The organism is Streptobacillus ratti (assembly GCF_001891165.1).
Classification (GTDB): domain Bacteria; phylum Fusobacteriota; class Fusobacteriia; order Fusobacteriales; family Leptotrichiaceae; genus Streptobacillus; species Streptobacillus ratti.
In genome coordinates this window covers 1-42,244 of record NZ_LKKW01000009.1, presented here as the reverse complement: position 1 = coordinate 42,244, position 42,244 = coordinate 1, and the positions used below count along the sequence as shown (strand labels likewise).

General features: G+C 27.0%; 44 protein-coding genes. 39 read left to right on the top strand and 5 right to left on the bottom strand.

Going from position 1 to position 42,244, the window contains the following annotated elements; genetic code table 11:
* Positions 1 to 233 precede the first annotated feature (233 nt).
* From BT993_RS02750 to secY, 25 genes are all read left to right on the top strand, one after another.
* Positions 234 to 767 carry a hypothetical protein gene (locus BT993_RS02750; RefSeq protein ID WP_072593113.1) on the top strand — a complete coding sequence of 178 codons (534 nt, stop codon included), beginning with the start codon at positions 234 to 236 and terminating at the stop codon, positions 765 to 767.
* Positions 768 to 783: 16 nt separating this feature from the next.
* A complete protein-coding gene (locus BT993_RS02745) occupies positions 784 to 1,401 on the top strand; it encodes a hypothetical protein (RefSeq protein WP_244147535.1) in 618 nt (205 codons plus the stop codon).
* Positions 1,402 to 1,423: 22 nt separating this feature from the next.
* On the top strand, positions 1,424 to 1,957 hold the full coding sequence (locus BT993_RS02740; protein ID WP_072593112.1) for a hypothetical protein: 534 nt from the start codon (positions 1,424 to 1,426) through the stop codon (positions 1,955 to 1,957).
* Between the two features lie 157 nt (positions 1,958 to 2,114).
* On the top strand, positions 2,115 to 2,603 hold the full coding sequence (locus BT993_RS02735; protein WP_072593116.1) for a Panacea domain-containing protein: 489 nt from the start codon (positions 2,115 to 2,117) through the stop codon (positions 2,601 to 2,603).
* Positions 2,600 to 2,974 (top strand): type II toxin-antitoxin system PemK/MazF family toxin, encoded by a 375-nt coding sequence (locus tag BT993_RS02730; protein ID WP_072593111.1) that lies wholly within the window; start codon positions 2,600 to 2,602, stop codon positions 2,972 to 2,974. The genes BT993_RS02735 and BT993_RS02730 overlap by 4 nt, the downstream gene beginning before the upstream one ends.
* 125 nt (positions 2,975 to 3,099) lie before the next feature.
* Complete coding sequence (locus BT993_RS02725; RefSeq protein WP_072593110.1) at positions 3,100 to 4,035, top strand: 2-dehydropantoate 2-reductase; 936 nt, start codon at positions 3,100 to 3,102, stop codon at positions 4,033 to 4,035.
* Positions 4,036 to 4,041: 6 nt separating this feature from the next.
* Positions 4,042 to 5,091 carry a PTS sugar transporter subunit IIC gene (locus BT993_RS02720; RefSeq protein WP_072593109.1) on the top strand — a complete coding sequence of 350 codons (1,050 nt, stop codon included), beginning with the start codon at positions 4,042 to 4,044 and terminating at the stop codon, positions 5,089 to 5,091.
* A gap of 224 nt (positions 5,092 to 5,315) precedes the next feature.
* The gene (gene rplB / locus BT993_RS02715; protein ID WP_064579789.1) at positions 5,316 to 6,143 is read left to right on the top strand and encodes a 50S ribosomal protein L2; all 828 of its coding nucleotides are present in this window, start codon (positions 5,316 to 5,318) and stop codon (positions 6,141 to 6,143) included.
* Between the two features lie 27 nt (positions 6,144 to 6,170).
* The gene (rpsS, locus tag BT993_RS02710; RefSeq protein WP_064579790.1) at positions 6,171 to 6,434 is read left to right on the top strand and encodes a 30S ribosomal protein S19; all 264 of its coding nucleotides are present in this window, start codon (positions 6,171 to 6,173) and stop codon (positions 6,432 to 6,434) included.
* Between the two features lie 55 nt (positions 6,435 to 6,489).
* Positions 6,490 to 6,822, top strand: coding sequence for a 50S ribosomal protein L22 (gene rplV / locus BT993_RS02705; protein ID WP_064579791.1), 333 nt, complete (start codon positions 6,490 to 6,492; stop codon positions 6,820 to 6,822).
* A 22-nt stretch (positions 6,823 to 6,844) separates the two neighbouring features.
* Entirely contained in the window at positions 6,845 to 7,504 is a 660-nt protein-coding gene (gene rpsC, locus BT993_RS02700) for a 30S ribosomal protein S3 (protein WP_064579792.1), read from the top strand.
* Positions 7,504 to 7,926, top strand: coding sequence for a 50S ribosomal protein L16 (rplP, locus tag BT993_RS02695; protein WP_012859277.1), 423 nt, complete (start codon positions 7,504 to 7,506; stop codon positions 7,924 to 7,926). Before rpsC ends, rplP begins: the two co-directional genes overlap by 1 nt.
* Positions 7,926 to 8,117 carry a 50S ribosomal protein L29 gene (gene rpmC, locus BT993_RS02690; protein ID WP_012859276.1) on the top strand — a complete coding sequence of 64 codons (192 nt, stop codon included), beginning with the start codon at positions 7,926 to 7,928 and terminating at the stop codon, positions 8,115 to 8,117. The genes rplP and rpmC overlap by 1 nt, the downstream gene beginning before the upstream one ends.
* A 12-nt stretch (positions 8,118 to 8,129) precedes the next feature.
* Positions 8,130 to 8,384 (top strand): 30S ribosomal protein S17, encoded by a 255-nt coding sequence (rpsQ, locus tag BT993_RS02685; RefSeq protein ID WP_012859275.1) that lies wholly within the window; start codon positions 8,130 to 8,132, stop codon positions 8,382 to 8,384.
* A 41-nt stretch (positions 8,385 to 8,425) separates the two neighbouring features.
* The gene (rplN, locus tag BT993_RS02680) at positions 8,426 to 8,794 is read left to right on the top strand and encodes a 50S ribosomal protein L14 (RefSeq protein WP_012859274.1); all 369 of its coding nucleotides are present in this window, start codon (positions 8,426 to 8,428) and stop codon (positions 8,792 to 8,794) included.
* A 16-nt stretch (positions 8,795 to 8,810) separates the two neighbouring features.
* Entirely contained in the window at positions 8,811 to 9,194 is a 384-nt protein-coding gene (gene rplX, locus BT993_RS02675; RefSeq protein WP_072593108.1) for a 50S ribosomal protein L24, read from the top strand.
* Positions 9,195 to 9,212: 18 nt separating this feature from the next.
* Positions 9,213 to 9,767, top strand: a complete 555-nt coding sequence (gene rplE, locus BT993_RS02670; protein ID WP_072593107.1) for a 50S ribosomal protein L5 — start codon at positions 9,213 to 9,215, stop codon at positions 9,765 to 9,767.
* A gap of 21 nt (positions 9,768 to 9,788) precedes the next feature.
* Complete coding sequence (rpsN, locus tag BT993_RS02665; protein ID WP_072593106.1) at positions 9,789 to 10,076, top strand: 30S ribosomal protein S14; 288 nt, start codon at positions 9,789 to 9,791, stop codon at positions 10,074 to 10,076.
* Between the two features lie 20 nt (positions 10,077 to 10,096).
* Complete coding sequence (gene rpsH, locus BT993_RS02660; protein WP_012859270.1) at positions 10,097 to 10,492, top strand: 30S ribosomal protein S8; 396 nt, start codon at positions 10,097 to 10,099, stop codon at positions 10,490 to 10,492.
* A gap of 47 nt (positions 10,493 to 10,539) precedes the next feature.
* Entirely contained in the window at positions 10,540 to 11,073 is a 534-nt protein-coding gene (rplF, locus tag BT993_RS02655) for a 50S ribosomal protein L6 (protein WP_072593105.1), read from the top strand.
* A gap of 12 nt (positions 11,074 to 11,085) precedes the next feature.
* Positions 11,086 to 11,448, top strand: a complete 363-nt coding sequence (gene rplR / locus BT993_RS02650) for a 50S ribosomal protein L18 (protein WP_072593104.1) — start codon at positions 11,086 to 11,088, stop codon at positions 11,446 to 11,448.
* 19 nt (positions 11,449 to 11,467) lie between these two features.
* Entirely contained in the window at positions 11,468 to 11,965 is a 498-nt protein-coding gene (gene rpsE / locus BT993_RS02645) for a 30S ribosomal protein S5 (protein WP_066899152.1), read from the top strand.
* An 18-nt stretch (positions 11,966 to 11,983) separates the two neighbouring features.
* Positions 11,984 to 12,163: a 50S ribosomal protein L30 gene (gene rpmD, locus BT993_RS02640; protein ID WP_072593103.1), complete on the top strand. Its 180-nt coding sequence runs from the start codon at positions 11,984 to 11,986 to the stop codon at positions 12,161 to 12,163.
* 4 nt (positions 12,164 to 12,167) lie between these two features.
* On the top strand, positions 12,168 to 12,704 hold the full coding sequence (gene rplO / locus BT993_RS02635; protein ID WP_072593102.1) for a 50S ribosomal protein L15: 537 nt from the start codon (positions 12,168 to 12,170) through the stop codon (positions 12,702 to 12,704).
* A gap of 54 nt (positions 12,705 to 12,758) precedes the next feature.
* Complete coding sequence (secY, locus tag BT993_RS02630; protein ID WP_083557365.1) at positions 12,759 to 14,069, top strand: preprotein translocase subunit SecY; 1,311 nt, start codon at positions 12,759 to 12,761, stop codon at positions 14,067 to 14,069.
* Positions 14,070 to 14,095: 26 nt separating this feature from the next.
* Here the strand turns inward: secY and BT993_RS02625 are convergent, their stop codons facing one another.
* Positions 14,096 to 14,836, bottom strand: a complete 741-nt coding sequence (locus BT993_RS02625; RefSeq protein WP_072593101.1) for a YlmH/Sll1252 family protein — start codon at positions 14,834 to 14,836, stop codon at positions 14,096 to 14,098.
* A 129-nt stretch (positions 14,837 to 14,965) separates the two neighbouring features.
* On the opposite strand from BT993_RS02625, the gene BT993_RS07320 reads away from it, so the two are divergent.
* Both BT993_RS07320 and BT993_RS02610 read left to right on the top strand, forming a co-directional pair.
* A complete protein-coding gene (locus tag BT993_RS07320; protein WP_158007925.1) occupies positions 14,966 to 15,607 on the top strand; it encodes a hypothetical protein in 642 nt (213 codons plus the stop codon).
* Positions 15,607 to 15,861 (top strand): RNA-binding S4 domain-containing protein, encoded by a 255-nt coding sequence (locus BT993_RS02610; RefSeq protein WP_072593099.1) that lies wholly within the window; start codon positions 15,607 to 15,609, stop codon positions 15,859 to 15,861. Before BT993_RS07320 ends, BT993_RS02610 begins: the two co-directional genes overlap by 1 nt.
* Before the next feature lie 116 nt (positions 15,862 to 15,977).
* Here the strand turns inward: BT993_RS02610 and BT993_RS02605 are convergent, their stop codons facing one another.
* Positions 15,978 to 16,526 carry a hypothetical protein gene (locus BT993_RS02605; protein ID WP_072593098.1) on the bottom strand — a complete coding sequence of 183 codons (549 nt, stop codon included), beginning with the start codon at positions 16,524 to 16,526 and terminating at the stop codon, positions 15,978 to 15,980.
* Positions 16,527 to 16,690: 164 nt separating this feature from the next.
* Between BT993_RS02605 and gyrB the strand changes: the two genes are divergently transcribed.
* From gyrB to BT993_RS02565, 8 genes are all read left to right on the top strand, one after another.
* A complete protein-coding gene (gene gyrB, locus BT993_RS02600; protein ID WP_072593097.1) occupies positions 16,691 to 18,673 on the top strand; it encodes a DNA topoisomerase (ATP-hydrolyzing) subunit B in 1,983 nt (660 codons plus the stop codon).
* A 118-nt stretch (positions 18,674 to 18,791) separates the two neighbouring features.
* Positions 18,792 to 21,296 (top strand): DNA gyrase subunit A, encoded by a 2,505-nt coding sequence (gene gyrA, locus BT993_RS02595; protein ID WP_072593114.1) that lies wholly within the window; start codon positions 18,792 to 18,794, stop codon positions 21,294 to 21,296.
* 13 nt (positions 21,297 to 21,309) lie between these two features.
* Positions 21,310 to 22,074 (top strand): hypothetical protein, encoded by a 765-nt coding sequence (locus BT993_RS02590; protein WP_081257925.1) that lies wholly within the window; start codon positions 21,310 to 21,312, stop codon positions 22,072 to 22,074.
* Between the two features lie 4 nt (positions 22,075 to 22,078).
* Positions 22,079 to 22,531, top strand: a complete 453-nt coding sequence (locus tag BT993_RS02585; protein ID WP_072593096.1) for a YfcE family phosphodiesterase — start codon at positions 22,079 to 22,081, stop codon at positions 22,529 to 22,531.
* Entirely contained in the window at positions 22,528 to 23,856 is a 1,329-nt protein-coding gene (locus tag BT993_RS02580; protein ID WP_064580734.1) for a hypothetical protein, read from the top strand. Before BT993_RS02585 ends, BT993_RS02580 begins: the two co-directional genes overlap by 4 nt.
* 11 nt (positions 23,857 to 23,867) lie before the next feature.
* Positions 23,868 to 24,884 carry a phenylalanine--tRNA ligase subunit alpha gene (gene pheS / locus BT993_RS02575; protein ID WP_064580735.1) on the top strand — a complete coding sequence of 339 codons (1,017 nt, stop codon included), beginning with the start codon at positions 23,868 to 23,870 and terminating at the stop codon, positions 24,882 to 24,884.
* Between the two features lie 11 nt (positions 24,885 to 24,895).
* Positions 24,896 to 27,316 carry a phenylalanine--tRNA ligase subunit beta gene (gene pheT / locus BT993_RS02570; protein WP_072593095.1) on the top strand — a complete coding sequence of 807 codons (2,421 nt, stop codon included), beginning with the start codon at positions 24,896 to 24,898 and terminating at the stop codon, positions 27,314 to 27,316.
* On the top strand, positions 27,316 to 27,984 hold the full coding sequence (locus BT993_RS02565) for a thiamine diphosphokinase (protein ID WP_072593094.1): 669 nt from the start codon (positions 27,316 to 27,318) through the stop codon (positions 27,982 to 27,984). Before pheT ends, BT993_RS02565 begins: the two co-directional genes overlap by 1 nt.
* A 49-nt stretch (positions 27,985 to 28,033) precedes the next feature.
* Here BT993_RS02565 and BT993_RS02560 read toward each other — a convergent pair whose 3' ends face one another.
* Genes BT993_RS02560 through BT993_RS02550 form a run of 3 tightly spaced genes read right to left on the bottom strand, consistent with a single transcriptional unit; the run spans position 28,034 to position 29,888 of the window.
* Positions 28,034 to 28,594: a hypothetical protein gene (locus BT993_RS02560; RefSeq protein WP_072593093.1), complete on the bottom strand. Its 561-nt coding sequence runs from the start codon at positions 28,592 to 28,594 to the stop codon at positions 28,034 to 28,036.
* 14 nt (positions 28,595 to 28,608) lie between these two features.
* The gene (locus BT993_RS02555) at positions 28,609 to 28,998 is read right to left on the bottom strand and encodes a hypothetical protein (RefSeq protein WP_072593092.1); all 390 of its coding nucleotides are present in this window, start codon (positions 28,996 to 28,998) and stop codon (positions 28,609 to 28,611) included.
* Complete coding sequence (locus BT993_RS02550; RefSeq protein ID WP_072593091.1) at positions 28,995 to 29,888, bottom strand: metal ABC transporter solute-binding protein, Zn/Mn family; 894 nt, start codon at positions 29,886 to 29,888, stop codon at positions 28,995 to 28,997. Before BT993_RS02550 ends, BT993_RS02555 begins: the two co-directional genes overlap by 4 nt.
* Positions 29,889 to 30,082: 194 nt before the next feature.
* Between BT993_RS02550 and nagA the strand changes: the two genes are divergently transcribed.
* From nagA to BT993_RS02530, 4 genes are all read left to right on the top strand, one after another.
* Entirely contained in the window at positions 30,083 to 31,234 is a 1,152-nt protein-coding gene (gene nagA / locus BT993_RS02545; RefSeq protein ID WP_072593090.1) for an N-acetylglucosamine-6-phosphate deacetylase, read from the top strand.
* Between the two features lie 160 nt (positions 31,235 to 31,394).
* Positions 31,395 to 33,782 carry a heavy metal translocating P-type ATPase gene (locus BT993_RS02540; RefSeq protein WP_072593089.1) on the top strand — a complete coding sequence of 796 codons (2,388 nt, stop codon included), beginning with the start codon at positions 31,395 to 31,397 and terminating at the stop codon, positions 33,780 to 33,782.
* Between the two features lie 233 nt (positions 33,783 to 34,015).
* Entirely contained in the window at positions 34,016 to 40,876 is a 6,861-nt protein-coding gene (locus BT993_RS02535; protein ID WP_072593088.1) for a two-partner secretion domain-containing protein, read from the top strand.
* A 26-nt stretch (positions 40,877 to 40,902) separates the two neighbouring features.
* Entirely contained in the window at positions 40,903 to 42,189 is a 1,287-nt protein-coding gene (locus BT993_RS02530; RefSeq protein WP_072593087.1) for a hypothetical protein, read from the top strand.
* Positions 42,190 to 42,244 lie beyond the last annotated feature (55 nt).

The window sequence follows — 42,244 nt, the reverse complement described above, 5'->3', positions numbered from 1 at the left end:
AGGTAATATGGGTAATGGATTAGAGTTAGGACTGTTGTATAAGTTTATATAAGAATATAGATGATTTAAAGTTTAACAAAAAAGATTTTAAATCATCTTTTTCCTTTTTAAGTAAAGATAATTAAGGTGAAAATAATATATTAAATATTTGTAATAAAATTTCACATTAAATCATTGACAAAAATATATGGTGGGGTATAATAGATTGAAAATAAAAAATAGGAGAATAATAAATGAAAAAGTTATTACTAGTATTATCAATTATAGGAGTAAGTGCCTTTGCATCTAATATTAGTGGACCAAGATATAGAGTAGAGTTAGCAGTAGGAGCTATGGATTTTAAAAATTACAATAATTTAAGAACATATAAATCTGTTTCAAACTCTATTTCACTATTACAAGAATGGAAAGTAAATATTAATAAAAAATTTGATATTACATTTGGACCTAAGGGGACATTAAATGTTGAAACTAATTTTTATATGCCTAATATACCTGTAGTAAAACCTAGTGCAATATTAGGTGGAGAGGTAGATTTTAATTACAAGGTAAAAAATAATGTTAAGTTATATGCCTCTGTAGAAGCAGGGGTAGGTTTAGGATTTAGAGTGTTTGTCATAAGTGATGATAATCATGTACATGGACCTGAAATTACATCAATAAGTAAGGTTGCATTAGGAATAAAATTAGATGAAAAAGTTAATTTAGCACTTTATACAGGAAATGTTAAAGGGATATTAGGTTTAGAAGTAGGATATACATTTTAAGAGAAAGGAATAACATATGAAAAAAATACTATTATTAATAATATTTATTGCTGGATTAATTTCATTTCCAAGTAAGGTAAATAAGCCAAAACAAAATAAAAATAGGATTTCTACTACAAACTCTAATAATAAAAGTGTTAAAATAACTGGACCAAGATATAGAGTAGATGGATCTTTAGGAGTTTTTAGCAAAACAAATAGTAGAAGTTTAAAAACAACAACATTATCTATAGCAATATTGCCAGAATGGAAAGCAGATATTAATAAAAAATTTGATATTACATTTGGACCTAAAGTTACTACAAGTCTTTCTTTTTTAGATAGTGTATTAAATGGAACAGAACTAACAAGCATAACACCTAGCTTAATTTTAGGAATGGAAGTTGATTTTAACTATAAAGTTAAAGAAAAGGTTAAGATATATAGTGGATTAGAAGTAGGGACTGGAATTGGTTATTTAATATATTTGAAAGATTATAATAATTCTTACAAATTAAGATTTGATGTAGCAGTTATAGGTAAACTATCTGGAGGGATTAAGATAAGAGATAGATATAACGTAGGACTTTATGTAGGAAATTATGCTACAAATCCTAAGGGACTATTTGGAATAGAATTAGGATATACATTTTAGTAAGAATTAAGGAGTAAAAAGGATGAAAAAGATTTTATTAATAACTTTAATGTCTATAAGTTTGATGAGTTTTTCCAAAAATGCAGATGAAAGATATAGGCTTGAGGGAGCTTTTTATTATGCCATAGGAAATAAAGAAAGTCTTAGAGGATATAGTCATTATGGTTTTGTTTCTGTAGGTGCAATGGTAGAATATGAAAAAAAGGTGTCTAAAAAAGTAGATTTTACATTTGGACCAAAAGTTTCTTTAGCAGGAGGGTTTTCACGTAGTCAAAATGAGTCTAATCTATATGGAAGAGCTGCTATTAATTTAGGACTTAAAGGAGAAGTTAATTATTCTATTGATAATAATATTAAAGTTTATGGTGGAGTAGAATTAGGAATGGGAATATTTGTTAGTCAAAGTAGAATTATATATAAAAAAGTGGAAGCGAATGTTGCTCCAGTATATAAAAGTTCTTTAGGGATTAAATTATTAAATAAATATAACATTGCTTTATTTGGTGGTTATGAAGATAAAGTTATAACAGGATTAGAATTGGGTTATACTTTTTAAGGTAATTAAAATGGGGATTTATAATAAAAAATATATTTTTTGACAGAGACATTTGTTTCTGTTTTTTTTTGTACTTATTAAAATAAAATAAAAAAATATTTAAAAACTATTCACTTTTTTTAATTTATAGGATATAATGTTAATGGGTGGTGATGTAGTGGAAAAAATTATTGAGGTTGCGAGATTTATTGCAAAAAGATATAGGGAAATATATGGAGAAAATATAGATGAACTAAAATTACAAAAGCTTATATATTTCACACAAAAAGAATCTATACTTTATACAGGAAATTTATTATTTAGTGAAAAAATGAAAGCTTGGAGATTAGGACCAGTATCTATTAAGGTAAGGAATGAGTATAAGAATAGGAGAATTTATAGAAAAAAATGTAATTTAAAAACTTTTAATAAGTATATAATTAATAATGTTATAGTTAAATATGGTTTTTATTCTTCAAGTAAACTTATTAATCTAACACATAAAGAAAGAGCGTGGAAGATTGCAAGAAAAGGATTATTAGAAAATGAAAGGGGTGTAAATAATATAGATGTAAGTTTAATTTTTGAGAAAAAAGAAAGAATTTATGATACTTATTGGGACATGTATTGTGATGAATTTAAAGATTATGAGGGAGATGAAAAATGATAGGTAAAATGTTTATTGCACTTTTTCCTTATTTTGATATAGGGACTAAAAGAAAAGGACTTAAAGAAAGACCAGTTTTAGTTATAGGAGAAACTGATAATGATTGCATAATATTGCCTGTTTCAACAATAACTAAAAAACAATATTTTAATCCAGAATATGATATAGAAATAGATCCTGAAAAATATCCAAAATTAAATCTTAATAAATTATCGTATATTAGAGTTCATAAACAGGCGATAATATATAAGAAAGCGTTGCATAAAGAAATAGGTAACTTGAAAGTAGAGTATATTATAAAATACATAGAGATAATGAAAAAATTGGAGGGTTTTAATAAAAATCTAATATTGAGTAATTATGTATTTTAAGTTTTTTGAAAAATGTTGAATATAATTTTCATTTTTTTGTTGCAACATACTTTTTTTTAATGATATAATCATAGTTGAGATAAAAATTGAAAGGAGAGGTGTGATTTTTATCACATAATTAAAGTATGAAAGTAATTATCGCAGGAACTGGGGCTATGGGGGCAACCTATGGGTCTATGTTAAAAAAATCAGGGAATGAAGTAATTTTCTTAGATTTGTGGCAAGAAAATATTGATGCTATTAATAAAAATGGAATCAATTTTAAAAATATTGGAGTAGAGGAAAATATTAAAGCAGAAGCATATTTAGCCTCTGATTATAATCAAAGTGCAGATTTAATAATAGTATTTACTAAATCTATGCAATTAAAAGAAATGTTAAGTGATATTAAACATTTAATTTCTGAAAAAACAAGTGTATTATGTTTATTAAATGGTTTAGGACATATAGATACATTAAAAGAATTTGTTAAACCTGAACAAATTTTAATGGGAGTTACAGTTTTAACTGCTGGTATGAAAGGTGCTGGAATGTTTGAAGTAACTAATTATGGTAAAACAGAAATTCAAAATATTTCAGAAGCTGGTAAAGAAAATGCAGTTAAAGTTGTAGAATGTATTAATAATTCAGGATTACCAACAGTATATTCTGAGGATATCTTATTCTCTATATGGAGAAAGGCATGTATTAATGGAACTATGAATGCGTGTTGTGCTTTACTTGATTGTAATATGTTACAATTAGGTAAAATCGAAAAATCAAGAGAGTTATTAGGAAAAATAGTTGAAGAATTTGCATCTGTTGCTAAAAAAGAGGGAACTATATTAAATGTTGAAGAAATAACTAATTTAGTTTGTTGGTTTACGACAGAAGAATTTCAAGGAGTAAAACATTACCCATCTATGCACCAAGATTTAATTCAAAAAAGAAGACTTACAGAAATAGACTATTTAAATGGTTACGTGTCTAAAAAAGGAAAAGAATATGGTTTAGATACAAGTTTTTGTGATTTAATAACTATTTTAATACATGGAAGAGAAAGTGTTTTAATTGGAGGATAAGAGATAATGAAAGATATGACTATGAAACAGTTTATAATGAAAGTATTAAATGGTACGGCTATAGGTATAGTAGTTGGATTAATACCTAATGCAGTATTAGGAGGATTATTTGGTTATTTATCACAATTTAATCCGATTTTTGGAGTTTTAAGACAAATTTGTGTTGATATTCAATGGTTAGTAGCACCTATGATAGGATTTTTAGTAGGTTTACAATTTGGATTCAATCCAATGAAATCAGCTGTAATGATGTCATCTACATGGATAGCATCAGGAGCTTTAATGAGAGTAGATGGAGTTTTAAAAATAGGGTTAGGAGATTTAATTAATGTTATGTTAATTGCAGGGGTAGCTGCTTATGTTACTATGCTTTTAGGAGAAAAATTAGGCTCATTAACTATAGTTTTACAACCAATAATAGTTGGAGTAGGTGTAGGGTTTTTAGGATTATTAATTTTACCTTATGTACAACATATTTCAACTACTATAGGTTATGGAATTAATTCATTTACTACTTTACAACCAATATTAATGTGTATTTTAATTGCTATGTCATTTTCTATACTTATAGTATCTCCTATTTCTACAGTAGCTATAGGTATAGCAATAGGATTATCAGGACTTGCAAGTGGTTCTGCAAATATTGGAGTATCAGCAACAGCTGCAGTATTAGTTGTAGGATCTTGGGCAGTAAATAAGGCTGGAGTTACTATAGCAGTTGGTATGGGTGGAATGAAAATGATGATGCCTAATATTGTTAAAAACCCTATAATGCTTTTACCAATTTTAACAACTTCTTCTATAGCAGGTTTAGTTGTAAGAGTTTTAGGTGTTACTGGAGATAAAGTAAGTTCAGGATTTGGTTTTGTAGGGCTTGTTGGACCTATTAAAGCTATGAGTGATTATGCTTTAAATGGAATAACTGGATTAGAAGCATTAATATATGTGTTAATTGCTTACCTTGTAGTTCCTTTTGGAGTAGCTTTAATCTCACATATTGTATATACAAAAGTACTTAAAATATATGAACCTGAAATATATAAATTTGAAAATTAATAATTAAAAATCTGGGACTTAAAAAGTTTCAGATTTTTTTATGAAAAAAATTTTTGAAAAAAGTAAAAAAAGACTAGATTTTTAATATCAAATATGATATACTAACTAAGTTAGCAAGATAAATTGCTTAAATTATAGGTCGAATTACGCCTTATTTTTATGCACTTACAAGGTGCACACGAGGTAAAGGTGTACATAAAAAATTTAGAAATTGGAGGGAAGATATGCCTATTAAAAAATTAAAACCGATTACTAGTGGGACTCGGCATATGTCTATATTAGTAAATACAGAATTAGACAAAGTTAGACCTGAAAAAACATTAGTTGAACCATTAAATTCATCTTATGGGATTGACAACTATGGACACAGAACAGGAAGAAACAGACACAAAGGACACAAGAGATTATACAGAATAATCGATTGGAAAAGAAACAAATTAGGAATACCTGCAAAAGTTGCAAGTATAGAATATGATCCTAATAGAACAGCAAATATTGCTTTATTACATTATGTTGATGGAGAAAAAAGATATATTTTAGCTCCAAATGGATTAAAAAAAGGAGATACTGTAGTTTCAGGAGAAAATGCAGATATCAAACCAGGGAATGCTTTAAAGTTAAAAGATTTACCAGTAGGGACATTAATACACAATGTTGAATTAATCCCAGGAAAAGGTGGACAACTTGCAAGATCAGCAGGAACTTCAGCAAGACTTGTAGCTAAAGAAGGGACATATTGTCACGTTGAATTACCATCAGGAGAATTAAGATTAATTCACAAAGAATGTTTTGCAACTGTTGGTGTTATTGGAAACTCTGAACATTCATTAGTTTCTTTAGGAAAAGCTGGAAGAAATAGACACTTAGGTAGAAAACCACACGTAAGAGGATCAGTAATGAACCCAGTAGATCACCCACATGGAGGGGGAGAAGGAAGATCACCTATAGGAAGAAAAGCGCCAGTTACTCCTTGGGGTAAACCTGCTTTAGGTAAGAAAACTAGAGGTAAGAAAAATTCAGATAAATTCATCGTAAGAAAGAGAAAAAAATAGATTAGTGTTATAAAGTAAGGAGGAAAAATGGCTCGTTCATTAAAAAAAGGACCTTTTGCTGATCAATATTTATTCAAAAAAGTTGAAGCACAAGGAACAAATAAAGCTGTTATTAAAACATGGTCAAGAAGATCAACTATATTTCCACAATTCATAGGATATACATTTGCAGTTTATAATGGTAAAAAACATATACCTGTGTATGTAACTGAGGAAATGGTTGGACACAAACTTGGAGAATTTGCTCCAACAAGAACTTACCATGGACATGGTAAAGATAAGAAAAAATAAAACTTACATAAATAAAGATTAGTATCTTATAACTTTATACGAAAGGAGAAAACGCATGCCAGCAATAGCTAAATTACGTTATCAAAGATTAAGCCCTCAAAAAGCTAGATTAGTAGCAGATGTAATAAGAGGGAAAGATGCGTTAAACGCATTAAACATTTTAAGATTTACAAATAAAAAAGCAGCTCCATTAATAGAAAAAACATTAAGATCTGCAATTGCAAATGCAGAACACAACTTAGGATTAAATCCTGAAAACTTAATAGTTTCAAAAGTATTAATAGATAAAGGACCTGTATTAAAGAGAATGAACCCAAGAGCAATGGGTAGAGCAGATATTATAAGAAAACCACTTGCACATATAACTGTTGAAGTGGACGTAAAATAAGAGTATATAAGGAGGTAAGTCTGTGGGACAAAAAGTAGATCCTAGAGGTATGAGAATCGGTATTGTTAAAACATGGGATTCAAAATGGTTTGCCAAAAAAGGAAAAGAATATTTAAATAATTTTCATGAAGATTTAAAAATAAGAGAATATATTAAGAAAAACTACTACCAAGCTGGAATTTCTTCAATAGCTATTGAAAGAGTTTCTGAAAATGAAATAACTATAATAGTTTCAACTGGAAAAGCTGCGGTATTAATTGGTAGAAAAGGTGCAGAAATCACAGCATTAAGAGCAAAATTAGAAAATATGACAGGGAAAAAAGTTTTTGTTAAAGCTTTAGAAATTAAAAACCCTAACAGAGATGCACAATTAGTAGCAGAAAGTATTGCAACAGCTATTGAAAAACGTGTGGCGTATAAAAGAGCAGTACAACAAGCAGTTCAAAGAGCTGAAAAAGCTGGAGTATTAGGAATTAAAGTAATGACTTCAGGAAGATTAAACGGAGCAGAAATTGCTAGAAGTGAATGGACTTTATCAGGTAGAGTACCATTACATACATTAAGAGCAGATGTTGATTATGCAACAGCAACAGCTCATACAACATATGGAGCATTAGGGATTAAAGTATGGATCTTTAATGGAGAAGTTTTACCTACTAAGAAGGAAGGGGGAACAAAATAGTGTTAATACCTAAGAGAACTAAATATAGAAAACAATTTAGAGGAAGCATGGGTGGTATTGCAACTAAAGGGAATTATGTAGCGTTTGGAGATTTCGGATTAGCTGCAAAGGAATTTGGTTGGATTACTTCAAGACAAATAGAAGCATGCCGTATTACAATAAATAGAACATTTAAAAGAGAAGGAAAAATTTGGATAAGAATTTTCCCTGATAAACCTTATACAAAAAGACCTGAAGGAACAAGAATGGGTAAAGGTAAAGGTAACGCTGAAGGTTGGGTAGCAGTTGTTAAAACTGGTAAAGTAATGTTTGAAGTTGGAGGAGTATCTGAAGAGAAAGCCAAAGAAGCATTAAGAAAAGCTGGACACAAACTACCTATCAAAGTTAAATTCGTAAGAAAAGAAGTAGGTGGTGATAAGTAATGACAGTTAAAGAAGTTAGAGATTTAGATTTAAATCAGTTAGAATCACAAGTAAAAGAATTGAAACACGAATTGTTTAATTTAAAGCTACAAAAAACTCTTGGACAATTACAAAACACAGCACAAATTAGAAAAGTAAAAAGAGATATAGCTAGAATGAAAACAATCTTAACAGAAAAAACTGGAAAATAGGAGGATTCTCACGTGGAAAGAAACGAAAGAAAAGTCAGAGAAGGAATCGTAGTTTCTGATAAAATGGATAAAACAGTAGTAGTTGTTGAAAATACAATGAAACTGCATAAATTATATAAAAAGAGAGTAAAAACTTCTAAAAGATATAAAGCTCATGATGAGTTAAATGAATGTCGTGTAGGAGATAAAGTTAGAATAATGGAAACTAGACCTTTAAGTAAAGATAAAAACTGGAGAGTTGTTACTATCTTAGAAAAGGCAAAATAATTTAATATATATTATTATTAAATGGGAGGAGGAACTATTAAATGGTTCAACAACAAAGTATACTTAACGTTGCTGATAATACAGGTGCTAAAAAGATTATGGTTATTAGAGTGTTAGGTGGATCAAGAAGAAGATTCGGTAGAATAGGAGACGTTGTTGTAGCATCTGTTAAAGAAGCTATACCTAATGGAAGTGTTAAAAAGGGAGACGTTGTAAAAGCAGTTATAGTTAGAACTAGAAAAGAAGTTAAAAGATTAGATGGTTCATATATAAAATTTGATGATAATGCAGGAGTTATCCTTAACGCATCAATGGAAATGAAAGGGACAAGAATTTTTGGACCTGTTGCAAGAGAATTAAGAGCTAAAAACTTTATGAAAATAGTATCACTTGCACCAGAAGTACTTTAGGAAGGAGGAATTTTTTGTGATTAAATCTAAAATAAAATCAGTTCCTAAAAAACTACATGTTAAAACTGGAGATACAGTTGTAGTAATTAGTGGAAGAAGTAATAATGACAAAAGAAGCAATAAATCTTCTCAAATGGGAGATAAAGGTAAAATAGGAAAAGTATTAAAAGTATTCCCTAAACTTGGAAAAATAGTAGTTGAAGGTGTAAACGTTAAGAAAAAACATTTAAAACCTAATGCTATGAACACACAAGGTGAGATTGTAGAAAGAGAAGTACCAATTTTCTCATCTAAAGTAATGTTATGGGATGAAAGCGTTAAAAGTGCTACAAGAGTAAAATATGAAATTAAAGACGGTAAAAAAGTTAGAATTTCAGTTAAATCAGGACAAGAAATATAAGGGAAGGAGGATACCTAAATGTCTACAAAATATATGCCTAGATTACAAAAAGCATACAATGAAACTATGGTATCAGCATTAATGAAAGAATTAGGACTTTCTAACATTATGGAAGTACCTAAATTAGATAAAATAATAGTTAATATGGGTCTTGGAGAAGCAGTAAATAACCCTAAATTAATAGATACAGCAGTTAAAGAATTAGCACAAATTACAGGACAAAAACCAGTTGCAAGAAAAGCTAGAAAATCTGAAGCTGGATTTAAATTAAGAGAAGGTCAATTAATAGGTGCAAAAGTTACTTTAAGAAAAGAAAAAATGTATGAATTCTTAGATAGATTAGTAAGTGTTACTTTACCAAGAGTAAGAGATTTTGAAGGAGTTTCTTCTCGTGGATTTGATGGAAGAGGAAATTATACTTTAGGATTAAAAGAGCAAATTATCTTCCCAGAAATCGAAATTGATAAAGTTGATAAAGTATTAGGAATGGGAATTACATTCGTAACTACTGCTAGAACTGATGAAGAAGGAAGAGCATTATTAAGAGCATTTGGAATGCCATTTGCAAAATAATAAGGAGGTGCAAAAGAATTTATGGCTAAAAAAGCAATGGTTCAAAAAAATCTAAAAATTGAAAAAACTATAGATAAATATGCAGTAAAAAGAGCTGAGTTAAAAGAAAGAGCTAAACAAGGAGATAGAGAAGCAATTATTGAATTATCTAAATTGCCTCGTAACGCATCGCCTACAAGACATAGAAATAGATGTCAAGTAAATGGTAGACCAAGAGGATTCATGAGAGAATTCGGAATATCAAGAGTAATGTTTAGACAATTAGCTGGTGAAGGTATGATACCTGGAATCAAAAAATCAAGCTGGTAATATTTGAGAGGAGGACAAACATGCACTTAACAGATCCTATTGCAGATATGTTAACAAGAATTAGAAATGCAAATATTGCAAAACACGATAAAGTTGCAATACCATTTTCTAAAATAAAAGAAAGTATCGCAAATATATTAAGAAATGAAGGATATATATCAGAATACGAAATCAAAGAAGAAGGAAGTATAAAAGATATAGTTGTAACTTTAAAAACTGTTGATGGTGAACAAGTTATAAAAGGATTAAAAAGAATTTCTAAACCAGGAAGAAGAGTATACTCTTCAGTAGAAAGCTTACCAAAAGTATTAGGTGGTTTAGGAATAGCTATCGTTACTACACCTAAAGGTGTTTTAACTGATAAAGAATGCAGAAAGCAAAGTGTTGGTGGAGAGGTTCTTTGTTACATTTGGTAATATAGCCTAAACACTTCTGGAAATTTACGCATATAAGGAGGAAAATAATGTCAAGAGTAGGTAAAAAACCTATTACTATACCAAAAGGTGTAGAAATTACAAATGAAGGTAATGTTTACACAGTAAAAGGACCTAAAGGAACTTTAACTAGAGAATTATCTTCTGAAATTAAAGTAAATATTGAAAATAATGAAATAACTTTTGAAAGACCAAATGACTTACCTAATATTAGAGCATTACATGGAACTACAAGAGCAAATGTTAATAACATGGTTGTTGGAGTTAGTGAAGGTTTCAAAATTAAATTAGAATTAGTTGGGGTTGGATACAGAGTAGCTGCAGCAGGTAAAGGAATTACAATGGCTTTAGGATATTCACATCCAGTTGATATAGCTCCAATTGAGGGTATTACTTTCACTGTAGAAGGAAATACTAAATTAACTGTAGAAGGAATTGACAAACAATTAGTTGGTCAAGTTGCATCAGATATAAGAGCTAAGAGAGCACCAGAACCATATAAAGGTAAAGGGGTTAAATATGCTGATGAGAAGATAAGAAGAAAAGAAGGTAAGAAAGGATAGGAGGTAGTTTAAATGATTAAAAAAGTAGATAGAAACTTAGCAAGAGTTAGAAAACATAAAAGCATAAGAGCTAAAATCAGTGGAACACCTGAAAGACCTAGACTTACTGTTTATAGAAGTTTAACTAACATCTTCGCACAATTAATAGATGATACAACAGGAAAAACATTAGTTTCAGCTTCAACTATTGAAAAAGGGAATAAAGTTCAACATGGATCAAATGTAGAAGCTGCAAAATTAATAGGTACAAGATTAGCTGAAAAAGCTAAAGCTGCTGGAATTACTAAAGTAGTATTTGATAGAAGTGGATACATCTATACTGGAAGAGTAAAAGCATTAGCAGACGCTGCAAGAGAAGCAGGATTAGAATTCTAATAGGATAGGAGGATTTATTTTGGCAAAAGAAGTTAAAACTAACGAATACAAAGAAAAACTTTTAAGAATTAGTAGAGTTTCTAAAACTGTTAAAGGGGGAAGAAGAATTTCATTCTCAGTACTAGCAGCAGTTGGAGACGAAAACGGAAAAGTTGGAATAGGATTAGGAAAAGCAAATGGAGTACCTGAAGCAATTAGAAAAGCTATTGCAGGTGCTAAAAAAAGTATGATAACAGTTTCATTAAAAGGTGGAACTTTACCACATGAACAAATTGGTAAATTTAATGCTACATCAGTTTTATTAAAACCAGCATCAAAAGGGACTGGGGTTATTGCTGGGTCAGCAACTAGAGAAATTTTAGAATTAGTAGGTGTTACTGATGTATTAACTAAAATTAGAGGATCTAAAAATAAAGATAATGTTGCAAGAGCTACATTAGATGGATTAAAAAAATTAAGATCAATTGAAAAAGTTGCTAAACTTAGAGGAAAAACTGTAGAAGAAATTTTAGGATAAGGCTAGGAGGATAAATTAATGACTAAAGTAAATATAACACTTGTAAAAGGAATTAATGGAAGAAAACCTAACCATATCGCAACAATTAAATCTTTAGGTTTAAGAAAAATTGGTCAAACAGTTGAACACAATTTGACTGCTGATATAGAGGGTAAAATTAAATTAATTTCTTATTTAGTTAAAGTAGAGGAGGTTTAAATCAATGAATCTTAATGAATTAAGACCTGCCGAAGGATCAAAAAGAGATAGAAAGAGAATCGGTAGAGGACATGGAACTGGTTGGGGTAAAACTGCTGGTAAAGGTCATAATGGACAAAAACAAAGATCAGGTACATACGTACCAGCTTCGTTTGAAGGAGGGCAAATGCCTTTAATCAGAAGAGTTCCTAAAAGAGGATTCTCAAATTCTGCATTCCAAAAAGACATAATAGTAGTAAACTTAAAAGACATAGTAGATAAATTTAATGATGGAGAAGAAGTAACTTTAGAAACATTATTAGAAAGAAGAGTAGTAAAAAATGCTAACTTCATTACTAAAGAAAATGGAGAAAGAAATTACACTTCATTATTAAAAATTATTGGAAATTATGAATTAGAAAAAGCTTTAAAAGTTAAAGCACATAGAGTATCTAAAGGTGCTAAAGAAGCAATTGAAAAATTTAATGGAACAGTTGAATTAGTAGAAATCAAATCATTTGCAAATGTAGCAGGAAACGCTAAAGAAGTTAAGGGAGAGTAAGTTTAACTTACTTTTTTCCTGTTTACATAAAATTATAGAATAGAGGTGATTTCTTTGACATTTAAAGAAGCAGTAATAGGTAGATTTCAAGCCATGTTAAGAACACGTGAGCTTAGAAAAAGAGTATTGTTTACTTTAGGATGTTTTTTAGTTGCTAGAATTGGTGTGCATATTCCAGTTCCAGGAATTAATATGGAATTGTTTAGAGATTTTACTGGTGGAAGTACGTTGGCTCAATTTTTAAACCTATTTACAGGTGGAGCTGTTCAAAGAGCTTCAATATTCTCACTTGGAATAACTCCATATATTAATGCTTCAATAGTATTTCAAATTTTAGGTGTTTTATGGCCAAGAATTGAAGAAATGCAAAAAGAAGGTGGGAAAGAAGCAGAGAAAGTTACACAATGGACTAGATATTTAACAATAGGGACTACATTATTCCAATCAGCATTTCTTGCTTTAATCTTACAATCTAATAATTTAGTTAGAGAACCTGGAACAACATTTATATTAACAACAGTTGTATTAATAACAGGGGGAACTGCATTCTTAATGTGGTTATCTGAAAGAATATCTATAAAAGGTATAGGAAATGGAACTTCAATGTTAATTTTCTTAGGGATAGTTTCTAACTTACCTCAAGTAGTTAGAAGTACAATAGTAGAATTAACTACATCAGATAAAGGTTCTGCACTTGGATATACTTCATTAATGTTATTTATATTAATTATAGTAGTAATGGTATTTATACAACTTGGAGAAAGAAGAGTACCTATACAATATGTTGGTAAATCAAGTAGAGGTGTTGGGAATACACAACCTACTGTTGTAGGGAGAAAAACATATCTTCCTATTAAAATTAATACAGCAGGGGTAATGCCAATAATCTTTGCATCAATGATTATGGCTGTACCATCAGCTATAATACCACTTATTAAAGACCAATCAAAACAAGCATATTTATTAAACATATTTGGACCAAAAGGATGGGCATATTTAACATTGACTACAGTGTTAATCATTTTATTCTCATTTTTCTATACTGCTATAGTATTTGATCCAGATAAAATTGCAGATAGTTTAAAACAAAGTGGTGGAAGTATACCATTAAAAAGAGCTGGAAAAGAAACGTCTGAGTTCTTAGAGTATGTTACAACAAGAATTACATTTGGTACGGCAATATTCTTAGCTATACTTGGTATATTACCTAATATATGGTTTGGATATGTATTAAATATTCCAGTAATGTTAGGTGGAACAAGTCTACTAATATTAGTTGGAGTAGCAGTAGAATTAATACAAAATATTGATTCTCATATGGCAACACAGAAGTATAAAGGATTTAATAATATTAGAAGAAGATAAAAAATCTTCTTCTTTTTAAATTCACATTATTCATATTTTTTAATTATCCATCTTTTCTTACCTTTTTTACTATCTTCTAGTTCCTCAGACACTAAATATTTACCATATTTTCTTATGGTTAATATATCATTATGCCTTATTTCCTTATTTTTTTCCTTACATATTTCATAATCTATTTGAACTAGCCCAGCTTCTATTAACTGAGTTGCCTTACTTCTCGATAAATTAGTAATATCACTTATGAAATTATCTAGTCTATTAGAACTAATATTGATTTTAATATCTTTAAAATTATATGAAAAATCATTCCTTTCACTTTGAGTTATATCACAATCATTTTTCCCTATAGATTTAAGATTATTTATCACAAAATCTAAGACTTTATTAGATATCAATACATAACCTATATTATCTTCTACAAATATATCGCCTATCATTTCTCTTTTAATATTTAATCCCATAATAGAACCTAGAAAATCTTTGTGAGTATATTCTCTAAATTTATTATTTATTCTAATTTCAATTACAGTATAATTAAATTCGGGTTCATAAGGTGTAAAACAGATTTGTTTTCTGTCATAACCTCTCATATATGTATAGATATTATCATATTTTCCACTTATTTTCTTATAAACATTAGGGGTTATAAATATATCAGTACATACACTAATTTGATATTCTAAAGCCATAGAAAGAGCATTAAAAACTTTTATAGCCATTTCATTATCGCCAATTTTTTTTAAAAATTCATCTTTATTTAAATTCATATTTATTATTAATGGTATTAGACTACCATAAATTCTCTCCTTATACAATATATTACTAAATTATATCATGAATAATACACTTTGAAAAGTAAACTAAAATATGTTAGAATATATCAAGAGGTGATTAAAATGATAAAATATTTTAGCTATATTTTTTTATTATTTACTGTAATTTCATGTACATCATTAGATGAATATTTAAAAGAAAAAAATTTAATTACACAAAATGATCATATTAAATATGTAGAAATTAAAGACAAAAAAGAAGAAGTAAAGAAAGAAGAAAATGAGAAAACTGAAGTTAAAACAAAAGAAGTTGTAGAAGAGGTTAAAACTAAAGTTGAAGAGAAAAAACAAGAAGTTAAAAAGACTCAAGTAATAACTCCAGCAAAAACTGAAAAAGAAATAAAGGCAGGTATTATTAAATCAAATCATCTTGTTAAAGATATGAAAAATAAAGATGAAGAACCTAAAAAAGAAGTAGAGCCAGTATTAGAAGTTGTATCTTCTAAAACTAAAGAAACTGTAATAAATTTTGATGAAACAGATCTTCAAATAGTTAAGTTTATAGCTGAACAAGTTGTTGAAAATGAAGAACAAATTAAGAAAAAAACAATAGAAAGTATACAAAAATTAGAAAGTAAGGGTTATAGATATTCAGCTAGAGAATTTTTAGCTAAAGCTTATGACAATATTAAAAAGACTAATGTTAATTCATATATACTTGCTGCTGCTAGAGTAATGAATAGTATAGAAAGAGGAGTGAAATAATGAGGCTTGATAAATTCTTAAAAATTACAAGAGTAGTTAAAAGAAGAACTATTGCAAATGAACTTTGTGATTCTGGGAATGTATCTGTTAATGGAGATGTTAAAAAGGCTCTTTATTCTGTCAAAGATGGAGATAAAATAGAAATAAAGTTCTATAATAGAAACTTTGTGGTTGATGTATTAAAATTACCCCCTGAGTCATTAAGAAAAGAAGATATAGAAAACTATATTAAAATAGAGGAAATTAAGGGATAAAGGTAATGATAAATTAAATATTTAGAGTAAAATTTATGATGAGATTATATTAATTATAGTTTATACAAAAATATAAAAAGGTGATTTAGGATTTTAATTCTAATCACCTTTTTGTTTTATCTTATACTAAATTTTATGCTATTATTATTAAATATATTTAGTTCATATATTAGCTTATTATCATATACAAGGGTTACTGTATCCTTGTTTTTATTAAATTCTTTAAACATATTAACTATAATTGTCTTAGCTTCAACTTCTTCAATATCACCATCAGAAATTTGTATTAGTAAAGAAATGATTTCTGTAAGGTCTTCTAAATTTTCTTTTTTAACATTTGAAAAATTGAAAACTAATTGAGTTACTCCAAAATCATTGTATTGTATTATAAAATATGATTCACTATATCCAAAAAGTTGTGAATAAAAATATATATTAGACTCTATTTCTCTATTTACAAATTTACTTATATCATATTTAGTTGGTCCAAATTTTTTATTAAAATCTTCTATAACATTATCAAGTAAAATATTTTTAAATATTTTCTTATTTACATCTTCAATAGCAATTATATTACTTTGTGTAGTAATTACATATTTATTGAATAAAAGTATGGTACCCACAAGTATAATAATTGATAAAAAAAATCTTAGTTTATTATTCAAAATATCACCTCTTTATTTATTTTAACATTTTAATATTTTTTATTCAATAAAATGTATTAAAAATATATGATAATTTTTAAGGTATAAATTCATTAAAAAGCTAGTAAAAATCAATAAAATGTGATATAATTTAAGTAATAAAAATATATTAAAGTGGAGGAAATATGTCAGAAAAAAATTATGGTGGAGAAAGCATTACGGTATTAGAGGGATTAGATGCCGTAAGGGTTAGACCAGGAATGTATATAGGGACAACTTCTTCAAGAGGATTACATCATTTAGTATGGGAAATAGTAGATAATAGTATAGATGAGGCTCTTGCTGGAGTGTGTGATACTATTACAGTTAAAATGCTTCCAGATTCAGAAATAGAAATAGCAGATAATGGTAGGGGAATTCCTACAGAAATTCATAAATCAGGTAAATCAACACTTGAAGTGGTAATGACAGTACTTCATGCTGGTGGAAAATTCGATAATTCAAACTATCAATTTTCAGGAGGACTTCATGGAGTTGGAATATCAGTAGTTAATGCCTTATCTGAAAAATTAGAAGCAACAGTTACTAGAGATGGAAAAGTTGTTAGACAAATATTTTCAAAGGGTAATGCAATCACAGAAGCTTTAGAAATAGGGAAAGCACCAGCTAAAGCTCATGGTACTACAATTAAATTTAAACCAGATGCAGATATTTTTGAAACTATACAATTTGATTATGATATTCTACAAAGAAGACTTAAAGAACTTGCTTATTTAAATCAAGGTATAAAGATAATATTAATAGATTCAAGAAAACCAGAAAAAGTTAAGGAAGAAATTTTTCACTTTGAGGGTGGTATAGTTGATTTTGTTACAGAACTTGTAGGAGAAGATAAAATCATTGAAGATGTAATATATATGAAAGATAGAGTAATGCTTACAGAGGGAGAAGTAGATGATGAGGGTAATCCTATACCTGATAAATATTCAGAAGTAGAAATAGCTATGATATATAAGAACTCACAATCTACAATAGAATATTCTTTTGTTAATAATATTAATACATCAGATGGTGGTACACATGTTTCTGGACTTAGAACAGCTTTAACTAGAACTATTAATGATTTAGCTAGAGAAGCTAGTAGTAAAAATGAATTTAAGGGAGAAGATGTAAGAGAGGGTCTAGTTTATGTATTAAGTTTAAAATTCCCAGAACCACAGTTTGAATCTCAAACTAAGGCAAAACTTGGTTCATCTGAGGCAACAAGTATAGTTTCAGGTGTATTTGGAAGTAAACTTAAAATGTATTTAGAAGATCATCCTAAAGATTGTAAAACTATTATAGATAAAATAGCTATATCTAAACAAGCAAGAGAGGCTGCAAAAAGAGCAAGAGATCTTGTAACTAAGAAAAATGAATTTAGTTTAGGTGGTCTTCCAGGTAAACTTGCAGACTGTCAATCAAAAAATCCAGAAGAATCAGAAATATTTATAGTCGAGGGAGATTCAGCTGGAGGATCTGCAAAACAAGGTAGATTTAAAGAATATCAAGCAATACTTCCATTACGTGGTAAGATACTTAATGTTGAAAAGGCTAATGAACATAAGATATTAGAAAATTCAGAAATAAAAGCTATGATTACAGCTTTTGGTGCTGGGTTTGGAGATAGATTTGATATAGAAAAATTAAGATATCATAAGATAATAATAATGACAGATGCCGATGTAGATGGAGCTCATATTAGAACACTTATGCTTACATTCTTTTATAGATATTTAAGAGAATTAATTAATAATGGACACATATATATAGCTCAACCACCGTTATATAAGGTTACAACTAAGAGTGGTAAAAAAGAACAAGTTAAATATGCGTATTCTGATGATCAATTAAAGAATATAACTAGGGTGCTTGATGAAAAATTAGGTGTAGATAATAGTGGAAAAAATAAATATAACGTGCAAAGATATAAAGGGCTTGGAGAGATGAATCCTGATCAATTAAAGGAAACAACGATGGATCCAGATGTTAGAACTTTATTAAAAGTTACACTAGAAGATGCACAATATGCAGATAAAATGTTCTCAATATTAATGGGAGATAAAGTAGAACCTAGAAGAGAGTTTATTGAAGAACATGCAAATTATGTAAGAAACTTAGATATATAGGGAGGTTGTTATGTCAGATTTATTTGAAAATGAAGATGAAATAAAAGAAGAAGATATAGATTCGACATTAGATCAAGATAGTCAGAGTGCTATAGAAGAAGTTATGAGAAAAACAGAAATGTCTAATGAAGAATTAATTTATATAGAAGATGAAATTAAGGCATCATATTTAGATTACTCTATGAGTGTTATAGTATCAAGGGCACTTCCAGATGTAAGAGATGGTTTAAAACCTGTACATAGAAGAATACTTTATGCTATGGATGAATTAAAAATGAGTCATAATAGTCCATATAAGAAGTCTGCAAGACTAGTTGGAGAAGTACTAGGGAAGTATCACCCACATGGAGATAGTGCAGTGTATAACTCTATGGTTAGAATGGCACAAGATTTTAATACTAGATATATGTTGGTAGACGGACATGGAAACTTCGGTTCTATAGACGGAGATAGTGCAGCTGCGATGAGATATACTGAGGCAAGAATGTCTAAAATTGCTGAAGAAATGTTGACAGATATTAACAAGGATACTATAGATTGGAGAAAAAACTTTGATGAAAGTTTAGATGAACCAACAGTACTTCCAGCTAGATTACCTAATTTACTTTTAAATGGTACTACGGGTATAGCAGTAGGAATGGCAACTAATATTCCACCTCATAACTTAGGGGAATTATCAGATGGTATAATTGCTTTAATAGATAATAGGGATATTAGTATAGATGAATTAATTACTCATATTAAAGGTCCTGATTTTCCAACAGGAGGTATAATATATGGTAAATCGGGTATATATTCAGCTTACAAAACAGGTAGAGGTAAGGTAAGAGTAAGTGCTAAAACAGAAATAATTACTGATAAAAAAGGTAGACAGAGCATAGTAATTACAGAATTACCATATCAGGTTAATAAGGCAAACTTAATTAAAAGAATAGGTGAACTTGTTAAAGATAAAATAATAGTTGGAATATCTGATTTAGCAGACCTTTCAAACTTAGAGGGTATAAGAATAGTTATAGATATTAAAAAAGGAGAAGAGGCAGAAATAGTACTTAATAAGCTACTTAAATTCACAGATCTTCAAACAACTTTTGGTATCATAATGCTTGCACTTGTTAATAATGCTCCTAAAATATTAAATCTAAAAGAAATTTTAGAAAAATATTTAGAACATAGATATGATGTTATTACAAGAAAAACAATATTTGATTTAAATAAGGCTAAAGATAGAGCTCATATTTTAGAGGGATTAAGAAAAGCTTTAGATCATATAGATGAAATAATATCAACTATTAGAGGAAGTAAGACAAGAGCCTTAGCTAAAGAATCATTAATAGAAAAATTTGCATTTACTGAGATACAAGCAGATGCTATTTTAGATATGAGATTACATAGATTAACAGGACTTGCAAGAGAAGAAATAGACGGAGAATATGATAAATTAATGCTATTTATTACAGATCTTGAAGATATACTTGCAAGAGATGAAAGAAAATATGCGATAATTAAGGAAGAAATATTAGAGATAAAACAAAAATATGGAGATGCTAGAAGAACTTCTATAGAAAATGATAGATATGAGATTAATATAGAAGATTTAATTAAAAACGAAGATGTAATAGTAACTATAACTAAGAGAGGATATGCTAAACGTATGTCGCTTGATAGTTATAAGGCACAAAAAAGAGGTGGAAAAGGAGTATCTAATACTACAACTATTGAAGATGATGTGCTAAAAGACCTATTTACAGCTAAAACTCTAGATACTTTAATGGTATTTAGTGATAAAGGTAAGGTATACTCTATTAAAGTTTATGAAATACCTGAGGTAAGTAAACAAGCAAGAGGAAAACTTATAGGAAATATTATAGAGCTTGATGAAAATGAAAAAATCTCAGTTATAATACCAGTAGATGAAGTAGAAAATGATAATAGAGATTTAATATTCATAACAAGAAATGGTATAGCTAAAAAGACTAAGATTTCTGAATTTAAAACGATAAATAGAAACGGTAAAATAGCTATTTCATTTAAAGATGATGAAGATGAAGTTAAATTTGTTGGAATAACATCTGGAAGTGAAAAAGATGAAATCTTTATATCAACTAAAGGTGGTATGGCAGTAAGATTTAAAGAAGAAAATATACGTTCTATGGGAAGAACTGCAGCAGGAGTAAGAGCTATTAAGTTAAATGCTAATGATGAAGTTGTATCAGCAGATGTAATATATACAGATAATAATGTAGAGGAAATGAGTGTATTAAGTGTTACTTCACTTGGTATAGGTAAGAAAACATTACTTTCAGAATACAACACTATCAAGAGAGGTGGAAAAGGAGTTAAAAACTATAATCTTGAAAGAAGAAGTAAAGAAGAAAGTGAAAATCATTATGTAGTATATTCAACTATAATAGATCCAAGTGATGAAAATTCAGAAAATATGGAACTTGTTGCAATATCTACTACAGGTACAGTAATACGTATTAAAATTAAAGATCTTCCAGTAGTAGGAAGAAATAGTAAAGGTGTAAAAATACAATCTCTTAAATACAAAGAATATTTAGTTTCAGCAGATAGAGTTGCAGCTGAAAATTCTGAAGAAGAGGAAATAATTGAAGAATAGGAGTGGTATAATTATGAAAAGATTCTTGTTTTTACTTACAAATGAGGCAGAAATTAATGAATTTTTAAAATTGTCTAAATCTTTAGATGAAAAATATCCACATATAGAAAAAGATGTAGTATACATTAAAGATATCAGAAAATATGATATCTTCCCACTAACTATACAAGGAATGGGTGTAAGTGCTAATACAAATCTATTGATAGAAGATTATTTAAAACTTGAAGATGATGTATTTGAGAAATATAAAGAAAAAATATCTAAGGGTAACTTTAGAAAAATATATTCATTAGATGGCGAAATAGTAGAAGTAGCTATGGAAGAATTAAAAGCTTATGATTTATTAGTAGTTTGTAGAACAGAAAATGGAACTATAAGTGATAATTTACATTCTTTACTTAAACAACATTATAAACCGATGTTAATACTTTCAATAACAGATAGAGAATACTCATTTGACAATGTGTTGATGTTAAATGATGGTGGATTTATGGTAAATAGAACAGTATATGACTATTTTAGTACATTTGGTGTACAGGATATAGATGTTTTAAGAGTAAATGTTGAAGATAGAAATAGATTAACTGAAAGATTTGGTTCTAAATGTAATATTATAGATAGAACAGGAGATGAAGTTTCTATAATCCTATCAGAAGTACCTAAATATGATTTAATTTTAATGGGAGTATTAAAGTATTCAATAATATTTGAAAGATTAACAGGTCAAGTTGGATTAAAAGTATTTGAAAAAACAGAAGTACCTATATATATGGGGTGATAGAATGAAAATACTTCTATGCTCTGATTCACACACAGATTTGAAATATTTTTATGAAGTAATAAAAAAAGAAAATCCTGAATTAATAATTTTTGCTGGAGATCATAGCATAGATGCTATAGAGATGTCTTATGCAGTAGATATACCTTTTCATATAGTAAAAGGGAATTGTGATTATAATGATTATGAAACTAAGGAAACATTAGAGTTAGAAATAGAGTCTATGGGTAAGGTTATACTTACTCATGGACATTTATTTGGTGTTAAATCAAATATGAATAGTATATATAAATATGGGGTGGAAAAAAATGCAAATTACGTGATTTTTGGGCATACTCATAAACAGCATAAAAGTGAATATAGGGATATAGTTTTTATAAATCCAGGAGCTATAATCAATCATGAATATGCAACAATAGAAAATGGCATTTTAGAGTTTAAGGGAGAAATGATATGAATAATATAGTAAAACCACGTAAAATATTTGAAACAGTAATGTTATGGTTGTTATCTTTTTGTTTATTAATAAAATTATTATTAATGGCAAAAGTTGGAGATATTTTCTATAAACTAAAAGGTAAAATTACAAATCAAACTGATTTTGTAACTTTAGTTAAGAAATTATCTGTTATGACAGAAGATTTAAAAGCTTTAGAAGTATTTGCAACTATTTATAGAACATTTTTACTTTTCTTATTAATCACTTTTGCGTGTTTTGTTATTTTTAGAATTGTAAAAAAACAATTTAATAAATTACTTAAAGAATCAACTATAATGATATGGGTAGTAATTACAGCTTCTGTTTATTATGTATACATTACTAAAGATTTATTTTATGCACTAAAAAGTATAACAGAAAAACAATATGAGCAAGGATTACCTTATGCACTTTATTTAATGGCTAGAATACAATATATTTTAGATTTTAAATATATAATACACACTTTGACAGTAATAATATTTGTATCTACAGTACTTGCAATAATTTTAAATGTAAGAACATTAGTAGGTAAAGAAGATAAAGTTATATGGAAAAAATTAAATATATCAACATTTGTCTTATTTATGACATTAATATCTGGGTTAATATTATGGAATATATATATTAAATATGATAATAAGATATTTAAACCATTTGATTATATGGTTAAAAATTATACACATAAAAATGATAAAATATATCTTTTTGGTAGTGTTAATATGAGAAAAGTTAATGAAAAGAATATTGACCCTAACTTTAGAAACCTTTATTTAAAAGGAGTAAACTATGAGGTTGAAAGAGGAGATGAAGAATTAAAAGAGGGTGAAACTAGAAATATTAAAGTTAGTTTTAATGCTGAAATCAAAGAATTTTTAAATCTTAAAACTGGTAAAATAGAGGATAAAGTAACTATTAAAACTGTTCCTGAAATTGTTAAATCTATAGATGAAATAGATGTTAAAAGCCTATTTAAATATTTATTTAAATATGATGAAAGATACTCAAGACATAGTATTAATGATGAGTTAACTGGAATATATGAGGGGAAAGCTATAGACGGTAATGTGGAATATTATTTAATTCAAAAAATTAAATATGATGAGTTAAGCTTTAGTGATATAGTTAATTTTGAAGAAAATGATGAGATATATAAATTAATATACTTAGGTGTGATTTATAGAGATAAAAAAGAAATAGTTGGATTAGAGGGGTTAAATTTAAAAGAGGGGATACAATTAACAAAAGATACAGAGCAATTAATGAAAAACTTGAAAGAAAGTAAAATAGAAAAGGTTAAGTAATTGGAGGAAAAATGTTAGATAAATTAAAGCTGATAAAGGATAGAGCGTTATCAGAAATAGAAAAATTGGATTCTATACAAGATTTTAATGATATGAAAATAAGATATTTGGGTAAAAAAGGGGAATTTACAGCTATAATGAAAGAAATGGGAAATATTGTAGCTGAAAAAAGAAAAGAATTTGGTGCACTTGCAAATGAAGTTAAAACTGAATTACAAGATAAATTTGATGAAAAATTATTAAAATTAAGAGAAGAAGCTAAAAAAATTAAACTAGAATCTGAAACATTAGATATTTCATTACCGGGAAAATCTTTAGAAAAATCTAGTTTACATCCTTTAACTAAAACTTTATTTGAAATTAAAGAAATAGTTAGTGAGATGGGATTTGATATAGTAGATGGGCCTGAAGTTGAAAGTACTTACTTAAATTTTGATGCTTTAAATATACCTAAAACACACCCATCAAGAGAATTAACTGATACGTTCTATATCACAGATGATGTGATTTTAAGAACTCAAACATCTCCAGTACAAATTAGATATATGAAAGAACATAAACCACCTTTTAAAATGATTTCTATAGGTAAGGTATATAGACCAGATTATGATGTTTCACATACACCTATGTTTCATCAAGTAGAGGGTCTAATGATAGGAAAAGATGTTAGTTTTTCTAACTTTAAAGCTACACTTGAAAGTATAGTACAAAGAATATTTGGAGCAGATAGAAATGTAAGATTTAGACCACACTTTTTCCCTTTTACTGAACCAAGTGCAGAAATGGATGTTGAATGCGGTGTTTGTAGAGGAAAAGGGTGTAGACTATGTAAAAATACAGGTTGGTTAGAAATACTAGGATCAGGTATGGTAAATATTAAAGTTCTTGAATCGGCAGGAATAGACGGAGAAATTTATCAAGGATTTGCATTCGGACTTGGAGTGGAAAGAGTTACTATGCTTAAATATGGTATAGATGATTTAAGAGCATTCTTTGAAAATGATATTAGATTTTTAGAACAATTTTAAGTGGAGGAAATATGTTAATTTCATTAAATTGGTTAAGAGAATACATAGATCTTGACAAGAATATAGATATAAAAGAGCTGGAAAATGCCTTAACTATGATAGGACAAGAAGTAGAAAAAATAGAAAAACAAGGAGAACACTTAACTAAGGTTTTAACTGCTAAAGTTTTAGAAAAAGTAGCACATCCTAATTCTGACCATATTAGTATATGTCAGGTTGATAATGGAGAAAAAGTTCAACAAGTATTATGTGGAGCAACTAATCATAAGGTTGGAGATATAGTTGCTATGGCTCAAATTGGAGCCGAACTTGAGAAAGGTTTTGTGATTAAAAAAGCAAAAATTAGAGGAGAAGAATCTAATGGAATGCTTTGTTCTGAGGTAGAACTTAAAATAGGAAAAGATAATGATGGAATAATGATATTACCACAGGATACAAAACTTGGAATACCTATGAATGAATATTTAGGTTTAGATGATATAATATTTGAACTTGAAATAACACCTAATAGACCTGATTGTTTATCTCATATAGGTATAGCTAGAGAACTTGCAGTATATTATTCTAAAAAATTACAATTACCAAAAGTAAATGTAACTGTTGAGGATAAAGAAGATATAGAAATATCTATAGAAAAAGGACTGTCAAATAGATATTTAGCAAGGGTTATTAAAGGTGTTAAGGTAGATAAAAGTCCTGAATGGTTAAAAAATAGGTTAGAAGCAGTTGGAATTAGAAGTATTAATAATATAGTTGATATATCAAACTATGTAATGCTTGAAACTAATCAACCTAATCATATTTTTGATTTTAATAAATTTAATTCAAAAAAAATAACAGTTTCTAGGGCAAAAAATGATGAAAAATTTGTAACTCTTGATGAAAAAGAAAGAGTACTTAATAATGAAGATATAGTAATAACTAATGGAGAAAAAACTGTAGCACTTGCAGGTGTTATGGGTGGAACTGAAGTTGAAGTTGATGAAAATACTACAGATATTTTAATAGAAGTTGCACATTTTGATAATATCATGGTTAGAAAAACTAATAGAAAATTTGCACTTTCAACAGAATCTGCATATAGATTTGAAAGAGCAGTAAATACAGAAAATATGGAATATGTAATAGATAGAATTACTAGTTTAGTAAAAGAAATAGCTGGTGGGATAGTATGTAATATTAATGATGATTACCCAGTTAAACCAGAAATTAAAGTTACTACTTTATCACTTCCAAGATTACATAGATTTGTAGGGAAAGAAATAGAAAAAGATAAAATATTAGATATATTTGAAAAATTAGAAGTTAAGATTAATGATAAGGGAGAAGAACTATTACTTACTGCTCCCTCACATAGACAAGATTTAATCAATCAATTTGACTATTTTGAAGAAGTAATACGTATGGTAGGATTTGATAGTATAGAAAATGAAATGCCTTTAGTAAAACTTACTAAGGAAAGATTAGAAGATACTACTAAATTTGTAACAGATATTAAAAAACTTGTGTCTAATTTAGGAATGAGAGAAGTAATTAATTATAGCTTTATACCTAAAAATGCTTTAGAAAAAGTCTTATTTGAAATTCCTAATGAAAATATTATAGAAATTAAAAACCCTATAGTAGAAGAATTTAGTATTTTAAGACCTACATTAATGTATTCTCTTATTAAAAATGTAAGAGATAATATCAATAGAGGTGCAAATGATATTAGATTTTTTGAAGTAAGTAGAAGATTTACTAAACAAGAGGTAAATAAATTTGATGAAAAATCTGTTACAATAAATGGAATGCAGGTTTTTGAAAAAGAAACTTTAGCCTTAATATTATCTGGAAGTAAAATTAAAAATATATGGAATGCTAAACCAGAAAATTATGATTTTTATGATTTAAAAGGTGTAGTAGAGGCTATATTTGAAAAACTTAGATTTATGAATTATAAGATTAGAAGAAGTGAAAATAAGGCATACCATCCTGGAAGAAGTGTAGATATATTTGTAGGAAAAGAACTTATTGGAAGTTATGGAGAATTACACCCAGATGTATTAGAAAATATGGATGTAGAAAAAAGTAATATACTTTATGGTGAAATATATTTAGATTTAATTAAGAAATATATTTCAAATAATATAAAATACAAAGGGTTAAGTAAATATCAATCAGTTCCTAGAGATATTGCATTAGTTGTAAATGAAGATGTTTTAGTAGGAGAAATGTTAAAAACTATAGAAAAAATTGATAATTCAATAGAAAAAGTAGAACTATTTGATATATACCAAGGATTAGGAATAGAAAAAGGATATAAGTCTGTTGCTATTAGCATAGTTATGAGAGATGATAATAAAACATTAGAAGAAAAAGAAATAAACGATATTATGACTAAAATTATTAATAAATTAACTAAAGATTTTGGAGCTACATTAAGAGGCTAATGAAATATTGTGTATTTCTAAATGGAGAATATCCTGAATTTAATGATTATCATTTTGAATTAATAAAAGACAGAAAAATATATTGTGCAGATGGAGGAGCTAATTTTGCATATAGACATGGGATAATTCCTCATGCTATAGTTGGGGATTTAGATTCAGTTAATTTAGAAGTTTTAGATTACTATAAATCAAAAAATGTTGAAATATATGATTATTCAAATGATAAAGATTATACAGATTTTTCTATAGCTTTAATACATATATGTAAAATAGAAGATGTATGTATGAATAATAGATTTGAAAAAGAAGAAATTGATTTTTATCAAGATAAAGATGTGCTAGTATTTGGTGCTACTGGTGGTAGGATAGATATGAGTATAGCTAATGCTAAATTATTAGCAAATAATAAAAACATGAAATACATTACACATAATAATGAATTAATGTATTATGTAGATAAAGAAGATAAAATATTAGGTAAATCTAATAAAAAGTTTTCACTAATACCACTTTCTGATTTAAAGGGTTTAACTCTTGAGGGTTTTGTTTATAATTTGGAAAATAAAGATATTTCAAGAAATATGTCATTAGTTAGCAATGTTATTAAAGATGATATAGCAAAGATTAGTGTTAAAAAAGGAGATATGTTAATAATAGTTGAGATATAATTAAAAGGGGCTGTTCCTAAAAATATAGCCCCTTTTGTATAATGAAATTTTAAAAATTAAATTTTGAACCTAAGCTTAAAGTTAAATATTGAGGATATCCTAAAGCAATTTCACTAGTAAAATTACCTTTAAATGTAGTACCAAATTTTGCTTTTATAGAAAATTTAGTAATAGATTTATTGTTTATAATATAGTGAAAAGTACCTATAGAAGCACCTGTATATAGCTTAAGATTTTCTATAACTTCTCCATTTAATTCAGTGAATATAAAAGGAGAAATGTATGGATGAACTTTTGCTATTTCTTTTTCATAATCTATTTTTTCAGTACCTGTAGTAGAACTTGATTGTGATACCGTAGCATTTTTACTAAAGGGAATCATTTTATTAACTCCACCCTCAAGACCTGTACCAAGATTAACATTTAATTTACCTTTTTTTAATTTCATAACCTTACCTAATGAAATATGTATTCCAACATTTAAAATAGAATTACTATTAAAGTTATCAGATTGAAATCCACTTAAACCACCTTGGGCTAGTATAGTAACTTCTGTACTTGAAATAGCTATAAGACTAGATAATAAACCTATAATTACATATTTCTTCATAACATTAACATCCTTTATTTAAATTCTATACTATTTAATCTGTTACCGTCAACATCAACAAGATCAAACATTGCTCCTGTATATTTATCTATTAAATGTCCACCAGGAACAAAAATATTACCAATTAGATATGATAAAGTATTTATTTTAGGTAATATTGCAACAGTTTTATCTCCTGAAGTAATAAAGTATTTTGCTCCAACTCCTACTTCATTATCCATTCTTTTTAAATTAACGAATAAAGTTCCTTGACCTTGTTTTAATATATTTCCGTTTTCATCTCTTACTATTATTTCTTTCCCTGAATTAGATCTAATATCTAATGGTTGAGATGACCCGTTAATAATAGTAGAACAACTTGTTAAAGCAATTACCATTGCAGTAAAAATTAATATTTTTTTCATTTTTGTTTCACCTTTCTTAATGCGTTGATTATTCTATTTATATTTTTTTCAATATCCTTTTCAAAAGCATCTTTAGTATACTTACCGTTAGTCATATGCAGTAATTGTTCTACAACTACACCAGTTTCTTTCTGCACAGCTTTAGTATATGGAGATGCACTTCCATCTGATTCAAATAATATGTCTATCTTATTTTCTTTTATTAAATCTATTGCTATTTTTAAATCATTAGCACTAGGTTTACCATGATTTTTTGGTTCAATTACGACACCTACTTTTATACCTAATTCACCTAAGATGTAGTCATAACCACCATGTGTTGTAGCTACTGTAAGATTAATTCCTTTTCTTAATTCAGAAAGTTCTTTTATTTTTTTTGATTTAATATTTGATAATTTCTTATTATATTCTCTTGCATTTTTTAAATAGTAACTACTATTTTTATTATCTATTTTAGATAATTCTTTTGCTATAGTGTTTACTTGTTGTATAGCTGCTTGTATAGCTATGAATGTATGTGTGTTTACAGATTTTGTATTCCCACGTTCACCTGCTATAGGTAGTAGTGCAACATTTTTATTTGCGTTAATTATAACAAGCTTCTTATTATTTGATGCTTTAACTAAATTATACATATAGTTATCAATTCCTGTACCATTAATTATTAATACATCTAAACCAGAAATTTTTTTAACTTCATCTGGTGATGGTTGGTAAGCATGTACATCTACATCAGCTGGAAGAATTTGAATTACATCAGCTTTATCTCCGACTATATTACTAGTAAAAGAATAATAAGGTAACATACTTACACCTATCTTAAGTTTTGATAAAGATACATTAGTGATTAATATAAGGAACATAATTAATTTAAATATTATTTTTTTCATATTACCTCCAAAGTATATAGATTATACCATTATTTATGATTTATTTCAATGATTTAAGAACGAATAGAAAAGTAAAAAGGAGAAATAAAATTTCAAAATTAAATTAAAAAATGAAAAAATTTTTCACTTCATAACTTGATTTTTTTTGTTAATAGATGTAAAATAAATATAGAACAAAAACAGGAGGCAGGTATATGATAATCAAAAATGCTAGAATATTTGATGGAGATAAATTTATTCCTGAAAATGTATTAATACTTAGCGGAGATAAAATTGAAAAAATAACAACAGTGTCAGAACTTAATGATGAGTTAATGTCTAAGCATGAAGTAGTAGACATAGAGGGTAAAGTTTTATCGCCTGGATTCATAGATTTACAACTTAATGGGTGTGGAGGAGTTTTATTTAACGATGAAATTACTGTAAAAACATTAGAAATTATGAATGAAACTAATAAAAGATTTGGTTGTACTTCATTTTTACCGACATTAATTACATCTCCAGATGAAAAAATATTAAAAGCTTTAAGATTAATAGATGAAATTAAAGATACTAAAGAGCAAATTGGAGTTTTAGGTTTACATATTGAAGGTCCTTATATAAGTGTGGAGAAAAAAGGTGTTCATAGACCAGACTATATTAGAGTATTAAATGATAGTTTAATAGATGAAATAGCTAAGGTTGGATATGAGGGAGTTAAGATAATTACTATAGCTCCAGAAAATGCCTTAGTTAAACATTTGAAAGTATTAAAAGAAAGTAAAATAAATATTGCTCTAGGTCATACTAATGCTACATATGAGCAAGTTGAAGAAAAGAAAGAATACTTTACTCATGCTACTCATTTCTTTAATGCAATGCGTGGATTTGACTCAAGAGAACCTGGAGTTGTTGGATATTTATTAGATAAGAAAAATATACAATGTGGAATAATAGTAGATGGTTTACATGCTAGTTTTCCATCAATAAGAGTAGTAAAAGAGGTAATGAAATCAAATATGTATTTAGTTACAGATGCAGTATCACCTATGGGAACAGATATGAAAGAGTTCATATTTGAGGGACATTTAGTTAGACATGAAAATGGAAAATGTTGGGATCCTAAAACTGGTTCATTAGGTGGGTCAGCACTAGATATGATTACAGGTATTAAAAATTTAATTAAAGAAGTTAAAATTAGTGAAGAAGAGGCTTTACGTATGGCAACTTCATATCCAGCTAAAGCTGTTCAAGTTGATGATAGATATGGATATGTAAAAGAGGGATATATTGCAGATTTAACTTTCTATAATTCAGAATATAGGGTAGAGGGGACAATTTCAAAAGGAAAACTACAAAGATATTAAGGAGCAATTGCTCCTTTTTTATTAATTCTAAAATTATTTCAGTATTATTAACCTTTAATATACTAATTTACTAGAAAATATATAAAAAAAATTATTCAGTCTTAAAAAAATCCTAGCAATAATTTTTAAGCTATGGTATAATAAAAATGAGGTGAATGTAATGAAATATACAGTATGTGGGCTTGATTGTGCTGGTTGTGCTAGTAAGTTAGAAGAACATCTTAAAACGCACGATAATGTTAAGAATTTGAGTATAAATTTTTCAACTAAGAGTTTAGTTGTAGATTTTAATGTTGAAAATGAAAATAGTATTGAAGAACTAGTAAAATATGGTAGAAAAAAGGAAATGTCTTTTGATGTTAAATTAGAGAATAAATCTGAAGTTCAATTTTTAGAAGAAATAGAAGAATTAAAAGATCAAAAAATACACATGTTTATATCACTAATTTTATTTATCTTTGCACTATTTGTTGATAAATATTTATACATGTATTTAAAATATGATTCAGAACTTTATTTATACTATGTACCTCTTTACATATTTGCTTATGCTATAGTTGCATTTCCTATTATTAAAGATGCTATTAAATCAATAAAAAACGGAGATTGTTTTAATGAAAAGGTACTTATGATGGTAGCATCATTATTAGCTATATTTATTAGAGAGTATGAAGAAGCAACAGGAGTAATGCTATTTTATACATTAGGAGAATATTTCCAAGAATATTCCGTTTTAAAATCAAGAAAAGGTATTAGAAGTTTAATAGATTTAAATGATAATAAAGTACATATTTTAAATGAAACTAAAAATGAGTTTGTAGATGTTGATGTTAATTTAATTAAAGCTGGAGATATTTTTTATGTTAAACCAGGAGAAAAAATATTGTTAGATGGTAAGATATATATAGGTAGTGCAGATATTGATACTTCTATGATAACAGGTGAATCACTTCCTAGATATTTTGAAAAAGATGATGAAGTATTAGCTGGTATGATAAATTTAACTAAAACTTTAGCAATTGAGGCAAGTAAAAGCTTTGATGAAAGTAGTATATATAAGATAGTGGAAATGATAGAAAATTCAGGGCATAATAAATCTAAAATGGAAAAATTTGTTACTAAATTTTCAAGATATTATACACCAATAATATTTACCTTAGCTATATTTATAACTATAGTTCCACCACTTTTCTTTAAGAAAATAAGTTTTATGGACTCACTATATAGTGGTATAGTACTTTTAGTTATAGCTTGTCCTTGTGCATTGGTTCTTTCTATACCACTTACTTTTTTCTCAGGTATTGGTAGAGCAGCCAAAGAGGGAATATTAATTAAGGGTGCAGATATATTTGATAATATAGATAAAATTGATAGTGTCTTCCTAGATAAAACAGGAACTATAACAGAGGGAAAATTTAAGGTTAATTCTGTTTTTGAAGATTTAGAAAAAATAGATATAGATGTAAAAGAAGTTTATGAGTATATATATAAGGCTGAGGAAAATTCTAATCACCCTATAGCAAAATCAATAATCTCTTTTATAAATAAAAAGTTTGGATTAGTTGATAGTATAGAAGATGAAGAAAAATTTTATGAATACATTAGTTTATGTGGACACTGTGGTTGTTGCCATGACTATTCAGAACATTATAAAACAAAAGATGTTAAAATAGAAAAACATGAACCTAAAGGTCATTATTATGGTGATGAATGTAAAAATCATGTTAAAAAATTACAAGATAATGAAAAATGTGAATGTGAATCACATAGCCATGATGAAATATGTTTGAAAAATCAATTTTCTAAAAATAAGAAAATAGTAGAAATTGATGAGATTGCAGGACTTGGATTAAGTGTTAAATTTGAAGATAGAGATTTATTAATAGGTAAGAAAAAAATGTTAGAAGATAGAAATATATATATACCTCAAATAAATTTTATGAATGACAAAAATTCTTCTTTAGTTTATGTTGCTATAGATAATATTTTTGTTGCCTTATTTGTCATTAAGGATAAAATAAAAGATGATACAAAAGAAGCTATTGCTTTAATGAAACATGTAGGTATTAAAGAAGTAGTAATGCTTACTGGAGATAATTTAGACTCTGCTAAAGAAGTAGGGAATATTTTAGGTATAGATAAAATATATTCAAATCTATTACCACAAGATAAATTAGATATTTTACTTAAAGAAAAAGAAGATAAACATATATTGTTTGTAGGAGATGGAATTAATGATGCACCTGTTATTGCAGTAGCTGATGTAGGAGTTGCTATGGGGAATATGGGTCAAGACATTACTATAAATACGGCAGATATAGTTTTAAATACAGATAGTTTGACTAAAATATCAGTTCTTAAGAAAATTTCAAATAAAATGAAAATGATAGTTTTTCAAAATTTATTATTCATTATTTCAATAAAATTAATAATAATCACATTTGGAATTTTTAATTTTATGTCTATGTGGGTTGCAGTGTTTGCCGATGTTGGTGTTACGATACTTACAGTTTTAAATGCAATGAGAATGAGATATGTGAGGTTATAAAGAGAACAGCACTTCTAGTCTATAAAAGATTTGAAGTGCTGTATTTTATTATATCATAGAAGACCTGTCTTTTTCACACTCTCATATAACTACTTATATAGAAACTTTTTAAATATTTTGTTACATATGTTTGACAACTAAACAAATATTTTGTTATATATGTTTGATATTAATTGACTTAAGGAATCTATTCATGATATCATTAAACAACAAGTTAAAAAGGAATGGTATTTATGAAGAAATTTATTGGTATAGTTTTAATGGTTAGCCTTTTTTCGTTTGCAAACATTAAAGTAGATGGCACGACTAATGTATATGTAGAAAAGAGCAATAATGGTGTAGATGTAATAAATATTTCAACACCATCACCTAAAGGAGTTTCTTACTCTACTTTTACTGATTTTAATGTAAGTGAAAAGGGTGCAGTAATAAATAATGCAAAAAATATAGCTAGAAGTAGAATAGCTGGATTAGTAAATGGAAATAAGAATATAAAAGAAGAGAGAGCAAAACTTGCACTGTTAAATGTAACAGGGATAAATGAAAGTAAATTAAGTGGAATACTTGAGGCATTAAGTAAAGATAAACTTGATGTAATACTTTCAAATCCAAATGGAATTACATTAGACGGTGCAAGTTTTTTAAATATACATAAAATGTCTTTAGTAGGAGCAAGCCCTATATTAGAAAATGGAGAGTTAAAAGAATATGGTATTCCTAGTGGAGATATTAAGACATTAAAAGAATTAAATACAAGAGAGAATGTAGAAAAGTTAGAAATAATAGCAAATAAGTTTAAGGCAGAAAGTGATATAGATGCAAAAGAATTATTAGTTAAGACTTATGCAGGAGAAGATGGGACATTACTTAGTGCAGAAATAATAGGATCTGTACATGGAGATGTAATAAAGATAGTAGCAACAAAATCGGGGATAGGTGTTAAGTCAATAAATTCAAAAGATTTAACATTAGAGTCAAAGGTACAGGCAAATATAGATAGTATAAAGACAGAAAATTTAAATGTTAAAGTAGAAGAAGATTTTAATAATAAGGATAAGATAGTAGCGAATAACACTATTACTATAGAAGCTAGGAATATAAAAAATGATGGAAATATTTTATTAAGTGATAATATAGAGTTAAGGGCTAAAGAAAAAGTTACAAATATTAATGGTGGAATAATACATGCAGACAATAACTTAAAGATAAAGAGTAAGAATTTAGACAATGTTGGTAGAGTTAATTCTTATGGTAATTTTAAAGTTAGATATAAGGATAAAAATAATAAAATAATAGATAATATAGATGCCTGGAAAAAGACTTTAAAAGAAACTTATGTGTCATACAATGCAGGAATATTATCAAGAACTAATGAAGCTAAAAATAATGCTTTATCTTCTTTCTATGATGAAGTAGTTAAAATAGATAAAACAGAATTTGATTGGAGAGTATTAAAAGAGCATGAAATTATACTAAAGAATAAAGGTAGAGAAGGTAAAAAAGGAATATTTTTTGATTTAAGTGATAGTGAAATATTACAAAAAGATAAAATTGAAGAAATAAAAAAATTAAATAAAGATGCTATGTATTCTCAAAATTCTGATAACTATTTAGAGGAAAGTGAAAAAAATATATTGCTAAAAGGATATGTAGAAAATTCTGATGCAAATACTAGCTTTTCAGTATTAAGTGGAAATAATGTTTATATAGATACAGATGACACAGTTAATAATAAAGATGGACATATAATTGCAAATAAAGATAATAAAATAAAGGCTAATACATACAATAATTCATCTAGTATTAGTGATGAAAAAGTAACTGTTAAAGATGGTTATGAAAAGATGATATTTGATGGGTCTTTTAAATGTCCTGGAGGATTAGTTTATTGTAATATATTACATAATGCAACATATATCAGAGATTTAGGTAATGATAGAGAAGTAAATGTTAAAGCTCTTCCATCACATATTAAAGGAGAAAACATTAACATTAGTGCAGATAATGTAAACTTTAAAGCATATAGTGAAGATGAGAGTAAAAAGACTTTAAGAGAAGAAGATGAAAGATATGTAAATAATAAAGAGAAGATAGAAATAAATGGTAAGGTATTAGAATATAGTATAGAAGATAATCCAAAATATGTAAAATTATCGAATTTTTTAAATAATCCATACTTTTTAAATAATATAAAATACAATAGTAATAATAGATATTTAATAAAAGAGTTTGCTATACAAGATAAAAGAAATGAAGAAATAGAAGAAGAAAAGCCTAGAAAATCAAACATATCAATTAATGCAAAGAATCTAAATATTAAAGACCAAAAGCTTTTATTTGATAATATAAGGTTATCAAGTAATAATTTAGTAATAGAGGGTGCCAATTTAAAAGCACTTGAGGATTTAGATATTAAATCAGATAATGTATTGGTTAAATCAATAGTAGAGGATAATAGAACATATTTAGTAAGTGATAAAAAAGAATTTTTAAATGAATATGAAAGCTTAAAAAAATCATCTCTTAAAGGGAATAATGTAAAAATTGATGCTAAAAATACAGTATTTTCAGGAGAATTATCAGCTAAACAAGATATTAATATATCATCAGATAAATTAGAAATAAAAGGCGAAAAAACAACAAACAAATCTCTTTTAACAGATAATCATGCAAGTGTATTATCAAATAACGAAAATGTAGATAATACAATGATTAATTCTAAAAATTTAAATATTAAATCAAAAGATGTTATTATTTCATCAGCAAATATAGATGTAGAAAATAATGTTGATATAGATAGTCAAAAGCTATTGATTACAGGAGAAAAGACTAAAGATACTAATGAATTAAGAACAGCTTCAAATAAAGAGAATGAAATATATAGAAATGAAAAAAATAATAAGACAACAATCAATTCTAAAAATATTAATTTAAATAAAACTGATGCGGTTATTAAGGGTTCTGATATTAAATCTGATACATTAAATGCTGAGAATTTAACTGTTAAATCAGAAATACTTAATAATGAGTACATTAAAAAAAGTAATAATATTTTATACAAAGAAGATACAAATATAGGGTATGAAGAAAACTCTAGTTCAAATATATTAGTAAAAGATATTAAGGCAGATACTTTAAATGTAGATGGTTCAAATATTGAAGCAGATAAATTAAAAGTAAATAAATTAAATATACAATCAAGAGTAATAAATAGTAAAATAAAACAAAAAGTTGAAACTTTTAATCTAGTAGATGGTGTTAATGGAAATTTAGATAAAGATAATTTAAAAGTAGATGGAAATATTTCTTTATTCTATCATAAGATAATTAAAAAAGATAATTCATATAATAAGAATATTAAATCAAATATCTTAGTAAAAGAAAAAGCTGACATAGAAAATTTGGATATATTAAGTTCTAATGTAGAATTAAATAATGCTACTATTAAAAATCTTAATGTAAAAACACAAGAATTAAATAATAAAGTCAGAGAAAATAAATATTATGGTAAATTAGATATTAGTGGTAGTGTAGGTGCTGTTGATTCAAATGCTGGTTTAGGTTTAAAAATACAAAATAAGAATATAATCAGTGATTCAAAAACACATGATAATACTAATTTATTATTAAAAGGTAAAGCAGTTGTAAATAATGAATTTGATGTAACTAATGTAAACTTAAAATATGATGAATTAGAAATAAATTCAAATAAAGCTAACTTTAGAGCCATAAAAGATACGATAGATAGCCAAGAAAATATAACAGGGATAAATTTAGGGACAAATTTAAATGTTGGTTCGCCTGTAGCAAGAGATATATTAACTATGGGTAAAGCTGTAGGAAATGTATTAGAGGGTCGCTTAGATAAAGCTATTTCTAATGGAGCTAATGGATATGTAGGAGCAGTAAATAATTTAGCTGGTAATTTAACTGTAGATAATAGAGTTGCAACTACAAAAGATTTTGAAACTGGAGAAGTAAAAAGTAATATAAGTGGATATCTAAATGTCGGAACTGATTTAAGTTTAAATTTATCAAACAAGACAATATTATCTCATAAAGAAGAAGTTAAAGGAAATACATTATCAGGTAAAAAATTAGTTTTCAATAATAATAAAGAAGTAAACTATACATCTACAGTAATACAAGATAGTAATGTAGTATATAACAATGTTGAAAATGTAAAAAAAGATGTACTTGTAGCAGAGAACAAAAAAGAAACAATTGATGCTTCTGTAAAAATTGGAGTAAGTGCTAAAGTCGATACAGAAAAAGCTAAAATTTCATTAGGTAATATTGATATAGGTGCTAAAGGTAGTTATGAAGTAAAAAAAGATAAAATAAATTCATTAAATGAATTAATAAATTCAAATGAAGAATATATTAATGTAAAAAATGCCTCTTTAAAAGGGGTTATAAGTAAAAATTCTTCTATAAAAGGAAATATATCTAATTTAAATATAGAAGAAGTAAAAGATGAAAAAACTGTAAATAAAGTAGGAGTAGGGTTTGATATCTCTATATCGCCAACTGGTGTACCTACAGGTGGTAATGCAGAAGTAGATTTAGTAGCTAAAAGAGATGAAAATGTATATAAGAATAATTTAGACTTGTCTAATTTAAAAGTAGACAATTTAACTTTAAAGGAAGAAAAAGCTAATAAATATAATGTAGATTTTTCATTAAAAGCTGGTACATCAGGTGTAAAAGGTAGAATAGGGGACTATGGTTTAGATTTAAATTCTAATGTAATAAATGCTCTTAAAAATCCAGAAGCATTTAAAGATAAAATTAATGTTGCAAAAGAAGAATTGAAATCTACGGGTAAAGCAATAAAAGATAAATTAAGTTTAATAGGAACTAAAACTGATGAATTAATAGATATATCTGAAAGAGAAAATAGAGGATATTTAGAAATAAAGGATAAACATATAGAAGCTAAATATTCTAAAGAAGTTTCTTTATTAAATGAATTATCAGCAAAAACTAAAGAAGAAAGAATAGCTTTATCAGAAAAATTAGGTCTAGGGTTAATAGTATCAGAACTTGAAAAAGAATCTGATGTAGTAAAAGATAGAGAAAAAGAGGTTAAAGATAAATTAAATGGCTCTATAACAGGATTTGTAGGAGATGATAAAAATCTACATTTATTAAAAGACTTAAGTGAATTAGAGTTTAAAAAATTATTAATAAGAGAAGTAATAATAAATAAACAAGGTAAAAATGTAGATAATAAATTATTAGGTGCAACTTTTGGAGAAATTTATTCAAGTTATATAACAAAAGGAGATAAAGATAAAAAGAAATTAGAAGTAGATTCTAATATACCAAAAGTTGATAAAGTTATTAGTGATTCAATAAGCAGTGTAAATACTTTAGAAAATATAGGTACTGTTTCAGATACTTTAGAGAATAGAAATAAATTAAAAAATATAGTATTGAAAAAATTTAACAGGAACAAGAAAAACTATGAAATGTATGACCCAACATCAGTAATGTATGGTCAATTAAAGTATAAAAAAGATTCTGAAATGGACGCCCCTAAAAATCTCTTAGAATTTAAAACTACAATGAATTCAGAAGAAAAAAAATATTTTAATGAAATATTAAAATCTGAATATAAGAATAGATATTTAAATTATTTACAAATGAAATATAATAGTGGAGATACAGTAACATTTAAATCTATTAATTCTAAAATACCTGCCATAGACCTTTATTCAAAAATATATAGTGGACAAGGGCTACAAGTGGGTAGAGGATTAGGAGCTACTTTAGAAGACGCTAAGTTTGTTAATAGTAATAAAAATCAACAAATACTTTATGGTTTGCTAGATACAATTCAAGGCACAAGTAGAATAGCTGGAGGAGCAACTTCATTAACTGCTGGTGCTTATATGATACCATCAGGATTTGGAATAAGTTATAGTGGAACTTTAATTGCTCATGGTTCTTCTAATTTATTATTTGGTGCAAATGATACATATAGAGGGATTTCTAATATTATATTAGGACTTAAAGAAAGTTCATTAGGATATAATGAATTAGCATATATAGAAGCGACTAAAGAAAGAACACAGTCATATGAATTTAAAAAGACAGCACTAGATAAATTAGAAGAAAAAAGCTCTATAATTCAAGGAATAAATCTTATATCACTTGAATCTACACAATATATTAATGAGTTTATTAAATTACATTTTAGTAAACCTAAGCCTACTTTTATTAATAACAATACATTAGATAATACAGATAAAGAAATAAATATTAAACCTGAAGTAACTATTAGTAATAAGAAAGATAAAAATAGCAAGTTTAATTTAGTAAGTGAAATAGATGAAAATATAAATGTTAAATCTAAAGAAACTATTGCTAAAAAGAAAGTTGAAAATAGTAAAACTAATTTAGTAAATGAAATAGATAAAAATATAAATATTAAATCTACAGAAATTATTGCTAAAAATAAAAATGGTAAAACTAATTTAGTAAATGAAATAGATGAAAATATAAATATTAAACCTGAAAAATCTATCATTAATAAAATATCGGAAAATAATAAAATTAATTTATCAGAATTTAGAGATAAGGAATTAGAAGGCTATATTTATAAAAATTATTTTCAAGAATATGATGATTTTAAAGCTAATAGAGTCAGTGAAAATGGAAGAAATTTTAAAAATCCAGGTTATAAAGCTGGTGTTTTTCCAGGTTCAGTAGTAGATTCTGTTACAGGATATTTATATGATTTATCAACTTTTAAAGGAGATGTAACTGCCGATCATATTTTTCCTTTAAGTGAAATAAAAAAATTAGATGAATATAAATTATTAAGTGCTACTGATAAGAAAAAAGTTGAACGTTATTCTAAAAATATAATGTATATAACAGCTAGTCAAAATTCATCAAAAAACAATAAAACTGTAGTAAAAGCAAATGATGAAAAAATTTATCCTGGATTTACAACATTTAAAGGCAAACCTATAAATAAAGATGCTAAAAATCTTATTGATAATTTACAGAAAAAAGCTAAAAAGGATATAAAAGATTATATAAATGAATTAAAAAACAATAGTTTAACTAATAATAAGAAATAAAATTTTAAAAAATAGAGGTATAAGTGATGAAAACAATAGAAGAATTTTTAAAAAGTAGAGAAAAATACAGAATATGTAGGAATTTCTCAGAAATACCAGAACACATAAAAAAAATGATATATACACGTGACAGAACTATAGGATATTCAACAGATTTAATAACTCCTTTATCTGATGATTTTGGATTAGAAAGACTATTTAGATACATTAAAGAATATCAACCAAGAACATATGAGGTTTTAAAAGATGCAAAAAATTTAATGTATGGTGTAAATGATAAAAACTATTTGAAATATGGAACAGAAATATATGAGGATTTTTTAGCTTTTGAATTAAATGGTAAAGCATTAATTTTAGATAGAAAATTCTATGGTGAAAATCCAGGTCAGAAAAATTTTGAAAAATGGAGACTTGGGAGATGTGTTTCCTTACCTAAAGAATTATCATATTCATATTACTGTGAATTTTTAGGAATAGGCTTTCCATATGATAGATATGACGCAGGATTTAGAAATTTACCGAAATCATCATCTGAATGGGATAATTTAGATGGATATTTAGAAGAAATAGGAATTAAAAAGAAAAGAAGAATAGAAGTAATAAAATCATATACTAAATATTTTTCAAAACTTTTAAATACAGAAGATGCTAATGCAGAATACCTATATACTTTTATGAATACTAATGTATATAGTGAAAAAAAGAATGATAATGATTATGCTTTTTTTGTATTTGAAGATATAAAATATGGAGATATATATGTAATAAGAAATAGAGATTATGAAAGACCTAAAAGATTACTTAATCCAGTAGAGGCAATTGATAAATATGTAGCACATGTATTAAGTGGAAAAGATAATTTTAATTTTGATGAGTATTTAGAAGAATTAGATATGTCAATAGAAGAAATAAAAGTATATGAATTAGTAGAACTTACAACAAGAAAAACTATAATTAAAGATAAAGAAAAAATTAGAGATTATATAATCTATTTATCAGACTCATCAGAAGAAGTATATTACAAGACACCAAGTGGAGAATATGAAGATATTTCACATTTTGAATTTGATGGAGATGAGATTGAGGTAATAGGCTTTGTAAAAGATGAATATGGAAATACAGATTTTAATATCTATTATTCATATAAAAATGGGAAACATTTATTAACATACTCTAAGCTATATGAAACAGAATTAGAAAAAGGAAAATTACATTATTGTTTAGAAGAGCTATCAAATAAAGGAGAGATAAAAGAAAAAGTTGTAAAAAAAGATGAAACAAAATTTTATGTAAATTTATGGAGATTTATGTAATAAAAATAGAGGTATAAGCAATGAAAACAATAGAAAAATTTTTAAAAAGTAGAGA

Coding starts and splice junctions, on each gene's coding strand:
- BT993_RS02750 (WP_072593113.1), top strand. CDS start 234: ATGAAAAAGTTATTACTAGTATTATCAATTATAGGAGTAAGTGCCTTT.
- BT993_RS02745 (WP_244147535.1), top strand. CDS start 784: ATGAAAAAAATACTATTATTAATAATATTTATTGCTGGATTAATTTCA.
- BT993_RS02740 (WP_072593112.1), top strand. CDS start 1,424: ATGAAAAAGATTTTATTAATAACTTTAATGTCTATAAGTTTGATGAGT.
- BT993_RS02730 (WP_072593111.1), top strand. CDS start 2,600: ATGATAGGTAAAATGTTTATTGCACTTTTTCCTTATTTTGATATAGGG.
- BT993_RS02725 (WP_072593110.1), top strand. CDS start 3,100: ATGAAAGTAATTATCGCAGGAACTGGGGCTATGGGGGCAACCTATGGG.
- BT993_RS02720 (WP_072593109.1), top strand. CDS start 4,042: ATGAAAGATATGACTATGAAACAGTTTATAATGAAAGTATTAAATGGT.
- rplB (WP_064579789.1), top strand. CDS start 5,316: ATGCCTATTAAAAAATTAAAACCGATTACTAGTGGGACTCGGCATATG.
- rpsS (WP_064579790.1), top strand. CDS start 6,171: ATGGCTCGTTCATTAAAAAAAGGACCTTTTGCTGATCAATATTTATTC.
- rplV (WP_064579791.1), top strand. CDS start 6,490: ATGCCAGCAATAGCTAAATTACGTTATCAAAGATTAAGCCCTCAAAAA.
- rpmC (WP_012859276.1), top strand. CDS start 7,926: ATGACAGTTAAAGAAGTTAGAGATTTAGATTTAAATCAGTTAGAATCA.
- rplN (WP_012859274.1), top strand. CDS start 8,426: ATGGTTCAACAACAAAGTATACTTAACGTTGCTGATAATACAGGTGCT.
- rplE (WP_072593107.1), top strand. CDS start 9,213: ATGTCTACAAAATATATGCCTAGATTACAAAAAGCATACAATGAAACT.
- rpsN (WP_072593106.1), top strand. CDS start 9,789: ATGGCTAAAAAAGCAATGGTTCAAAAAAATCTAAAAATTGAAAAAACT.
- rpsH (WP_012859270.1), top strand. CDS start 10,097: ATGCACTTAACAGATCCTATTGCAGATATGTTAACAAGAATTAGAAAT.
- rplF (WP_072593105.1), top strand. CDS start 10,540: ATGTCAAGAGTAGGTAAAAAACCTATTACTATACCAAAAGGTGTAGAA.
- rplR (WP_072593104.1), top strand. CDS start 11,086: ATGATTAAAAAAGTAGATAGAAACTTAGCAAGAGTTAGAAAACATAAA.
- rpmD (WP_072593103.1), top strand. CDS start 11,984: ATGACTAAAGTAAATATAACACTTGTAAAAGGAATTAATGGAAGAAAA.
- rplO (WP_072593102.1), top strand. CDS start 12,168: ATGAATCTTAATGAATTAAGACCTGCCGAAGGATCAAAAAGAGATAGA.
- BT993_RS02625 (WP_072593101.1), bottom strand. CDS start 14,836: ATGAATTTAAATAAAGATGAATTTTTAAAAAAAATTGGCGATAATGAA.
- BT993_RS07320 (WP_158007925.1), top strand. CDS start 14,966: ATGATAAAATATTTTAGCTATATTTTTTTATTATTTACTGTAATTTCA.
- BT993_RS02610 (WP_072593099.1), top strand. CDS start 15,607: ATGAGGCTTGATAAATTCTTAAAAATTACAAGAGTAGTTAAAAGAAGA.
- gyrB (WP_072593097.1), top strand. CDS start 16,691: ATGTCAGAAAAAAATTATGGTGGAGAAAGCATTACGGTATTAGAGGGA.
- gyrA (WP_072593114.1), top strand. CDS start 18,792: ATGTCTAATGAAGAATTAATTTATATAGAAGATGAAATTAAGGCATCA.
- BT993_RS02590 (WP_081257925.1), top strand. CDS start 21,310: ATGAAAAGATTCTTGTTTTTACTTACAAATGAGGCAGAAATTAATGAA.
- BT993_RS02585 (WP_072593096.1), top strand. CDS start 22,079: ATGAAAATACTTCTATGCTCTGATTCACACACAGATTTGAAATATTTT.
- BT993_RS02580 (WP_064580734.1), top strand. CDS start 22,528: ATGAATAATATAGTAAAACCACGTAAAATATTTGAAACAGTAATGTTA.
- pheS (WP_064580735.1), top strand. CDS start 23,868: ATGTTAGATAAATTAAAGCTGATAAAGGATAGAGCGTTATCAGAAATA.
- pheT (WP_072593095.1), top strand. CDS start 24,896: ATGTTAATTTCATTAAATTGGTTAAGAGAATACATAGATCTTGACAAG.
- BT993_RS02565 (WP_072593094.1), top strand. CDS start 27,316: ATGAAATATTGTGTATTTCTAAATGGAGAATATCCTGAATTTAATGAT.
- BT993_RS02560 (WP_072593093.1), bottom strand. CDS start 28,594: ATGAAGAAATATGTAATTATAGGTTTATTATCTAGTCTTATAGCTATT.
- BT993_RS02555 (WP_072593092.1), bottom strand. CDS start 28,998: ATGAAAAAAATATTAATTTTTACTGCAATGGTAATTGCTTTAACAAGT.
- BT993_RS02550 (WP_072593091.1), bottom strand. CDS start 29,888: ATGAAAAAAATAATATTTAAATTAATTATGTTCCTTATATTAATCACT.
- nagA (WP_072593090.1), top strand. CDS start 30,083: ATGATAATCAAAAATGCTAGAATATTTGATGGAGATAAATTTATTCCT.
- BT993_RS02540 (WP_072593089.1), top strand. CDS start 31,395: ATGAAATATACAGTATGTGGGCTTGATTGTGCTGGTTGTGCTAGTAAG.
- BT993_RS02535 (WP_072593088.1), top strand. CDS start 34,016: ATGAAGAAATTTATTGGTATAGTTTTAATGGTTAGCCTTTTTTCGTTT.
- BT993_RS02530 (WP_072593087.1), top strand. CDS start 40,903: ATGAAAACAATAGAAGAATTTTTAAAAAGTAGAGAAAAATACAGAATA.